Consider the following 54490-nt stretch of genomic DNA (forward strand, 5'->3'; position numbering starts at 1 on the left):
GGCGTCGGCCAGGGATTTGGCGCTCGGGCCACCGAGCCACCTGCCCACCGAGCCGCCGGGCCGCCGGGCCGCCGGGCCACCGAGCCACCTGCCCACCGAGCCGCCGGGCCACCGGGCCGCCGGGCCACCGAGCCACCTGCCCACCGAGCCGCCGGGCCGCCGGGCCACCGGGCCGCCGGGCCGCCGGGCCGCCGGGCCGCCGGGCCGCCGGGCCGCCGAGCGAGTTTGCCTGGCCGCCGACCAAACCTGCCGAGCCGGTGAACCAGCCCCACCGCTAGCCGATCAAGGGGCCTCGACCGCCGAAATGCGGTAGCGGGCCACCGAGGCGTCGAGGATCTGGGCCGACTGCTCGTCCGACGGCCCGGACCCGCGGAAGCGCTCGAGGTCCGCATCGGACTCCCAGCGCTCGTACACGGTGATCCGCCCGGCGTCGAGCAGGTCCGCGCCCAGCGCGTACTCGAGGCAGCCGGGCGCTTCCCGCGCCAGCCGCACGGCTTCGGCGCAGTCCCTCAGGTAGGCGTCCCGCGCTTCGGGCGCGACCTCGAGCCAGCCGGCGATGATGATCACGTCGGGTTGATCCGATCCGCCTTGATGGTCAGCAGCAACCGGGTCTGGTCCCGGCCGCCCCACCACGGGTACGGGCCGCCTAGGTAGCGCTGCGAGAGCTCGTCGATGTGCTCGACGGCGCCTTCCTCGGTCATGTCGACGACCCGTCCGCGGATCGCGTAGTACCGCGACGGCCGGTCGCGGTCGGCCACGTTGAGCGCTACCCGCGGGTCGCGCTCGATGTTGCGCTGCTTCTGGTGCCCCAGCACCGTGTTGATCAGGATGTGCGTCCCGTCGGTGTCCACCCAGGTCTGGGTGAGCTGCGGCGAGCCGTCCGGCATCGACGTCGCCAGGAAACAGAGGCTGGGTTCGCGCAGCAACGCGAGGAGGTCGGCGGGCAGTTCCAAGGTGGTCTCCGCTAAAGCCGTTCGGGCGCTTCGATGCCGAGCAAGGAGAGCCCGAGCGCGAGCGTGTGCGACGTCAGCGTAGTCAACCTCAGCCGAGACGCGCGCAGCGACGGTGAAGACGCTTTCAGGACCGGACATTCCTCGAAGAACCGGGAGAACACGACGGCCGTCTCGTACAGGTACGTGCACAGCTTGTGCGGCGCGTAGCCGTTCGTCGCGGCCTTCAGCGCTTCGCCGAACCGAAGCAGCTTCACCACCAACGCGCGTTCCGCCGGCGCCTCCAGCGTGATTTCCGTGCCCTCGGGCTGCTCGCCCGCCTTTCGGAGGATCGACCGCGTCCGCGCGTGCGCGTACTGCAGGTACACCGAGGTGTTGCCCTCCTTGGCGAGCATCCGGTCCCAGGCGAAGACGTAGTCGCGCTCGCGGTCGCCGGACAGGTCGGCGTACTTGACCGCGCCGATGCCCACCGCCCGGGCGACCCCGGCCTGGCCCGCCGCGTCGAGCTCGCTGCGTTCGGCGACGACCGCGGCGGCCTGCGTCACGGCTTCGGTGAGCAGGTCGGCCAGCTTGACGGTGTCGCCGGCCCGGGTCCGCATCGTCTTGCCGTCCGCGCCGAGCACCGTGCCGAACCCGATGTGCTCGGCGTGCCCGGTCAGCCAGCCCGCCGCGCGGCAGACGGCGAACACCATCGCGAAGTGCTGGGCCTGCGGCGCCCCGACGACGTAGAGCAGATCGGTCGCCCCGCGGTCGGCCGTCCAGTACCGGACGGTCGCCAGGTCCGTGGCCGCGTACCCGTAACCGCCGTCGCGCTTGCGGACGATCAGCGGCAGCCGGTCGCCTTCGCGGTTGGGGAAACCTTCGGGGAACACGCAGACGGCGCCGTCGCTGATCTCGGTCAGCCCGGCCCGTTCGAGGTCGTCGACCACCGCGGCGAGGAACGGGTTGTAGAAGCTCTCGCCGTAGATGTCGTTGTCCGTCAGCGAAATCCCGAGCAGCGCGTAAACGTCGTCGAAATGCCGGGTCGACTCCGCGATCAGCTCCCGCCAGACGGCGAGCGTCGCTTCGTCACCGCTTTGCAGCTGCACGACCCGCTCGCGCGCCCGGGTCGCGAACGCCTCGTCGTCGTCGAACTTCCGGCGCGCTTCGCGGTAGAAGGCATCGAGGTCGGCGATGCCGCTCCGGCCGGCCGAGACGTCGAGCAGGTGCTCGATGAGCATCCCGAACGGCGTACCCCAGTCGCCGAGGTGGTTGTGCGGCAGCACTTCGTGGCCGGCGAACCGCAGCAGGCGCGCGAGGGCGTCGCCGATCACCGACGTCCGCAGGTGCCCGACGTGCATCTCCTTCGCCACGTTCGGGCTGCTGTAGTCGAGCGCGATCCGCCGCGGCGCCGCGGTTTCCGGCACACCCAGCCGCGGATCGCCGAGCACCGCGCCGACGCGCGTCTCGAGCCATTCCTTGCGCAGCGCGAAGTTGAGGAAACCGGGCCCGGCGATTTCGGGTGCGTCCGCGATGCCGTCGAGCTCCAGCGCCCCGGCGATCAGCCCCGCGACCTCACGTGGCGCGCGGCCGAGCCGCTTGCCGAGGCTCATCGCGAGGTTCGCCTGGTAGTCGACGCCTTCGCGTGGCGACGCCTGGATCAGCGCCTGCTCCGGCGTCAGTTCGACGTCCAGCGCCCGGCCGGCGGCGGCCACCACGCGGCGCGCCAGCTCCTCGGTAACGTCGGCGGTCTGCACGGTGTCCCTCCTTCGGCTCGGTCGTGGAAGCCCGCAGCGTAGCGAGCGTGACCGGCCGGCGACGAAGGGTTTAGTCCAGCTCGCGGCCCTTCGTCTCCGGCAGCGTCAGGATCACCGCGAACGCGATCGCGGCGCCGGCGGCGACGTACCAGAAGTAGAGCGTCTGCGACACCGTGCCGAACAGGGTGATGAGCAGCGGAGCGGTACCCCCGAAGACCGCGACGGTCAGGTTGTACCAAGCGCCGATTCCCAGCGCGCGCAGCTCGGTGGGGAACAGTTCGCTCATGATCGCCGGCGCGATCGACGTCATCGCGGTGTACAGCCCGAGCCCGACGCAGAACACCACGAGCAGGCCGCCGACGCCCGGGCCGATCAGCGCGGACAGCGGGACGACGACGATCGCGGTCGCGCCGGACCACACGAGCAGCTGCGGCTTTCGCCCGAACCGGTCCGACAACGCCCCGAGCGGGTACTGCAACGCGATGAACAACGCCGTGCCGACCGAAAGGGCGAGGAAGACGGCGTCGGCGCTCGCGTGCCGGGTCTTCACCGCGAACGACGTGAGCGCGCTGAAGAACGTGTAGTAGCAAAGGGTCGAGAGCATCGTGAAGCCGACGAGCCGGACGACGGCTTTCGGGTGGTGCGTCAACGTCGTCAGCAGCGGCCGTTCGATCTTCCGGGCCTTGGTCTTCGTCTGCTCGAACAGCTCGGTTTCGGCGAGGCTGCGCCGCAGCCACAACCCGACCAGGCCGAAGACACCGCCCAGCAGGAACGGCAGCCGCCAGCCCCACGACGCCAGCTGCGCCTTGTCCAAGGTCCGCGCGAGCACGAACCCGAGGACGGTCGCGACGAGCACGGCCGAGCCGGTCGAGATGTAGAAGAACGCCGAGTAGCGGCCACGGCGTGCCGCCGGCGCGATCTCGCCCAAGTACGCCGACGCGTTGGACACCTCGCCGCCCAGCGACAGGCCCTGTGCGATGCGCGCGAGCAGCAGCAGGATCGGCGCGAGCCAGCCCACCTGCGAGAACGTCGGCAGCAGACCGATCGCCACCGAGCCGCCCGCCATGAGCAGGATGGTGAGGATCATGGCGGGTTTCCGCCCCCGGGTGTCGGCGAAGCGTCCGAGCAGGACGCCGCCGAGCGGCCGGAAGAAGAACGCCAGCGCGTAGGTGGCGAAGGTGTTGATCAGGGCCAGGGTGTCGTTCCCGGAGGGGAAGAACGCGCCGGCGAAGTAGATGCTGAACGTCGCGTAGATCGTCCAGTCGAACCACTCCAGTGCGTTCCCGGCGCTCGCCGCGAACAGCTTGCGCACCGGCAGCCGGTGGCGCTGCACCTGCACGGTGGACTCGGTCATGGCGGCCTCCCGTCACCCGAAGGTGGAACGGGACTTTGCCACATTCGTTCGCGGTGCGAAAGATCCTGACTGCCCGGTTTCTCGGTTCTCCTCTCGCTCAGGCCGTGCTCGCCAGCGCGAACGGCAACACGGCGGGTGCTCCGGCCCGCCGCAGCAGCCGCGCGGCCAGCGTCATCGTCCAGCCGGTGTCGATGACGTCGTCCACCAGCAGCACCGGCCCGGCCGGCAGCGTGGCGGCGAGGTCGGCCGGCATGCTCATCCGCCGCCACAGGTCGGCCAGCCGCTGCGCGCTGTTGGCCTGCCTCGGCGGTGGCCCTTCCGCGTCGAGCGCGCCGAGGAAGTCCAGCTTGCCGATCTCGGCCAGCCGCGTCGCGAGGCTGTACACGAGCTGCGGCCGCGTCTCCGACGGGACGGCGACCACCGCCACCGGCCGTTCCGTCCACTGCCACCCGGCGAGCACCTGGACGCAGGCCTTGAACACCGAATCGGGCACCTCGGTGTCCTGCGCTCCGGGGCCGACGAGCTCCCGCAGCCGGTTGCCCCAGCCGACGTCGGTGAGCCGCCCGAGGACCTGGCCCGGCTCGGCCTGGTCGTCGGCCGAGATCCGGCCGGACACCGGGACGTCCAAAGAGGACATCCCGGTGGGCCACTGCTTCCGCGGCGCCACCTCGACGCCTGGTCGTTGCAACCGTTCCCGGGTCGCTTCGGCGACGTCGTCGGCCACCGTCGTGTCCCAGCGGTTCCCGGTGCAGTTGTCGCACCGCCCGCACGGCACCGCCTCGGGGTCGTCGAGCTGGCGCCGCAGGTATTCCATCCGGCAGCCGTCGGTCGCCAGGTAGCCGAGCATCGCGTTCTGCTCGCGGTCGCGCGCCTCCGCGACCCGCTTGTAGCGCTCGCGGTCGTACTGCCAGTCCTCACCCGTGCTCGTCCAGCCGCCCTTGACGCGCCGGACCGCGCCGTCGACGTCCAGCACCTTGAGCACCATTTCCAGCCGCGACCGGGAGAGTTCGACCGAAGGCTCGAGCGCCGCTGTCGAGAGTGGACGGTCGGCGTACGCGAGCGTGTTCAGCACCTGCGTCACCCGCAGCTCGTCGGGGAAGGCGAGCGACCCGAAGTACGCCCAGATCGCCTTGTCCTCCTCGCCGGGCAGCAGCACGACCTCGGCGCGTTCGACGCCACGCCCGGCGCGGCCGACCTGCTGGTAGTAGGCGATCGGCGACGACGGTGCGCCGAGGTGCACGACGAACCCGAGGTCCGGCTTGTCGAACCCCATGCCCAGCGCGGAAGTCGCGACGAGCGCCTTGACGCGGTTGCCGAGCAGGTCGTCCTCGGCCGCTTGCCGGTCGGCCGGGTCCGTCTTGCCGGTGTAGGCCGCCACCGGGTAACCGCGGTCCTTCAGCAGCGACGCGACGTCGTGCGCCGCCGCGACGGTGAGCGTGTAGATGATCCCGGACCCGGGCAGCTCGGCCAGGTGCTCGGCGAGCCACGCCAGCCGTGCCTGCGACGTCGGCAGCCGGCACACCGACAACCGCAGGCTTTCCCGGTCGAGGCTGCCGCGCAGCACCAGCGTGTCCGCGCCGGTGCCGAGGCCCAGCTGCTCGGCGACGTCGGTGACCACGCGGTCGTTCGCGGTCGCCGTCGTCGCCAGCACCGGCACGCCGTCGGGCAGGTCGCCCAGCAGGGTGCGCAGGCGCCGGTAGTCCGGCCGGAAGTCGTGGCCCCAGTCGGAAATGCAGTGCGCCTCGTCGACCACCAGCAGGCCGGTGCTCGCGGTCAGCTTCGGCAGCACGTTGTCGCGGAAGTCCGGGTTGTTCAGCCGTTCGGGACTGACCAGCAGGACGTCCACCTCGCCCGCCGCGACCGCCGCCTGGACCTGGTCCCACTCCTGGGCGTTCGCGGAGTTCATCGTCGCCGCGTGGATCCCGGCGCGCGCCGCCGCCGAGATCTGGTTGCGCATCAGGGCGAGCAGCGGCGAGACGATGACCGTCGGCCCGCTTCCCTGTTCCCGCAGCAACGCCGTGGCCAGGAAGTAGACCGCCGACTTGCCCCACCCGGTGCGCTGCACGACCAGCGCCCGGCGCCGGTGCGCGACGAGGGCCTCGATGGCCGTCCATTGGTCTTCGCGCAGCTTCGCCGAGTCGCCGGCCAATGCCCGGAGGAGGGTCTCGGCGCGGTCGCGGAGTGCTGAGGTGGTGCCGGTGGTGTCCACGTCCCCACGTCTACCCCATGGCACCGACGAACCGGGAATCGGCGGCGTCGCGAACGGACCGTTCGCGACGAATACAGGTGGTTATGTGACCTGAATCACATCCACTGCCCGGTCGAGGGGGGTGGCGGACAGCACCCGGCGTCCCGCGCGCGCGATGTATAGGCTCCCGAGTCATGTCACCACGGCGGATCGGGGTCATGGGCGGCACCTTCGACCCCGTGCACCACGGCCACCTCGTCGCGGCCAGCGAGGTCCAGTCCCGGTTCGGGCTCGACGAAGTGATCTTCGTCCCCACCGGCCAGCCGTGGCAGAAGACCAGCCGCCGGGTGACCAAGGCCGAGGACCGCTACCTGATGACGGTCATCGCGACCGCGTCGAACCCGGTCTTCTCGGTCAGCCGCGTCGACATCGACCGCAGCGGCCAGACCTACACCGTCGACACCCTCCGCGACCTGCACGCCGAATACCCCGACGACGAGCTCTTCTTCATCACCGGCGCGGACGCGCTCGAGCAGATCCTGACCTGGCACAAGGCCGACGAGCTGTTCGACTTCGCGCACTTCATCGGCGTCACCCGGCCCGGCTACCGGCTCAACTCGCACCACCTGCCCAGCGGGAAGGTGAGCCTCGTCGAGGTCACCGCGATGGCGATCTCGTCGACCGGCTGCCGCGACCGGGTCGAACGCGGGGAGCCGGTCTGGTACCTCGTGCCCGACGGCGTCGTCCGCTACATCACCAAGAAGGACCTTTACCGGAAGAGCGACTGAAGGCTCGCTGGTCCCGGCGGGTACCCTTCTCGGGCGAACCCGATCTGTGAAGGAGCACTGTGACAGCCACGTCCGAGGCACGAGAGCTGGCCGTAGCGGCCGCACACGCGGCGGCGGACAAGAAGGCCAGCGACGTAGTCGTGCTGGACGTGTCCGAGCAGCTCGTCATCACCGACGCCTTCGTCATCGCCTCCGCGTCCAACGAGCGGCTGGTCGGCGCGATCGTCGACAACGTCGAAGAGAAACTGCGGGAGAGCGGCCACAAGCCGGTCCGCCGCGAAGGCGCTCGCGAAGGCCGCTGGGTCCTGCTCGACTACGTCGACGTCGTCGTGCACGTCCAGCACGTCGAGGAGCGCACGTTCTACGGCCTCGAGCGGCTGTGGAAGGACTGCCCGCGCATCGAGGTGGCCGGTCTCGAGGAGCCACCCGCCGACGAGGACCCGGACGTCCCGTGAGCCCGCGGCGGCTCGTGCTCTGGCGCCACGGCGAGACGGACTACAACGCCGCCGGGCGGATGCAGGGTCACCTGGATTCGGCGCTGACCCCGCGCGGCTGGAACCAGGCCCGCTTCGCGGTGCCCGCGTTGGCCCGGTTCTCGCCCGACCTCGTCATCGCGTCCGACCTGCGCCGCGCCACCGACACGGCCACCGTGCTCACCGACGCCATCGGCGTCCCGCTGCGCATCGACAAGCGCCTGCGCGAGACGCACCTCGGCGAGTGGCAGGGGCTCACCGGCGCGGAGGTCGACGCGGTCTACCCCGGTGAACGCGATCGCTGGCGCACCGACGCGACCTGGGCCCCGCCGGGCGGCGAGAACCGCGTCGACGTCGCCGACCGCGCCGGTGAAGTGGTCGCCGACCTGCAGCAGGCCAACTCCGACGTCGGCGACACCGTGCTGCTGGCCGCGCACGGCGGGCTGATCATCGCGCTCACCGCCCGGTTGCTGAACCTGCCGGTCACGATCTGGCCGTCGCTGGGCGGGATCTCGAACTGCCACTGGGTCGAGCTGGGCCTGCGCGACGGCAAGTGGCGGCTGCACGCCTTCAACGCGGGGATGCACGGCTAGCCGATGGGGCCACGCCTGCTGGTGTTCGGCGATTCGCTGAGCTTTCACGGTCCGGAAGGACCCTGCGCCGCGGACGAACCGCGGCTGTGGCCCAACATCGCGGCCGCCGCGCTCGGCGGCACCGCCGACCTGGTCGCCGGGATCGGCTGGAACGCCCGCGACGCCTGGTGGTCGCTGACCGGCGACCCGCGCGTGTGGGCCGACCTGCACCACGTCGACGCCGTCGTGTTCGCGGTCGGCAGCATGGACACGCTGCCGTCGCCGCTGCCCACTTACCTGCGCACCGGGCTGCGCTACCTGCGGCCCGACCCCGTCCGGCGGGTCGTGCGCAAGGCCTACCTCGCCGCGCAGCCCCGGCTTTCGATCGCGTTCCGCGGCCGGCCTACGGTGCTGCCGGCCAGACTCACCGTCCAGTACCTCGACACCGCCGTGGGTGCGCTGCGCGCCCTGCGGCCCGAGCTGCCGGTCTTCGGGATGCTGCCGTCGGTGCACCGCGCGGCGGCCTACGGCGGCGTGCACACCGCGCGTCCCGCCGCGGCGGCCGCGATGGCGGCGTGGAGCGCGCGGGCGAACGTCCCGCTGCTCGACCTCGAAGCCGTTGTCGGAGAGCACGTCCTGAGCGGTGAGGGCAACCCGGACGGCATGCACTGGGGCTGGCAGGGACACGCCTCGGTGGGCGACGCGATGTCCGTGTTGATGGCGCCGGTGCTGGCCCCCGGCCACGTAGGCTGACGGCGTGTCGGTCGCCGTAGTCACGGATTCCACCGCCCACCTGCCGGAGGGCTTCGCCGAACGGCACGCGGTCCGGGTGGTGCCGCTGCACGTCCTCGTCGACGGCGTCGTCTCGCTCGACGGCGTCGAGACCGGCCCGGCGGCGGTCGCCGAAGCGATGAAGCAGCGCAAGATCGTCACGACTTCCCGGCCGACCCCGACCGAATTCGCCGCGGTGTACCGCGCGGCGTTCGCCGAGGGCGCGGACTCGATCGTCTCGGTCCACCTGTCGCGCGAGCTCTCGGGCACGTGGGAAGCGGCGGTGCTGGCGGCCCAGGAAGTGGGGCCCGACCGGGTCCGCGTGGTCGATTCGCGGACCACGGCGATGGGGCTCGGGTTCGCCGCGCTGCACGCCGCCGGCGCCGCGGCCACGGGCGCCGAACCCGCCGCCGTCGAGGCCGCCGCGATGACGGCGGCCGCGTGCTCGTCGACGTTGTTCGTCGTGGAAACCCTCGACCACCTGCGCCGCGGCGGCCGGATCGGTCCGGCGGCGGCGCTGCTCGGCACGGCGCTCGCGGTGAAACCGGTGCTGCACATGGCCGACGGCCGGATCCTGCCGCTGGAAAAGGTCCGCACCATGAACCGGGCGATCGCGCGGCTGGTCGAGCTCGCCGCCGAAGCCGCGGCCGGCGACGACGTCGAGCTCGCCGTCCACCACCTCGCCTCGCCGGAACGGGCGGTCGAACTGGCGAACCGGCTCGAGGAAGCCGTCCCGCGCTCGGCGGGCTGCGTGGTCTCCGAGCTGGGCGCGGTGATCGGCGCGCACACCGGGCCGGGGGTGCTGGGCGTGGTCGTCCAGCGCACGGTCCCGTCCCGGAGCTAGCCGAACCCGCCAGCATGCCACCCGGGTACGACGGAAACGGCCGTTCCCGGGCCGGGCCGGGTGAATCCGTCCACAACACCCCGGTTGTCCACAGGAAGCACCACCACCCCTGTCGGCCCCCTCCCCGCGCGCCCTAACGTCGATCGTGTGTTCGAGCAGCCCGCCCGGGATCCGGGCCTCCCCGTCAACGACCGGCTCTCCTGGCTGGCCGACCAGCTCTCGCCCGATGCGAGCACGGTCGGGCCGGGTGGCCGGCTGGTCCGGCGCTGGCTGCCGGGCGGATCGGCCGGTCCCGGCCGCCGCCGGTGGGCGCTCGCCGGCGTCTTCGCCGCGGTCGTGGTGATCGTCCTCGGCGCGGTCACGCTCTTCGGCGGCCGTCCGGCACCCGAGCCCCTGCCCGCGCTGCCCGGTGCGAAACCGGCGGCGGAGGCGCGGGCCGCGCCCCCGACCGGCCTGGTCGTCAGCGTGATCGGCCGCGTCCGGTCGCCGGGGCTGGTCACCGTGCCCGCCGGCGCCCGCGTCGCGGACGTGCTGCGCGCGGTGGGCGGGGCCGATCCCGGCGCGGACGTCTCCGGGCTGAACCTCGCCCGCAAGGTGACCGACGGCGAGCAGCTCGCGGTCGGCGTCCCGGCACCCGCCGCCGTCCCCGGTGCGCCGGCGGAGGGCGGGAAGGTCGACCTCAACGCGTCGACTGCGGACCAGCTGGACACGTTGCCGGGCATCGGCGAGGTGATGGCGAAGCGGATCGTCCAGTGGCGGACCGACCACGGCGGCTTCACCAAGATCGAGCAACTGCGCGATGTCGACGGGCTCGGCGAAAGCAAATTCGAGAAGCTCCGGGAGAAGGTGACGGTCGGATGAGCGCCTTCCCCGCGACCGACACCCGGCAGGACATGCGGCTGGTGCCGGCGGCGTTGGCGTGCTGGCTGGCCGCGCTCGGCGGTCTGCTCCTCGGCTGGTGGACGGCCGTGGCCGCCGGGCTCGCCTCGGCGGTGCTCGCCGGGCTCGTGCTCTGGCGGGCCCGCGACCGTCCTCGCGCGCTCAGTGCGGCGGCGGCGCTGCTGGTCCTGGGGCTCGTCGCCGCCGGGCCGGTCGCCTGGCGGATCCGCGACGCGCAGCAGGACGCCCTGCGCGCCGAAGCGGCCCAAGGACTGCCCGCGGTGCTGCGGGTCGTCGTCGCCGAACGCCCGAAACCCGTGCGCGGCGCGGGTTACGCCGATCGCCAGGCCGGTGCCCGGTCGGTGGTGCTGGCGGCCGACGTGCGCACGGCGTCGGTCGACGGGCGGCCGGTGTCGTCGTCCGGACGCGTCCTGCTGCTGGCTCCGGTCGCCCAATGGGCTTCGCTTCTCCCGGGCCAGGAAGTGACCGTGCCCGGCCTGCTGATGCCGCCGCGCGGCTCGGACCTGACCGTGGCGGTGCTTTCGGTACGCGGCCCGCCGGGGGAGCCGGGTCCGGCGCCGTGGTGGCAGCGGGTGGCGGCCGGTCTGCGGGCCGGTCTCCACGACCTGTGCCAGGCGCTGCCGGACGAACCCGCCGGGCTGCTGCCGGGGCTGGTCCTGGGCGACACGAGCGCGTTGTCACCGCGCGTCGAGCAGGAGTTCGTCACCGCCGGCCTCGCCCACCTCACCGCGGTCAGCGGCGGAAACCTCGCCGTCGCCTGTGGTGCGGTCCTGCTGCTGCTTCGGTTGCTGCGGCTCGGGCCGCGGCTGTCGGCGGTGGCGGCCGGAGCCTGCCTGGCGGGGTTCCTCGTCCTGGTCGGGCCGGAGCCGAGCGTGCTGCGGGCCGGGGTCATGGCGGCGGTGGCGTTGCTGGCGCTGGCGCTGGGCCGGCGGGGTTCGGCGTTGCCCGCGCTGGCGTTCGCGGTGTGCCTGCTCGTGGTGGTGGATCCGGCGATGGCCACGGACTTCGGGTTCGCGCTGTCGGTGTGCGCCACCGCCGGGCTGGTGCTGCTCGCGCCGCGCTGGGCCGGCGGGCTGGTCCGCCGCGGGGTTCCGCCGGGCGTCGCCGAAGGACTGGCGATCCCGCTGGCCGCCTTTCTGGTGACGTCGCCGGTGCTCGCGGGCATGGCGGGCTCAGTGAGCCTGGTCTCGGTGCTGACCAACGTCCTCGCCGCGCCGGTGGTGGCCCCGGCGACGGTGCTCGGCGTGCTGGCGACGGTCACCGGCCCGTGGTGGCCGGGTGCCGGGGAGTTCCTGGTGCACCTCGCCGATCCCGAAGCCCGGTGGCTGATCACGGTGGCCCGGCACGGCGCGCGTGCGCCGGGTGCGGTCATCGCCTGGCCGGGAGGCTGGTGGGGCGGGCTCCTCGCCGCCGCCGTCCTCGCGGTGCTGGTGCTGGCCGCCCGGCGACGGCGGGTGCGGTTGCTCATGGCGGTGCTGGCCGCCGGCGCGTTGCTCGTGCTCGTGCCGGTCCGGGTGCTGGCGCCGGCGTGGCCGCCGCGGAACTGGGCAGTGGTCGAGTGCGACGTCGGCCAGGGCGACGCGGTGGTGCTGGCGACCGCCGAAACCGGGCGGGCCGTCGTCGTGGACACCGGGCCCGAACCGGGGCCGGTCGACGAATGCCTGCACCGGCTGGCCGTCGACCGGATCCCGCTGCTGGTGCTGAGCCACCTGCACGCCGACCACATCGGCGGGCTGGCGTCGGTCTTCGACGGCCGGGCGGTCGGCGGGATCGCCGTCGGGGCGGGGCGGGCGCCGGAGTGGGCGTGGCGGCAGGTGGCTGCGGAAGCGGCCCGGCAGGCGGTGCCGCTGGTGGAGCTGAACCCGGGGGAGCGGCTGGCCTGGCCGGGATTGTCGCTCGACGTCTTGGGGCCGCGGTACGTACCGGCGCGCTCGGCGGGGCAGGACGGAACGACCATCAACAACAGCTCGGTCGTGCTGCGGGCGGAAACGGCGGCGGGCCGGGTGCTGCTGACCGGCGACGTCGAGCTGGCCGCGCAAGCCGACCTGCTCGCCGACATCGGTGACCTGAAAGCGGAGGTGCTGAAAGTCCCCCACCACGGTTCGCGTTACTCGCTGCCGTCTTTCCTCGCGGCGGTGGCGCCGCGGGTGGCCTTGGTCAGCGTCGGCGCCGGCAACACCTACGGCCACCCGAACAAGTCCACAATGGACACATTGACGGCGCTCGGCGCGCTCGTCACGCGGACCGACGTCGACGGCGACACGGCGGTCGTGACGGACACGGCGGGGCCGGCGGTCGCGCGCCGGGGCGAGCCTCGTGGCCCGCCGCGCCGCTGAAACCCGGGGCACGCCTCGCGGCGCGCCCCGGGCCGGCGGACGTCAGTAGCCGAGCGCCTTGTTCACGGCGGCGGCCGACGGGGGCACGATCGCCTTGGGGCCCACGTGGTTCTCGATCGCGTCGAGGGTCTTGAGGCCGTCGCCGGTGATCAGCAGGACGGTCTCCGCGTCCGGGTCCAGCTTGCCCGTCTCGATCAGCTTCTTCGCCGTGGCGACGGTGACGCCGCCGGCCGTCTCGGTGAAGATGCCTTCGGTGCGGGCCAGCAGGCGGATGCCTTCGACGACCTCTTCGTCGGTGACGTCCTCGATCGCGCCACCGGTGCGGTTGACGACGTCGAGCACGTAGGGGCCGTCGGCCGGGTTGCCGATCGCCAGCGAGCGGGCGATGGTGTCCGGCTTCACCGGCTGGACGACGTCATGGCCGGCGCGGAACGCGGCCGACACCGGCGAGCAGCCGGTGGCCTGGGCGCCGAACACCTTGTACGGGCTGGCGTCCACGAGGCCGAGCTGGCCCAGCTCACGGAAACCCTTGTCCACCTTGGTCAACTGCGAACCGGAGGCGATCGGCACGACGATCTGCGAGGGGATGCGCCAGCCGAGCTGCTCGGCGACCTCGAAGGCCAGCGTCTTCGAGCCTTCCGAGTAGTACGGCCGGACGTTCACGTTCACGAACGCCCACTTCGGGTGCTCGCCGGCCAGCTCGGTGGCGAGGCGGTTGACGTCGTCGTAGTTGCCGTCGACCGCGACGAGGTCGCCGTCGTACACGGCGGTGGTGAGGATCTTGGCGCGCTCGAGGGACTTCGGGATCAGCACGACCGACCGCCAGCCGGCGCGGGCCGCGGCGGCGGCCGTCGCGTTGGCCAGGTTGCCGGTCGACGGACACGCGAGCACCTCGAAGCCGAACTCGCGGGCCGCGGCCAGCGCGACGGCGACGACGCGGTCCTTGAACGAGTGCGTCGGGTTGCCGGTGTCGTCCTTGACCCACAGGCGCTTGAGGCCGAGTTCCTTGGCGAGGCGGTCGGCGCGGACCAGGCGGGTCGCGCCCGGCTCGGTGTTGGGGATCTCTTCGACGTTGGACGGAACCGGGAGGAGTTTCTTGTAGCGCCAGATGTTCTTGGGGCCGGCCTCGATGTCTTCGCGGCGGACGCGGCCGAAGTCGTAGGCGACCTCGAGCGGCGAGAAGTCTTCGGCGGAGACGAATTCGGGGGCGAGCGGCTGCCGGTGGCCCTCTTCCTTCGACACCAGCTCGACGGCGGGACCGAGGTCCGGGGTCTTGGTGGTGGAGGTCGTGCCGAGGGTTGCGGTCATCGCGAGGTTCCTTCCTCATCTGCCCCGCCGAAGCGGGCCGGAATTGGCACCGTGGTCGTCAGCTACCCCGCGATCGCGGGATGACGGGCTGTACGCCGGTTGCCGGGGCTTCGTCGGGCCGTTCCCTCTGCCCCTCTGGATGAGCGGTATTCAGTTGTCGGTGCGCGCACGCCGGGTTTCCCCGGGGCGGGCTGCCTCGCCTACACCGTACGACATGGTGCTCGAGCCGTGCCATGGTGTCCGCTCGACATCACCGGAGCGGGCGCACCGCGGCGCGGGTGAGAGGATTCGGGGGTGACCGCGCAAGCCACCGCCCCGGCCCCGCTGCACCTGGTGCTGGGTGACGAAGAACTGCTGATCGAGCGGGCCGTCCGCGAGACGCTGGCCGCCGCCCGCGCGATGGACGCCACGGCCGAGCTGACCCGGGTCCGGGTGTCCGATCTCACAGCCCCCGAGCTGGCCGAACTGGTGAGCCCGTCGCTGTTCAGCGAGGGCCGCGTGATCGTCCTCGAATCGGCGCAGGACATCTCGCAGGAGCTGGCCGACGCCGTGGCGTCCTACCTGAAGGACCCGGCGGAGGGGGTCGTGCTCGTCGTCGTCCACACCGGGGGCGGCCGCAGCAAGGCGGGCAAGACGCTCCCGGCGTCGCTGAAGAAGGCCGGGGCCGAGATCACGGAGTGCCCGAAGCTGACGAAGCCGGCCGAGCGCGAGCAGTTCGTGCGGCACGAGGTGCGCCGGGCGGGCGGCAAGATCGACCCGGCCGGGGTCGCCGCGCTGATCGACGCCGTGGGCTCCGACCTGCGCGAACTCTCCTCGGCGGCCAACCAGCTGGTGGCCGACACGGGCGGGACGATCGACACCGACGCGGTCCACCGGTACCACCGCGGCCGCGCCGACGTGACCGGGTTCGCGGTCGCGGAGAAGGCCGTCAGCGGCGACCGCTCGGCGGCGCTGGAGTCGTTGCGCTGGGCGATGCAGCTGGGGGTCCCGCACGTCCTGGTGGCGGACGCGTTGGCCGACGCGGTCCGCACGATCGCGCGCGTCTCGGGGGCCGGGCGCGGCAACCCGAACCAGCTGGCGGGTGAGCTGGGCATGCCGCCGTGGAAGATCCGCAAGGCGCAGGGCCAGTCCCGCGGGTGGAACCAGGACGGCCTGGCCACGGCCATGCGGGTGGTCGCACGGCTGAACGCCGAGGTCAAGGGCGTGGCGGCGGACCCGGGCTACGCGCTGGAGCGCGCTGTCCTCGAGGTCGCGGCGGCCAAGGGCGACCGCTGACCCCGGACACGGAGAAGGCCCCGGCCGGAGCCGGGGCCTTCCCAGAAATCAACCAGCTCAGAGCGCGTTGACGCGCTTGGCCAGCGCCGACTTCTTGTTGGCGGCCTGGTTGGCGTGGATGACGCCCTTCGAGACGGCCTTGTCCAGCTTCTGGGCGGCGTCGCGCTGCAGCTCCGTGGCCTTGGCCTTGTCGCCGGCGTCGGCCGCTTCGCGGACCTTGCGGATCGCGGTCTTCACCGAGGACCGGATCGCCTGGTTGCGCTGACGCGCCTTCTCGTTCGTGGTGATGCGCTTGATCTGCGACTTGATGTTGGCCATGAGGCAACTCCTGCTTTCACTCGGTGAGATCCGCCGCCGCGCTCGTTCGGCCCCGCTGAAAAGCGGGTTTCCTCCATGACGGAATGCCGCACGGCAACGAGCGTCCACTTTAACAGCCCAGCTCGCGGCGGCTTCCGGCGGCACCTGATCACCGGGGGTACGGTGGACGGCGGTCAGTGCCTAGGGTTCCGTCGCCGGTCCGCACGCCGCACACACAACCAGGGCCGGGCGGGTCTGGTCCGAGCGGCACCATCGGCGGGCCCGGACGGCCGGTCGTTCATCTGACGGGGCAAAAGCCTGGAGGACCCGGTTTTCGCGCCCGCGAAAACCCGTGAGGGGTCCCGTGAACGCCACCGCCTTGTCCCTCGTCCTCGTCGCCGCCGTGGTGCACGCCGCGTGGAACCTCGCCGCCAAGCGGATCTCCTCCGGCGGCACCCAGTTCGTCTGGCTCTACTACACCGTCGGCGCGGTCGTGCTCTTGCCGATCACGGTGGTGCAGCTCGTCGTCGAAGCGGACCGTCCACAGTGGAGCTGGCTGCTCGCCGGGTTCGTCACCTCGGTGCTGCACATCGCCTACGGGATCGTGCTGCAACGCGGCTACCGCGTCGGTGACCTGTCCGTCGTCTACCCGGTCGCCCGGGGCACCGGACCGCTGCTGTCGGTGCTGGCCGCCGTCCTGGTGCTGGGTGAACGCCCCGGGTGGCTCGGTCTCATCGGTGCGTTCCTGGTCATCGCCGGGGTACTGGTGATCAGCACCGGCCGTGGCGGCGGTGACCCGCGGGCCCGCCGGGCCGGGATCGGCTACGGGCTGCTGACCGGGGCCGTCATCGCCGGGTACACGCTCTGGGACGCGCACTCGGTGACCGGTCTCGGCGTGCCGCCGGTCGTCTACTTCGGCCTCGGCTCGATCCTGCAGAGCGTGCTGCTCGTGCCCGGTGCGCTGGCCGGCCGCGCCGAAGTGACGCGGATCTGGCGCGAGCAGCGCCGCGAGGTGTTCGTGGTCGGGCTGCTCTCGCCGGTCGCCTACATCCTCGTCCTGTTCGCCCTCACGATGGCGCCGGTCAGCCTGGTCGCACCCGCCCGCGAGCTGAGCATCGTGCTCGGCGGCCTCGCCGCGTGGCTGGTGCTGGGCGAACGCGACGCCGTGCGGCGGCTCGCCGGCTCGGTGCTCGTGCTGTCCGGCATCGCCGCGATTGCGGCCGCCTGAGCCCGTCCGGTAGGGATGGTGCGATGGAAGTCCTGAAGAGCAGGCTGATCATCCGCCCGCGCGACGCCGCCGCGACCACCGCGTTCTACCGCGACACCCTCGGCCTGGCCGTCGAGCGCGAATTTCCCGGCGGCACCGTGTTCTTCCTCGGGCACGGCTCCCTGGAGGTCTCCGGCGAGGGCGAGACGGGCTCGTCGCCCGATCTGGTGCTCTGGCTGCAGGTCCGCGACCTGGCCGGCACCCTCGCCGACCTCAAGGCCAAGGGCCTGGAACCGGTCCGGGACGCCCGGCGCGAGCCCTGGGGCCTGGACGAGGCCTGGATCGCCGACCCGGACGGCACGCGGATCGTCCTGGTCGAGGTCCCCGAAGGCCACCCGATCCGGACGGACACCCGCTAGGCGGGCTTGACGGCGCGCAGCTGGGCGGCGAGCGCGGCGAAACCGGGCGGCTCCCAGGTCCACGTCTGCAGGTCGGCGAAGCCCGCCGCCGTGGCCTCGTCGGCCAGCACGTGCCTGCTCACGGGCAGCCACTTCTCGTGCGCGGACAGCAGCAGCCGTCCGCCGGGCCGCAGGACCCGGAACAGCTCGGCGAAGCCCGCCGCGCGGTCGTCCCAGAGCATGACGTTGTTCACGGTCAGGACCACGTCCACCGACTCGCCGGGCTCGCCGGTGCGCGCGGCCGAACCCTCTCGCAGCTCGGCGCGGTCGCCGCAGCGGTCGTGGCACAGCGCGAGCATCTCGGGGGAGGGGTCGACGCCGATGGTGCGGCCGGCCAGGCGCGCGGCCGCGTCGAGGCCGACGCCGGGGCCGGGGCCGATGACCAAGGCGGTTTCGTCCGGTTCGATCTTCGCGAGGTCGACGACGCGGTGTTCGGTCGCGGCGTTGCCCCGCGCCATCACCCAGCCGCCGAGGCGGCCGAGCGGTCCGGAAGGGTGACCGAACGCACGGTCGAGAACGCGGGAAAACCCGCTGGTCTCCGGCTGGGGAGGGGGTGCCGGCTGGTGCGGAGTGCTCATACTTCGAGGGCACCACGGATCGCGAAACCCCGCATCGGGGATGACCCCCACCCGCACCCGGAGGGCCATGGGACCATAGAGGTGGCCATCCCCGACTTTCCGAGGACTCATTCGAGTGACGACGTTCGCCGACACCACCTTCACGCCGCCGGAGCTCATCCGGAACTTCTGCATCATCGCGCACATCGACCACGGCAAGTCCACCCTGGCCGACCGCATGCTGCAGCTCACCGGCGTCGTGGAAGAGCGGGCCATGCGCGCTCAGTACCTCGACCGGATGGACATCGAACGCGAGCGCGGCATCACGATCAAGGCGCAGAACGTCCGGCTGCCCTGGCAGGTCGACGGGCAGGACCACGTGCTGCACATGATCGACACCCCGGGCCACGTCGACTTCACCTACGAGGTCTCCCGGGCCTTGGAGGCGTGCGAAGGCGCCGTCCTGCTGGTCGACGCCGCGCAGGGGATCGAGGCCCAGACGCTGGCCAACCTCTACCTCGCGCTGGAGAACAACCTCCAGATCATCCCGGTGCTCAACAAGATCGACCTGCCCTCGGCCGACCCCGACAAGTACGCGGGTGAGCTGGCCCACATCATCGGCTGCGAGCCCGACGACGTCCTGCGGGTGTCGGCCAAGACCGGCATGGGCGTCGGCGCGCTGCTCGACGAGGTGGTGAAGTCGGTCCCGGCGCCGCAGGGCGACGCGGACGCGCCGGCGCGGGCGATGATCTTCGACTCGGTCTACGACACCTACCGCGGCGTCGTCACCTACATCCGGGTGGTCGACGGCAAGATCACCCCGCGCGAGCGCATCAAGATGATGTCCACCGGCGCCACCCACGAGCTCCTGGAAGTCGGCATCATCTCGCCGGAGCCCAAGGCCAGCAAGGGACTCGGCGTCGGCGAGGTCGGCTACCTGATCACCGGTGTGAAGGACGTCCGGCAGTCGAAGGTCGGCGACACCGTGACGTCCGAGCGCCACGGCGCCAAGGAGGCGCTGGCGGGCTACCGCGAGCCGAAGCCGATGGTCTACTCCGGGCTTTACCCGGTGGACGGCTCGGACTACCCGGAGCTGCGCGAGGCGCTGGACAAGCTCCAGCTCAACGACGCCGCGCTCGACTACGAGCCGGAGACGTCGGTGGCGCTGGGCTTCGGCTTCCGCTGCGGCTTCCTCGGCCTGCTGCACCTGGAGATCACGCGCGACCGCCTCGAGCGCGAGTTCGGCCTCGACCTGATCTCGACGGCGCCCAACGTGGTCTACGACGTCGTACTGGACGACGGCAAGGAAATCCACGTCACCAACCCCTCGGACTGGCCGACCGGCAACAAGATCGACAAGGTGCTGGAGCCGGTCAGCAAGGTCAGCATCCTGGCGCCGTCGGAGTTCATCGGCACGATCATGGAGCTGTGCCAGAACAAGCGCGGTCAGCTGCTCGGCATGGACTACCTGTCCGAGGACCGGGTCGAGCTGCGCTACAACCTGCCGCTGGGCGAAATCATCTTCGACTTCTTCGACACGCTGAAGTCGCGGACGCGCGGCTACGCGTCGCTGGACTACGAAGAGGCCGGCACGCAGTCGGCGGACCTCGTCAAGGTGGACATCCTGCTGCAGGGCGAGGGTGTCGACGCGTTCTCCGCGATCGTGCACAAGGACGACGCCTACAACTACGGCAACCGCATGGTGAACCGGCTTCGCGAGCTGATCCCGCGGCAGAACTTCGAAGTGCCCATCCAGGCCGCCATCGGCGCGCGGATCATCGCGCGCGAAACGATCCGCGCGATCCGCAAGGACGTTCTCGCCAAGTGCTACGGCGGTGACATCTCGCGGAAGCGGAAGCTGCTGGAAAAGCAGAAGGAGGGCAAGAAGCGGATGAAGACCGTCGGCCGCGTCGAGGTCCCGCAGGAAGCCTTCGTCGCCGCACTGTCCACTGAGGACTCGGGTAAGAGCAAGAAGTGAGTGTCACCTCGAAGTGACACCGGCGCCGTTGTTCACTCTTACGCGTGAATAACGGCGCCGAACCCGTGTTCGATGCGGTTTCTGTCGGTGCTCTCTGGTGCTCTGGTGCGAAGAGCGAAAGGAGGGCACGATGACTCTCATGATGGACTTCCAGTATCCGACCGGGTCGGGCCCCATGACGGTGCGCGACCTGGAGGGGATGCCGGATGACGGCCGAAGATACGAGCTCATCGACGGGGCGCTGCTCGTGACCCCGGCGCCCGGGCTGCGGCACCAGAAGATCGCCTACCGCCTCTACGGCGTGCTGGAAGCGGCGTGCCCGGCCGAGTTCGACGTGCTCGGCGCGCCGTTCGCGGTGCACCACGGCGACCGGATCGAACTGCAGCCGGACGTCCTGGTCGGCCGCGCGGAGGACTTCACCGAGAAGGACCTCCCGGCGCCGCCCGTGCTCGCCGTCGAAGTGCTGTCGCCGAGCACGGCGATCTACGACCTGAACCTCAAGAAGGCGGTCTACGAGCGGCTCGGCACGGGCAGCTACTGGGTGATCGACCCGGCCGACCCCGCGCTGACGGTGTTCGAGCTGGACGAGGAGGGCCACTACCAGCAGGTGGACAAGGCGGCGGGCGACGAGGTCCTGGAGGTCGAGCTGCCCTTCCCGGTGCGGATCGTGCCGCGGGAGCTGCTGGGCCGCCGCGGTTAGCGGCCGGGCCGGTCAGTGGTGGCGGATGCGGGGTGAGCCGCGCAGCTGGGCGTGCAGCTGCCGGTGCCGCAGTTCCTTGCGGAGGCGCTCGACGACGGCGTCGAACAGGGCCGGGTCGAGGATCGCCGTCTGCTCGAACTGCCGCCGGCCCGGCGGCGCCGGAGCGAGCCGGCCGCGGGGCGCGTAGCGCTGCACCGAGCTCTCGACACCACCGCCGGTGACCAGGTCGACCCACAGGGCGTCGCGGACGAAGCCGTCGCCGAAGCGGGCTGAGCGGCGCGGCGTGATGTCGGCGATCTGCGTCCACGGGATCACGCGGGTGCTGAGGGTGCCCGCGGGCAGGCGGAGGCCTTCGTCGCCGACGGTGAGGTCCTGCAGGCCCGCGAAGCCGCGTTTGAGCTCGCGGGCGCGGGACGCGCGGTAGACCAGCACGGCGAGGAGCACGGTCGCCGCGTAGGCACCGCCGATCAGCCACGGTGACTGACCGCGAACCAGCCCGAGGGCGAGCACCACGCCGAACCCGGCGTCGGCGACGAAGAGCACGCCGAGCAGGACCTTGACCGGCGTGGTGACGCGAGGCGGTGACTCGGACAACGAACGACTCCCGGAGGCGGAAGGATCAGGAATTGCCGATTATCCGGTCCGCCCGGATGAACACCGCGACCCGCCGCTCTTCGGCCATCACGCGGTCGTACTCGTCCCAGTCGTCATGCGTCCCGGTCGCGGCGATGAAGACGTCGCGCAGCAGCCGAGGCAGCCCGGCGGGATCGAACGCGGGATCGGGATCATCCGGCCCGACGAGGTGGGTGGCCCCGGTGACGGAGAGCCAGTTCCACCCCCGCCGAAAGGTGACGGTGGCATGTCCGGCCCGCCGCAGCAGCGCGAGCTTGTGCGCCTTCCCGACAGCGACATAAGCGATCCCGGGCGTCCCGGTCACCGGATCATCGAAGACCCCGGCGTTGACAACGGAGGAGTGCACAGTCCCATCGGCCCGCGTGGTGGCCACGGTGGCAAGGCCGTGCTCCTGCAACGACAGCGTCCGAACCTGCTCCAGATCAGCGCTCATGCCCCAACCTAACCCGCGGAGCAGGCCGGGTGTTCCGCTTTCACCGCCCGCAGCGCGCCGCTGACGATCCGCGCCCGGCGACTCGTCCATCATGGCCGGTCGAAGTGCGGCCTCAACCGCCCGCACAGGTCCACGCGCTCGTCGTGCGGTGCGCTGGGCAGCGCGACGTCCATCCAGCCGGCCTCGGGCGGCGTACCGCGGTGCCGGACGAAGACGTGCTGGTGGAAGTGCGGCACGGTCCGACCCGTGACGGCCGAGTGCAGGGACTCGGCATCGAGCTCGGCGCGCAACGCCCGCGCGGCCAGCCAAGCCGCTCTGCCTACCGCCAGCGCTTCGGGCCCGGTGAGGGCGTCGAGGCACGCGACGTGCCGCCGGGTCTCGACGAAGAGGTAGCCGAAGAACCCGGGCTCGGCTCCGTGGCTCACGACGACCAGATCGTCGGACCAGACTTCAAGGCTCGTGAGCGGCCCGTTACCGCGATGCTTGGCGCAGATCGGACACGGCTCCGGCATGGCCGCAGGGTAGCGACACACGCCGGAGCCGTCCGGCGCTCAGCAGGTGCCGTTGTCCGTCCACACTCCCCACTGGCCCGTCGTTCCCGGCTCCTCGCCCTGCGTCCACCACTTCGCCGTCCACTTGTGGCCGTTGTGGGATACCACGTTCCCGCCCGTGTACACCTGCGAAGCAGCCCAAGCCGGGTCCGCGCACGTGCCCGGGTTCGTCGTGCCGCCGGTGTCCCACGCGACCTGTGAAGACCGGTAGAAGTCGATGCCCTGCGCCACCCAGCGGGGGGCCTGGGCGCCGAGGCGGGTGCGGAACGTCGTCCAGTCGTGCGTGGACCACGGGGACCACCCCAGTTCCGCATGCGCGGCCAGGCGGGGGAACGCCAGGTAGTCGATGTCGGCCGGCTTGGTCACCGTTTCCGCCCACAAGGGGGACTCCACGCCGCGGACCGCGGACTCCGACACGCCCGAGAGGTATGCGCCCGGGTTCCAGCCGTATGCGTCCTGGACCTCGATGTAGCCCGCCCACGACAGGCCGATGGGGCTCGAGCTGTTGTACTTCATGTCCAGGTACGCCTTGTTCGCCGGTGACAGGATCACCTTGCTGCCGCGCGACGCCGCCGCCGACACGCCTGCGTCCGACGTCGTCGTGCCCCAGAACTGCGGGGTGGCCGAGGCCGGCAGGGTCGCCTTCGCGATGTCGTGCCAGCCCACCACCTGCTTGCCCGTCGCCGCGACCAGGGGGAGGACCTTGTTCACGAACGTCAGGTAGTCGGCCGCCGACGTCGACGACGCTTCGTCGCCGCCGATGTGGAGGTACGGGCCCGGGGTCAGGGCCGCCAGTTCGCGCAGGACGTCCGCGATGAACGTGTACGTGATGTCCTTCGAAATGCACAGCGAGCTGTAGCCGACCGCCGTGTCCGTGCGCAGTGCCGGCGCCACCCCGTTGCAGTTCAGTTCCGCGTACGACGCCAGCGCCGCGTTGACGTGGCCCGGCATGTCGATCTCCGGGATGACCGTGATGTGGCGGGAAGCCGCGTAGTTCACGATCTCCGTGTACTGCGCCTTCGTGTAGTAGCCGCCCGCGCCGCCGCCGACTTGGGTGCTGCCGCCGTACGTCGCCAGCTTCGGCCAGCTGTCGATCTGGATGCGCCAGCCCTGGTCGTCGGCCAGGTGCAGGTGCAGGTTGTTGATCTTGTACTGGGCGAGCTGGTCCAGGTAGCGCTTGACCGTCGACACCGGGTGGAAGTGCCTGGCGACGTCGAGCATCGCGCCGCGGTAGCCGAACCGGGGGTAGTCCAGGACCGTCGCGCCCGGGACGTTCCACGGGCCGGGCTGCGCCGACGCGCTCTCGACGCTGCCGGGCAGCATCTGCCGCAGCGTCTGAACGCCGGCGAAGAGCCCGTCGGCCGTCTGGGCGCGCACCGTGACCGAGGACGCCGTCGACACGAGCTGGTAGCCCTGCGCGCCAGCGGCGGCGGGCGCGCCGCTCAGCAGCAGCGCGATGCTGTCGGACGGCACGGACGCCGGCGCGTCCGACACCGGCAGCGCGAAGCCGGTCGACGGGCGCAGCACGCCGGCCAGGTAATCGCCCACCTGCTTGGCCGGGGCGGAGCCCGCCTCGGTGACGATCTTCGTCGTCGAGACCAGCGGGAAGGTGACCCCGGTGGCCGCGGTCACCGAGACCGGCACGGGCACGATCGACTGCAGCGCCGGCGTGGCCGCCGCGGCCGGGCTGAGCTGGGCGGCGGTCGTGCCGGCACCGAGCAGTGCCAGCACGGCGAGTGCGCGGCCGAGGCGCCGCGTTCTGGACGTCTTCACCGGGGGACCTCCTGGCGGGATGGGCGCGACATCGCCGTCGCACCTGCCCGGATCGTCGCACCTTCGGCGGTCGTGGTCTAGACCAGTCTGGGTGGTTAAGCTCGCGCGGTGACGCGGGACTTTGCGCCGGGGTCGCCGTTCGCGCTGCTTTCGGAAGCCGAGACGGCCGCCTGGTACGCCTACATGAAGGTGCACCTCCGCCTGGACTACGAGCTGAACCGGCAGCTGCGGGCCGACAGCGGCCTCTCGCTCGCCGATTACCACGTCCTGGTCGCCCTGACGAGCGCCTCCGGCGGCCGGATGGGGGTCACCGACCTCGCGATCCGCATCGGCTGGGAGCGCAGCAGGCTCTCGCACCACCTGAAGCGGATGCGCGATCGCGGGCTGGTCGGGACCGGGACCGCGGCCGAGGACCGCCGGGTCACGGAGGTGGTGTTGTCCGAGGCCGGCTGGGAGGCGTTGCGCCAGGCCGCGCCGGACCACGTCGGGTTCGTGCGGCAGGCGTTCCTGGACGCTCTCGAACCCGGCGAGCAGGCGCAGCTGACGACGTTGCTCGAGCGGGTCTACGACCGGCTCGTCGAGCGGGGCACGCTGCCGCGGCCGGAGGACCACCCCTGACAGTTGCGTGACATGTCACGTAATATGGCCGCGAACCCAGGAGGTGCGATGGCGACGGTGGCCGAGCTGATGCGGGCGAACCTGCTCGACGTCTTCAACGAGCGTGACGACGAGCGGCGGGCGAAGGCGATCGCCGCGACCTACGCGGCCGACGTCGAGTTCGCCGATCCGGAAGGGGTCGCGAGCGGCCACGAGGAGCTGAACGCCAAGGCGAAGGGGCTGCTGGAGCAGTCCCCGGGCTTCGTGTTCACGGCCGCGGGTCCGGTGCTGGTCAACCACGACCTCGGTCACCTGGCCTGGGCGCTCGGCCCGGCGGGCGGACCGCCGGTCGTGCGCGGGATCGACGTCGCCCTCGTGGCGGACGGGGTGATCAAGAAGCTCTACACGATGCTGCTGCCCGCCTGAGTACTACGCTCGGGAGCATGTTCGACGAGCTGGCGTTCCCGGTCATCGCCGCCCCGATGGCGGGCGGGCCCACCACCCCGGAGCTGGTCGCCGCGGTGACCGAGGCCGGCGGGTTCGGCTTCCTCTCGGCCGGCATGCTCACCCCCGCGGCGCTGGCGGCGCAGATCGACCGGACGCGGGAGCTGACCGGCGGCGGGTTCGGCGTCAACCTCTTCGTCCCGCAGCCGGACACGGGTGCCGACATCGACGCGCACCGCGAACGCCTCGAGGCCTTCGCCCGCGAGTACGACGTCGAGCTCGGCGAACCGAAGTGGGACGACGACAACTACCCGGCGAAGCTCGAGGTCGTGCTCGAAAAGCGGGTGCCGGTCGTGTCGTTCACCTTCGGCCCGCCGTCGCCGTCGGAGATCCAGCGGCTCAAGGACGCCGGCGCGAAGGTCGTCATCACCGTGACCACGCCCGAGGCCGCGCAGCGCGCCGCCGACCTCGGCGCCGACGCGCTCGTCCTGCAGGGCTTCGAAGCGGGCGGGCACCGCAGTCTCTTCACCGACGACGCCCGGCTGCCCGGCGGTGGCGCGGAATACGGCGTGCTCGCGCTGCTGCGGCTCGTCGCCGCGCGCGTCGACCTGCCGCTGATCGCGGGCGGCGGCCTGGTGCACGGCGCGGACGTCGCCGCGGTGCTCGCCGCCGGGGCGGTGGCCGCCCAGCTCGGCACGGTCTTCCTACGCGCGGACGAGGCCGGGACGTCGGAGGCCCACCGGAAGGCGCTGGCGCTCGCCGAACGCGAGACGGCGTTCACCCGCGCCTTCAGCGGCCGCCCGGCGCGCGGGCTGGTCAACAAGTTCACGGACGCGCTGTCCGACGGCGCCCCCGCGGCCTATCCGCAGCTCAACCACCTGGCGGGGCCGGTGCGCAAGGCGTCGGCCAAGGCGGGTGACCCGGAAGCGATTTCGCTGTGGGCCGGCCAGACCTACCCGCTCGCCTACGACGCCTCGGCCGCCGTCATCCTCGAGCGGCTGAAGGTCGAGGCGCGCGAAGCCGCCGCCCGCCTCGACCGCATCCGCTAGTCCGTCTTCCCGCCCTCGGGAGCGCCGCCGGTGCGGTTCAGCACCGAATTCCGCCGGCTGTAGAGGAAGTAGACGATCATCCCGAGCACGAACCAGACGGCGAACCGGATCCAGGTTTCCGGCTGCAGGAACGTGATCAGCCAGAGCGAGAACACGATGCCGACCGCGGGCACCACCGGCATGCCCGGCGTCTTGAACGTCCGGGGCAGGCCGGGCTGCTTGTAGCGCAGCACGATCACCGCGACGCAGACCACGACGAACGCGAGCAGGATGCCGATGTTCGTCAGCTCCGCGGCCTCGCCGATCGGCAGCACCCCGGCGATGACCGCCGACGCACCGCCGAGGATCCACGTCATCCGGCTCGGCACCTGCCGCTTCTCGTTGGTCTTGCCGAGCCACGCCGGCAGCAGGCCGTCGCGGCTCATCGAGTAGCCGACGCGGGTGGCGCCCATCAGGAACGTGAACAGCACGGTCAGGATGCCGATGATGGCGCCGATCGCGATCACCGTGGCCAGCCCGTCGAGACCGACCGACTTGAACGCCGTCGAGAAGCCGCTCTTCGGGTCGATTTCGGTGTACTTCTGCATGCCGGTCAGCACCAGGCAGGCCAGCACGTAGAGCACCATCGAAATGCCCAGCGAGTAGAGGATCGCCTTCGGCATGTGCCGTTGCGCGTCCTTGGACTCCTCCGCGGCGGTGCTCATGGCGTCGTACCCGAAGACGGCGAAGAACACCGTCGCCGCGCCGGTCACCGCGCCGCCGAAGCCGGCCGGGGCGAACGGCGTGTAGTTGCCGGTCTTGACGTAGAAGAAGCCGACGAGCACGACCACCAGCACGATCAGCACCTTGATGCCGACCATCGCCGTCTCGAACCGGGCGGCGCTGCGGATGCCGCGGTTGAGCAGGTACGCGATGAGCAGGCAGAGCAGCGCGGCGAAGAGGTCGACCTTGTGGCCCGGCCCGGTGCCGGGCGCGCCGAGCATCCAGGCGGGCAGGTCGAGGCCGAGCTGGCCCAGCAGGAAGCTGAAGTAGCCGGAGATGCCGATGGCCACCACCGCCACGATCGCGGTGTACTCCAGCAGCAGGTCCCAGCCGATGAACCAGCCGACGATCTCGCCGAGCACGGCGTAGCCGTAGGTGTAGGCCGACCCCGCTTTCGGGATCAGGCCGGCGAATTCGGCGTAGGAGAACGCGGCCGCGGCGCTCGCGACGCCCGCGATGAGGAACGAGATCAGCACGGCGGGCCCGACGCCGGGGATGCCGGCCGAGTCGTCGCCGTGCGCGACACTGCCGGCGAGGGCGAAGATCCCCGCGCCGATGATGCCGCCGATGCCGATGGCGGTCAGTTGCCACAGCCCCAGGGTGCGTTTGAGGCCGCCGGCTTCGCTGGTGTCCTGGATCTGGTCGATCGGCTTGCGCCGGAAGATGCCGGAGCTGGAGCCCAGGCTTGGAGCGGACATCTTCGTCTCCCGAACGTCGGTGTACGAGCCCGGATCACGGACCCAACGGGGGAACCTACCGCCAACTCCGCGTGAAGACAGCGTGAGCGGATCAGCCCGCCGCGGTGTCCTCGCTCACCGCTTCCGACGCCGTCGCGGCCGCGCGCTTGGCCTGGGTGGTGCGGACCGCGCTCGCGGCGAAGTAGGTGAGCAGCTCCGCGATCTCGACGGGGTCGTCCAGCTGCGGGCAGTGCCCCCAGTCCTCGCGCACCAGCAGCCTGCTGTGCGGCACCAGCGTGTGCAGCTGGCGCCCGGACGCGGCGGTGACGAGCTTGTCCTTGCCGCACGCGACGACCAGCAGCGGGACCTGGACCGAGTCGAGGCGGTAGGCGTCGGCGAGCTCCGCGACGAGCTGCCGCGCCTGCTCGAGGCGGCTCTTGGTCGCGCGGTAGTCCGGGAACAGCGCGGTGAAGCGCTGCACCTGCGCCGCGTCCGCCGCCGTCGAGTCGGCGTAGAGCAGCCGCGGGACGAGCTGCTCGGCGACCTTGCGCACCAGGAACCCCGGCACCGGGACCGGCAGGGACGAGTACAGCCGCAGGGGCAGCGGGTAGCGCGCCATCGTCCGGATCAGCCACGAGTCGACGAACCCCGGCGCGGCGATCGAGACGACGCCGGAGAGCGGCAGCCTGCTGTTCTGCGCCGCGCGCAGGCTCATCGTGCCGCCGAGGGAGTTGCCCGCCAGCACGACCGAGCCGAGCACGGCCTGTTCGCGGACGACGGCGGTGGTGAAGGCGTCGAGCTGCGGCAGCATCGGGCCGGGCCGCAGCGGCTGCGCGTCGCCGAAACCGGGCAGGTCCACCGCGATCGCCGGGATGCCGGCGGCGGCGAGCTGCTCCAGGGCGGGGCGCCAGGTGTCGGCGCTGTCGCAGTAACCGTGCAGCAGCACCAGGCGCGGCGCGGTGGGCCGCAGGTGCGGGACGGCGGACTTGCGCCGCAGCGAGCGGCGGGGGAGCTCCGGTTCGGGGCCGGTGTCGCCGACCTCGAGGACGCGGGTGCGGACGCCGGCGTAGCGCCGGAAGGAGACCCGGATGGGATCCGGATCACTGCTGGGCCGGCCGCCCGGTCCAGCCGGAGCGGGCCGCTTCGTCGCGGTCATGTTTACAGATTAGCTTGCCGCCCTTGGGTTTTGGTCGAATATGGGTGCTAACGACCAGATCTCGATCCGAGTACGTTGACAATTCACCAAGTGGGCGGTACAAGCGGTGACCTGGGCGGGCCGGGAGCCGATCCGCCCAGGTCAGCGCGTCAGCGAGTGAAGACGATCTTGCCGGCGGTGTCGCCGTCGAGCATTGCCTGGAATCCCTTGGCTGCCTCTTCGAACGGCAGTTCCTGCCCGATCTGCGGCCGCACGCCGGTGATGTCGAGGTAGGCGAGCAGGTCCGCGAGCTCGTCGCGGGTGCCCATGGTCGAGCCGGAAACGCGCAGCTGCAGGAAGAAGACGCGCTGCAGTTCGGCGCCCGCGTCCGGGCCGCTGGTCGAGCCGGAGACGACGATGATGCCGCCCGGCTTCAGCGACTTGACCGAGTGCGACCAGGTCGCCTTCCCGACGGTCTCGAACACGGCGTCGACGCGCTCGGGCAGCCGCGCGCCCGACTCGAACGTCTGGTGCGCGCCGAGACTCGTGGCCAGCGCGCGCTTCTCCTCGGTCCGGCCGGTCACCCAGACCCGGAACCCGGCCGCGCGGCCGAGCTGCACCAGCGCCGTCGAGACACCGCCGGAGGCGCCCTGCACGAGCATCGTCTGGCCCGGCCGCAGCCCGGACTTCACGAAGAGCATCCGGTAGGCGGTCAGCCAGGCCGTGCCCATCGTGGCGGCCTCGGCGAAGCTCAGCGCGGTGGGCTTCGGCACGACGTTGCGGGCCGGGACGATCACCTGGTCGGCGAACGTGCCCTGGTGCTTCTCGGTGAGCAGAGTGCGCTTCGGGTCGAGGGTGTCGTCGCCCTGCCAGCCCGGCGCGTTGATCACCGAGTGGAGGACGACCTCGGAGCCGTCGTCGAGGGTGCCGGCGCCGTCGCAGCCGAGGATCATCGGGAACTGCTCCGGCTTGATGCCGACCCCGCGCAGCGTCCAGAGGTCGTGCATGTTCAGGCTGGCCGCCTTGACGTGCACGCGGACCCAGCCGTCCGGCACGTCGGGTTCGGGTCGCTCGCCGACGACGAGCGAGTCCAGCGGGCTGTCGGCGTTGGGTTCCTGCGCGTACACGGCGAACATGTCCAGCAACGTACCGCCCCAGGCACGCGGGGGCAGCGAAGCGCGCGTAGGCTCACACTGTGTTCAACGGGCTTGCCGACTGGTGGGACGAGGTCGAGCTGTGGCTCGCCCAGGCGTGGTTCCCGGTCCAGTTCGTGCTGGTCATGGTGGTCGTCGTGCCGCTGTGCCTGGCCGCCGCGTGGGTGCTCGACAAGCTCGTCGGGCTGTTCGCCAGCCGCCTGACTCCGGGGCGTGACGACGACCGCTCCGACGGGTCGGCATAGGCTCGCGCACCATGTTCAACCGAAGGCGGATCACCGCCGCGCTGATCGGGCTCCTCGTGCTGGTGCTGGGGGGCTGGCTGGTCAAGGACGCCGTCGGCGGCGGCTCGTCGTCGCCCGCTTCGAGCAGCGCTCCCAGCTCGTCTTCGAGCACGCCCGCCAAGGGCGGCGCCACCGTTCCCGGGTCCGACTCCGGGCTCCCGCTGAAGGCGCTTTCCGCGTTGCCCGCCCAGGCCGCGGACACGTGGAAGCTGATCGAAAAGGGCGGGCCGTACCCGTACCCGCGCAACGACGACGTCGTGTTCGAAAACCGCGAGAAGCGCTTGCCCGGCAAGAAGTCCGGCTACTACCACGAGTACACCGTGAAGACGCCGGGCAGCTCCGACCGCGGCGCGCGGCGGCTGATCACCGGGCAGGCGCACGAGCTGTACTACACCGGCGACCACTACTCGTCGTTCGTCGTCGTGGACCCGGCCCGATGAGCGCGCCGGAGCAGGCGAAGGCCGCCGCGGAGGCGGCGTTCGCCCGAGGTGCGTACCCGCACGTCGTGAACTCGCGGCCCACTGTGGACAAGGTGAGCACGCTGGGCGCGTTCGCCGATGCACTGTCCTTTCCGGACCACTTCGGGCAGAACCTCGACGCGCTCTACGACTGCCTGACCGACCTGTCGTGGCTGCCGCCGGGGGAGCACGTGCTGATCTGGCCGGGCTCGGACGCGCTGCGCAAGGCCGAACCGAAGACCTACCTGGCAATCCGCAGCGTGCTCTCGGACGCCCAGCGCGCGCTCGGCCCGAGCGGGCGCAGCGCCGGTTCGTGGCGGCTCACGGTCGTCCTGCCGGACGCCTGAGCGGCGTCCCCGCGCGCTTGACCGTGCGGATCACCGGCGCGCTCTCGAGCGTCTGCACCCCGCGGATTCCCGCGACGCGGCCGGTGAGGTAGCGGTAGAGGTCGCCGCCGTCCCGGCAGTTCACCATCGCGGTGAGGTTCGTGGTGCCGGTGGTGGCGACGGCGAACGACGTCTCCGGGTGGCTCGCCAGCGCCTCCCCCGCTTCGGCCAGGTGCGCGGGGGACACGGTGAGCCACAGCCGCGTCTCCGACCGGAACCCGAGCCCGGCCGGGGAGACGTCGAGGTGGTAGGTCAGCGTGCCGTGCCGCCGCAGCACGTCCATCCGGCGCCGAACGGCGGAGTCCGACCAGCCGGTCGCTCTCGCCAGCGCGGTGTAGCTCGCCCGGCCGTCGTGGGCGAGCGCGTCCGGGAGCGGCTGGTCCTCCGGCGCCGGCGGGAGACTCCCCCGCGGCGGTGGCGGCCGGAGCTGCTCGACCTGCCCGGGGGACAGGCACCGCACCCCGCGCCAGCCGTCCGGGAGCGCGAACGTGTGCAGCAGTTCGTGCGCGGAGACGGCGGTGACCCGGCTCGCCCGCGGCAGCTTGTGCAGCAGCAGGTCGTCCCGCCCGGTCGTGTCGGGGGCGTGGACGGTGCAGGAGATTTCGGTGCCGCCGGAGAGCAGGTGCACCCACGACACGTCGGGCCGGTCGGCCAGCGCGTCCGCGACGGCGGCGCCCGCGTCCGGCGTCGTGCGCAGCCGCAGCGTCCACGTCGTGTAGCCGGCTTCGCCGCCGCTGACGGCCCCGGTGACCCGCAGGACGCCGGCGGTTCGCAGCCGCTGGTAACGCCGGGCCGCGGTGTTCTCCGAGACGCCGAGCACCCGGCCGATCGTGCGCATCGGGGCGCGGCCGTCCAGCTGCAGCGCGTGCACCAGGCCAGATCCTTCGGGCCACCCGAAGGGAGTTTCGATGCGCAAGTGGTGGCCGTTGCTCGCGGTCTGTGCGGGTTCGTTCCTGTTCCTGCTGGACACGACCGTCGTGACGGTGGCGCTGCCCCGGATCGGCGCCGACCTGACGGCGTCGCTGGGGCAGTTGCAGTGGGTGCCGGACGGCTACACGGTGGTCCTGGCTGTGCTGATGCTGGCGGCGGGTTCGCTCGCCGACCGGTGGGGTGTGCGGCGGGTGTTCGTGAGCGGGCTGGCGGTGTTCGGGCCGGCGTCGCTGGCGTGCGGGCTGGCGCCGGACATCGGGACGCTGATCGCCGCGCGCGGGGTGCAGGCGGTCGGCGGCGCGGCGCTGGCCGTGACCGGGTTCGCGGTGCTGGCCGCGACGTACGAAGGGCGGGCGCGCGCGACGGCGATCAGCGTCTTCTTCGCGGTCAGCGGCCTCGGCGCGGCGGCGGGGCCGCTGGTGGGCGGAGTGCTGACCGAGTACTTCGGCTGGCCGGCGATCTTCTTCGTCAACGTGCCGTGCGCCGGGCTGACCGCCGTGTTCGCGGCTTTCGCGCTGCCCGCGGACACCCCGGCGCGGCGCGGCCGGTTCGACTTCGCCGGCGCGGCGTGGTTCGCGGTGGCGGCGGCGAGCCTGGTGCACGGGCTCACCCTGGGCGGCTCGGGACAGTGGACGTCACCGGTCACGCTCGGGGCGCTGGGCGTTTCGGCGGTCGCCTTCGCGGTGTTCGGCGTCGTCGAGCGGCGCCCGGACCCGCTGCTGGACCTGCGGTTGTTCCGCGACCGCGAGTTCACGACGCTGGTCGCCTGCGCGGCGGCGTCGACGCTCACGTTCGCGGCGCTGGTGTACGTGTCCCTGTGGCTGCAGACGGATCGCTCGCTGAGCCCCGTCGCGGCCGGGCTCGCGCTGGCGCCGCCGGCGGTGGCGTCGTTCCTGACGTCCACACTGCTCGGGCGTTTCCTGCACCGCTTCCCGCCGCGGGTCCTGCTGGGCGCCGGGGTGCTGCTGGGCGCGCTCGGCTGCGTGCTCCTGCTGGGTGTGGCGGTGCCGGCGGGCCTCGCGGTGACGGGGATCGGCGTCGGCATCGCGGGCCCGGCGACGGGCGCGGCGATCGCGGCGGCGGCCCCGCCGGGGCGGGCCGGGATGGCCGCGGGGATCCTGACGACGACCCGCCAGTTCGGCCAGACGCTCGGCGTCGCGGTGCTCGGGATCGCTTACCAGGCCGGGGGCGTGCGTCCGGTGTACGCACTGGCCGCGGCGTGCGGCGCGGCCGCGAGCCTGCTCGCGCTGTTCCCGCGGAAGCAGGCCCGCGTCGCGGCTTAGTCCTGCGGGACCCAGTTCGGCTTGCGCTTCTGGGCGAAGGCCAGGATGCCCTCCTGGCCTTCCTCGCTCGCGAAGAACTTCGCCGACAGGCCGAGCATCTCGGCGAAGCCGTCGGACGGCGTCGCGAAGCGGGGGCGGCTCAGCAGGGCCTTCGTCTCCGCCAGCGCCTTCGGGCCGCCGGCCGCCAGTGCCTTGACGAAGCGGGCGACCTCGGCGTCGAGGTCGTCGGTCGCCGAGTTCAGGAGGCCGATCTCGACCGCGCGGCGGGCGTCGAACGTGTCGCCCGTCAGGAACAGCTCGTGGGCCGCGCGCGGGTTGAGGCGGGGGAGGACCGTCAGGGAGATGATCGCCGGGACCACGCCGATGCGGACCTCGGAGAAAGCGAACGTCGCTTCCGGCACCGCCACCGCGATGTCGCACGCCGCCACCATGCCGATGCCGCCGGCGCGGGCGGGGCCGGCCAGGCGGGCGACGACCGGCTTCGGGCTGGTCCACAGCTGCTCGAGGATCTTCGGGAACTCGTTGACGCCCTGGTCGCCCGCGCTGCCGCCGCGGGCTTCCTTGAGGTCCATCCCCGCGCAGAACACCGGGCCCGTGTGGGTCAGCACGACCACGCGCACGGCGTCGTCTTCGGCCGCCTTCGTCAGCGAGTCCGAGAGCTCGCGGCGCAGCTGCGCCGACAGCGCGTTGCGGTTGTGCGGGGAGTCCAGGGTGATCGTGGCGGTGCCGCCCACCACGTCGTAGTGCACCAGTTCGTCAGCCATGCCCGTCACCCTTGCACATTCGCCGCGGGTGGCCGGTGTTACGCGGGGCACAGCCAGCCGGGGTCACCCCCGTGGGCGGCCGCTTCCGGCGAGAAGTGCTGCTTCAGCGTGAAAGCGTCCGGCGTCGGGCCGTGGACGCGCAGGTGCCGGATCTTCGCCTCGGCCTCCGCGGTCGTCGGCCGGTGCCCGGCGGGGACCCACCAGAGCACGGTCATCGCCTCGCGGACGTGGTGGAACCACTCGCGGCGGCGCTTCATGACCGCGACGTGGGCGGCGGAGAACGCGAAGGCCGCGAGCGCCTCGACCGACGTCCACACGGACATGTTGACCAGCACCCCGGACGTGCCGCGGACGTCCCATTCGAAGGCGCGGACGGAGGTGGCGTCGCCGTCCTCGGTCTGCAGGCGCCAGACGAAACCCGGTGCGCGGTCGGCGATCGCGTTCAGCGGCTCGAGCGCGCCGACGAAGTCCCGGAAGGACTCGTCGTCGAGCGGCGCCTTCATACGGCTGATGTTGACCTGAGCGAGTTCGAAGTTCCCCATGCGGCCACCCTACGGGCGCGACCCGCAGGGTGGCCGGGGAATTTCAGCCGATGGTCGTCGTGGTGAAAACGGGGCTGGGGTTGGGGAAGCACGCCGTCGGCGCGGTGACGTCGCCGATGATGCTGCTCGCCACGGCCTTGAACGTCAGGCCCGGGTCGCTGTAGCTGGTCCCGGACAGCTTGGTCTCGATGGTGCCCGACTGGCCTGCCGTCAGGTGCGCGGTGATGGTGGGCAGCTCGAAGGTCGCACCGCCCGCGATCGGGCCGGGGAAGCTCAGCGTCGCGACGCCGTTCGCGACCGCGATGGCCGGAGCGGTGCTGCCCAGGCCGGAGCCGCCGGCGAGGTCGGCGCCGACGTAGGTCGAGTTGGCCGGGATGGGGAACTTGAGCGCGAAGGTGTTGATGTTCTTGACCTTGTTCCCGCTCACATCACCGGGCACGGTGTTCGGCGCCGGGTCGATGACGACGTCGAAGGCACCGCCCGGAGCGACCGTGGCGGGCGCGGTCACGTCCGCGTCCTGGTTGAGCGACACCTTCTGCGGACCGACGATCGGAGCATCGGCCTGGCAGTCGAAGGTGACGGCGGTGGCCGCCTGCGCCGGCGCGGCGAGGGCGATCGGAAGGGCGGCGGCCGCGGTCAGAGCGGCGAGCCGGGAAAGGTGAAGAGCTTTCATCTGTATCCACCTACCTGCGGTTTCAAGAGGGGAGGGAGAAAGCTGCGCAGCGCTTAGATAGTTACCGGCAAGTTAACTAGCTCGTCAAGGATTTACCGTTCCCATGCACGCGGGGTGACGGCAAATGTGAATAAGACTCGCCTTTTGGCGGTGTCGCTCGGGACTACGCGTACTGGCGGAGCAGTCCGCTCACCGCGGACGCGTACCGGCTCACCACCACGTCCGCGACGCGCGGGTCGTCGGCCAGCGGGTCCGCGATGAACGCCTTCGGGTCCGCCTCGCGAGCCAGTCGCGCGATCCGGTCCGGCAGCAGTCCCGGTGCGAGGAACCACGAGCCGACGATCAGGTGCCGCGCGCCCCGCTCCCGCAACCGGGCCGCCGCCGTCGGGATGTCCGGCTGGGTGGCCGATGCGAACGCCTCGCTCACCGGGATGCCCAGCCGCTCTTCCCAGCGCGAAGCCAGCGAAGCGACCACGGCGTTGGCGGCCGCGTTGGACGACCCCACCGCGCTCAGCAACACCCCCGTGTCGCGGCGGCGGGGTGCCGAAGCCAGCCGGTCCAGGGCGACGGCCTCCAGGGCCGGGTCCGTGCCCAGCACGTCCGACACCCGGATGCGGAAGCCCGGGCACTCCGCGACGACCGCGGCGATCAACGCGGGCAGGTCCACCCGGGCGTGGAACGCGCTGCCCAGCAACAGCGGCACCACGACCGCCGTGCGGTGACCGGCCGCATACAACTCCCGCAAAACGTCCGAGACGAGCGGCGAAGAGAGGTCCAAAAAGGACTCGTGCACCGACAGCCCCGGTGCCTGCGCGCGCACGACGTCCACGAGCGCCCGCACGGTCGACGCCGAGCGGGGGTCGCGGCTGCCGTGCGCGACGGCGACCAGGGGTGGCGTCACGAGAAGCGCTCGCCCACCAGGCCGGCGGCCAGGGTGTCGCCGTCCTTCGGGTCGATCACCAGGAACGCGCCCGTGCGGGGGCTGACGCCGTAGTCGTCGACGCCCAGCTCTTCGGCCAGGCGCAGCGTGACCAGGCCGATGTCGTTGAGCTCCAGCGACGCCGGGGCGTCCACACTGGACAACGTCTGCTCGTCGAAGCGCGCGTGCAGCTCGCCGACCAGTGCCTGGACCGTGCGCGCGCCGTGCTTGACCAGTACCCGCGCACCCGCCTTCAGGGGCTTCGACGACAGCCAGCACAGGGTGCCGGTGATCTCGTCGGTGACCTGGGGCGGGGCGTCCGCGGCCGCGATCAGGTCGCCGCGGGAGATGTCGATGTCGTCGGCCAGCAGGAGCGTCACCGACATCCCGGAACCGGCTTCGGCCAGCGGGCCGTCGGCGGTGTCGATGCGCTCGACGCGGCTGCGGATGCCCTGCGGCAGCACGACGATCTCGTCGCCCGGGCGCACGGTGCCCGCGGCGATCTGGCCCGCGTAGCCGCGGTAGTCCGGGTACTCCGCAGTGCGGGGGCGGATCACGTACTGCACCGGGAACCGCAGCGCGGAGTCGTGCGGGTCAGGGGCGACCGGGACGTCCTCCAAGTGCTCCAGCAGGCTCGGGCCGCTGTACCACGGCGTGCGCTCCGAGCGGGTCGCGACGTTGTCGCCTTCGAGCGCCGACACCGGGATCGTGAGCACCGACCCGCGGGCGTAGCCCAGCGTCTCGGCGTGCGAGGCGAACTCCTCGGCGATCACGGTGAAGGTCGCCTCGTCGTAGTCGACCAGGTCGATCTTGTTCACCGCCAGCACCAGCTGCGGCACGCCCAGCAGGGCCAGCACGGCCGCGTGCCGCCGGGTCTGCTCGATGACGCCCTTGCGCGCGTCGACCAGCAGCACCGCCAGCTGCGCGGTGGACGCGCCGGTCACCGTGTTGCGGGTGTACTGCACGTGCCCGGGCGTGTCGGCCAGCACGAACGACCGCTTCGGCGTGGCGAAGTACCGGTAGGCGACGTCGATGGTGATGCCCTGCTCGCGCTCCGAGCGCAGGCCGTCGACCAGCAGGGACAGGTCCGGTGTGGACAGTCCCTTGTCGACGGACGCGCGCGTGACGGCGTCGAGCTGGTCGGCGAGCACCGACTTCGTGTCGTACAGCAGCCGCCCGACCAGGGTGGACTTGCCGTCGTCGACGCTCCCGGCCGTGGCCAGGCGCAACAGCGAGCTCATCAGAAGTACCCCTCACGCTTGCGGTCTTCCATGGCCGCTTCGGACATCCGGTCGTCGGCGCGGGTGGCGCCGCGTTCGGTGAGCCGTGACGCGGACACCTCGGCGATGACGTCTTCGACGGTGGTCGCGGCGGACTCGATCGCGCCGGTGCACGAGCCGTCGCCGACGGTCCGGTACCGCACGGTCAGCTCGCGGACCTCTTCGCCGGGCCGCGGGCCGCCCCACGGGCCTTCGGTCAGCAGCATCCCGTCGCGCAGGTACACCTCGCGCTGGTGCGCGTAGTAGATCGACGGCAGCTCGACCTTCTCGCGGGCGATGTAGTTCCAGACGTCGGCCTCGGTCCAGTTGGACAGCGGGAAGACGCGCACCTGCTCGCCCGGGCGGTGCCGGCCGTTGTACAGGTTCCACAGCTCGGGGCGCTGCCGCCGCGGCTCCCACTGGCCGAAGGCGTTGCGGAGGCTGAAGATCCGCTCCTTCGCCCGGGCGCGCTCCTCGTCGCGGCGCCCGCCGCCGAAGACGGCGTCGAACTTGTTCTCGGAGATCGTGTCGAGCAGTGGCGTGGTCTGCAGCGGGTTGCGCATCCCGTCGGCGCGCTCTTCGAGGCGCCCGTCGTCGATCCAGTCCTGGACCTTCGCGACGACCAGGCGCAGCCCGTGCCGCTCGACGACCCGGTCGCGGAACTCGATGACCTCGTCGAAGTTGTGCCCGGTGTCCACGTGCAGCAGCGGGAACGGCACCGGCGCCGGCCAGAACGCCTTGATCGCCAGGTGCAGCAGCAGCGTCGAGTCCTTGCCACCGGAGAAGAGGATCACCGGCCGGTCGAACTCGCCTGCCACCTCCCGGAAGATGTGAATGGCTTCGGATTCCAAAGCCGCCAGGTTGTCCTGTGCCGCGTCGGTGGCGGGCTCCAAGGTCGTCATGCGTCCCTTCCTCAGCCGTGCAATCCGCACTCGGTCTTCGACTGACCCGCCCACCGGCCGCTGCGCGGGTCCTGGCCCGGCTCGACGCGAGCCGTGCAGGGGGCGCAGCCGATCGACAGGTAGCCGATCGAAACCAGCGGGTTTTCGAGGATCCCGTGCTCGCGGATGTAGCCGTTGAACTCGTCGTCGGTCCACGCCGCGATCGGGTTGACCTTCACCAGGCCGTTGCGGTCGTCCCAGGTGACGATCGGGGTGTTCGCGCGGGTCGGCGCGTCGACCCGGCGCACGCCGGTGATCCACGCCGAGTAGTTCGAGAGGGTCTTGCGCAGCGGCACGACCTTGCGCAGGTTGCAGCACAGCGTCGCGTCGCGCTCGTGCAGCTTCTCGCCGTACTCCGCGTCCTGCTCGGCGACGCTCTGCTCGGCCTGGGCGTTGACGATCTTCACGCCCGGGTAGACCGTCTGCACGGCGTCGCGCGTGCCGAGGGTCTCGGGGAAGTGGTACCCGGTCTCGAGGAAGAGCACGTCCACCTCGGACTTGACCTTCGTGGCGAGGTCGATGAGCACGGCGTCCTGCATGTTGGACGCGACGATGAAGTCGTCGCCGAACGTGTCGACGGTCCAGCGGATCGCTTCGTCGGCGGTGGCGTCCGCGAGCTCCTTGGAGGCGCGCTCGGCGAGGGTCTTGTAGTCGGCGGTGGCGGTCATCGGGAAACCTCCGGGAGGGACAGGCCGAGGAACTTCACCGAGAAAACCCGGCGACAGGCCGAACACAGCCAGCCGCCGTTCTCTTCCGGCCGCAGATCCTCGTCACCGCAGTACGGGCAGTAGTACGGAGCCGCTCGCTCGGTCACTGGAGGGCGCTTTCCTCGGCGCGCAGCGCCCACTGCGCGAACCGCTCGCCGGGTTCGCGCCCGGTCACGTAGTTGCGGACGACGCGCTCGACGTACCCGGTCAGCTCGCCCGAGGTCACCTTGTGCCCGCGCAGCTTCCGGCCGAACCCGGCGTCGAGGCCGAGGCCGCCGCCCAGGTGCACCTGGAAGCCTTCGACCTGGTTGCCGTCGGCGTCGGTGACGATCTGGCCCTTGAGGCCGATGTCCGCGGTCTGGATCCGCGCGCAGGAGTTGGGGCAGCCGTTGAGGTGCACGCTGACCGGCGTGTCGAGGTCCTTCTGGATGTCCGCCAAGGACTTCTCGAGGTCCGCGACCAGCTGCTGCGCCCGCGCCTTCGTCTCGACGATGGCGAGCTTGCAGAACTCCAGCCCGGTGCAGGCCATCACGCCGCGCCGCCACGGCGACGGCTTCGTCTCCAGCCCCAGTTCGCTCAGCTCGGCCTCGAGCGTGGCGACCTGGGCCTCGGGGACGTCGAGCACGACGAGCTTCTGCTGCGGGGTGAGCCGCACGCGGGCCGACCCGGCGCGCTCGGCGGCCTTGGCGACGGCGACGAGCGTGCCGCCCGACGACCGGCCGGCGATCGGCGCGGCGCCGACGTAGAAGTTGCCGTCGACCTGCGGGTGCACCCCGACGTGGTCGAGCGGGGCGGCGGGTTCGGCCGGCGCCGGGCCGTCGATCAGCTCGCGCTTGAGGTACTCGTCCTGCAGCACCTGGCGGAACTTCTCCGCGCCCCAGTCCTTGACCAGGAACTTGATCCGGGCGCGGGAGCGCAGCCGCCGGTAGCCGTAGTCGCGGAAGATCGAGATGACGCCTTCCCAGACGTCGGGGACCTCGTCCAGCGGCACCCACGCGCCGAGGCGCTGCCCGAGCATCGGGTTGGTCGACAGGCCGCCGCCGACCCAGACGTCGAAGCCGGGGCCGTGCTCGGGGTGGTCGACGCCGACGAAGGCGATGTCGTGGATCTCGTGCGCGACGTCGGGCTGGCCGGAGACCGCGGTCTTGAACTTGCGCGGCAGGTTCGCGAACTCGGGCTTGCCGATGTAGCGGCGTTTGATCTCGTCGATCGCCGGCGTGCCGTCGATCACTTCGTCGGCCGCGATGCCGGCGACCGGCGAGCCGAGGATGACGCGCGGGCTGTCGCCGCACGCTTCCATCGTCGTCATGCCGGACTGCTCGAGCTTGTCCCAGATCGCGGGGACGTCCTCGATCCGGATCCAGTGGTACTGGATGTTCTGCCGGTCGGTGATGTCGGCGGTGTCACGGGCGTACTGCTGCGAGATCTCGCCGAGCACGGTGAGCTGCCGGGTGGTCAGCGCGCCGCCGTCGAGGCGGACCCGCAGCATGAAGTAGCTGTCGTCGAGCTCTTCGGGCTCCAGCGTCGCGGTGCGGCCGCCGTCGATCCCCGGCTTGCGCTGGGTGTAGAGGCCGAACCAGCGGAACCGGCCGCGCAGGTCGCCCGGGTCGATCGCGTCGAACCCGCGGTGGGCGTAGATGTTTTCGATCCGCGCCCGCACGTTGAGCGGGTGATCGTCCTTCTTCGACCGCTCGTTCGGGTTCAGCGGCTCCCGGTAACCGAGTGCCCACTGCCCTTCGCCGCGCTTCTGCTTCGCGCGGGCGGGTCGGGCGGGGGTCTGACGCGTGGGCGTGGCCATGGCGGCGTCCTCCGAGGGGGCTGTCCGATTTCGTGGCGGGTGGTGGCGACGGCAGTCAGCGAACGGGTGCGCAGAGGGCGCTCGCGACCCGCAGGAGGTCGACGTGGCGGCGGGCCACGAGGAAGTCACCGGCATGAGTCACGACGTGAGCGTGCCACGCGTCCACAATGTGGTCCAGGCCTGACCGCATGCTGGGAGAAGGGTCACTCACCTGCGAAAATCGTGTCAACCATGCTGCGTGCGGACTCTTGCGCCGTTCAAACCACTACATGTAGAGTACTTCGGACACAGTGGTTTGAAGAGGGGAACTGGATGCAGGTCAAGGGTTTCGGGGCGGGGTACCTGGTCGACGACGTCGCCGCGACCACCCGCTTCTACGCCGACGTGCTCGGGCTGCCGGTCACCGTCGAGCTGGACTGGTTCGCCAGCGTCAACGCCGGCGCGCCGGGCTACGAGATCAGCTTCGTGCAGCGCGGGCACGCGTCGGTGCCGGCGGGGTACCGGGCGGCCGAGACGACCGGCGTGATGTTCGGGCTCGTCGTCGAAGACGCGGCGGCCGAGGCGAAGCGGCTGGCGGAGGCGGGGGTGGACCTCGTCGTGCCGCTCGTCGACGAGGTCTACGGGCAGCGGCACTTCTACGTCGCGGACCCGGACGGCGTGCTGCTCGACGTCATCGAAATGATCCCCGTCGACCCCGAGTGGGCGGCGGCGAACCTCCCGGCCTCGTAGGGGACAATCGGGGCGTGCCCGAGCTGCGTCCCGACCCCACCACCCCGATCGATCCGGCGTTGCCGGAAAGCGCGCTGGACGGGCTCGGCAGCAGAGCGTTCGGGGTCTACGTGCACGTCCCGTTCTGCGCGACGCGCTGCGGTTACTGCGACTTCAACACCTACACCGCGGGTGAGCTGGACTCCGGCTCGTCGCCCCAGTCCTGGCTCGAGGGGCTGCGGCGCGAGCTGGAGCTGGCCGCCCGCGTGCTGGTCGTGCCGCCGGCCGCCGACACCGTGTTCGTCGGCGGCGGCACGCCTTCGCTGCTCGGCGCGGACGGCCTGGCTTCGGTGCTCGACGCCGTCCGCGACGTCTTCGGGCTCGCGCCGGGCGCCGAGGTGACGACGGAGTCGAACCCGGAGTCGACGTCGCCGGAGTTCTTCGCCGGGATCCGCGAAGCCGGCTACACCCGCGTTTCGCTGGGCATGCAGTCGGCCGCGCCGCACGTGCTGAAGATCCTCGACCGCGTGCACACGCCGGGCCGGCCGGGGCAGGCCGCCGCCGAAGCGCGCGCCGCCGGCTTCGACCACGTGAACCTCGACGTGATCTACGGCACGCCGGGAGAACGCCCGGACGACCTCCTCGCCACGCTCGACGCCGTGCTGGCCGCCGGCGTCGACCACGTGTCCGCGTACGCGTTGATCGTCGAGGAGGGCACCGCGCTGGCCCGCCGCGTGCGCCGCGGCGAGCTGCCCGCGCCCGACGACGACGTGCTGGCCGCGGACTACGAGATGATCGACGCGGCGCTCACGGCGGCCGGGCTGCGCTGGTACGAGGTGTCGAACTGGGCGGCCTCCGACGCGGCCCGCTGCCGCCACAACCTCGGCTACTGGCGCGGCGACGACTGGTGGGGCGCCGGCCCGGGCGCGCACAGCCACGTCGGCGGGGTGCGCTGGTGGAACGTCAAGCACCCGGCGCGCTACGCCGCGTTGCTGGCCGGCGGCGATTCGCCAGCGGGCGGGCGCGAAGTGCTCACCGACGACGACCAGCACCTCGAGCGGATCATGCTCGAACTCCGCGTCGCCGAAGGGCTGCCGCTCGACGCCCTCGACGAGCCCGGGCTCGCCGAAGCCCGCGCGGCCGCGGCGGAGGGCCTGCTCGACCCGTCTGCTTTGGACACGCGGGGCCGCGCGGTGCTCACCGACCGCGGGCGGCTGCTCGCCGACGGCGTCGTCCGGCGGCTCGCGGGCTGAGCCGGGAATTATTCCGGCCGCCCCGGTCGTTGCTTGTATTGAGCAACGACTTCCGGGAGGCCTCATGGCGCGCGCGATCAAGTTCGACGAGTACGGCGACGTGGAGGTCCTCCGGGTCGAGGACGTCCCCTTGCCGATCGCCGGACCGGGGCAGGTGCTCGTCGAGGTGCGGGCCGCCGGGATCAACCCGGGCGAGGCGGCCATCCGGCGGGGCTTCCTGCACGAGCGCTACCCGGCGACGTTCCCGTCCGGTCAGGGCAGCGACTTCGCCGGCGTCGTGGCCGAGCTCGGCCAAGGCGTCGAGGAGATCGCCGTCGGCGACGAGGTGATCGGGTTCGTCGACACCCGCTCCAGCCACGCCGACTTCGTCGTCGCGGAAGCGGAGAACCTGACGCCGAAGCCCGCCGACCTGCCGTGGGAGGTCGCCGGCTCGCTGTTCGTGGCCGGCACGACCGCGTACGCCGCGGTGGGAGCGGTGTGCCCGCGCGAAGGGGAGACGGTCGTCGTTTCGGGCGCGGCCGGCGGTGTGGGTTCGCTCGCGGTCCAGCTGGCGAAGCTGGCCGGCGCCGAGGTGATCGGCCTCGCCGGCGAAGCGAACCACGAGTGGCTGCGCGAGCTCGGCGTCGTCCCGGTTTCCTACGGGGATGGCGTTCTCGGGCGGATCAAGGAAGCGGCGCCGGACGGCGTCCACGCGTTCGTCGACACCTTCGGTTCCGGGTACGTGGAACTGGCGCTGCACCTGGGGATCCACCCCGGGCGGATCGACACGATCATCGACTTCGAGGCGGCCGCGAAGTACAACGTCAAGACCGACGGCAACGCGGCCGGCGCGTCCGCCGACATCCTGCGCGAGCTGGGCCTGTTGCTGGACAAGGGGTTGCTGACCCTGCCGGTCGCCCGCGTCTACCCGCTGGACGAGGTGCGCGACGCCTACCGCGAGCTGGAACAGCGGCACACGCGCGGCAAGATCGTGCTGCGGCCCTAGTTTTTCGCGGCCAGCACCTTGAGGCCGGCGAGGTAGGTGTCGAGGGCGAACTCGAGGCGTTCGGTGGCCGTCTCGGCGGAGAAGAACTCGCCGATGCGCAGCATGTTCGGGAACGATTCGGCGGGCAGTGAGCGCATGTAGGCGACCATCTGCTCGCCGCGTTTCGCCGTCTCGGCCTGGTCGATGTCGCCCCAGGTCCAGCCGCTGGCTTCGTACGCGTACGCCTTGGCGTAGAGGGAAAGCGCGTCGCCCGCGAACGTCGCCTGCTTGAGCCCGAGGCCGCCGGCGCGCAGCAGGGCGAGCATCGCCTCGCCCTGCTGCAGCGAACTCGGCGTGACCGGCACGGCGATGTCCCACGCCACGCGCGCGATGCCGGGGTGGGCGACCATCACCCGGATCTGCGCGCGGACGAGGTCCTTGACCTGCTCGTCCCAGCGGGCCGGGTCCGGCTCCGGCAGCGGCACGTCGGCGAGCACGGCGTCGAGCATCAGCTCCGCCAGTTCGTCCTTGTTGGACACGTGCGCGTAGAGCGACGCGGGCCCGGTGTCGAGTTCCTGCGCGACCCGCCGCATGGTGACCGCCTCGAAGCCCTCCTTCGCCAGGATTTCCAGCCCTGTCTTCACGACGAGTTCCTGGGACAGGACGGGTTTCGCGGCGCGGCGGCGCGGGGCGCTGCGCCACGGCGGCGGGGGAACGGTCACGCGAACACTGTACTTGACGCGAACGGCGTTCGTCGATAGAACGGTGTTCGTCAAACGAACAGCGTTCGTGAAGGGGATCTCATGACCACGACCACCACCGAAGCCGACGTCCGCGCCGTGCTCGGCAAGCTCACGCAGGCCTGGAACGACGGGGACGCGACCGCGTACGGGCGGCTCTTCACCGAAGACGCGGACTACGTGACGTTCTTCGGGGCGAACTTCGCCGGCCGCGCCGGGATCGAGAGCTCGCACCGCGCGCTCTTCGAAGGGCCGCTCAAGGGGATCAAGCTGACCGGGCGGCCCGACGCGGCGGCGAAGGTGCGGTTCGTCCGCCCGGACGTCGCCGTCGCCGTCGTGGGTGGCGGCTCGTCGGTGACCGGTTCGGACACGACGGACGAAGGCCGTGAATCGACGGTCACCTTCGTGCTCGTCCGCGAAGACGGCGAGTGGCTGATCACGGCGTTCCAGAACACGCGCGTTTCGGATCCTCGCTCGTGAAAGCGCTTGCGGAGGCTTCGGGGGTCGTCGCGCGGCCACCCGGGGAGGTGTTCGACCGGTTGCGGAGCCTGCTGAGCGGCGGCGGCCACCCGATGCGGATGGACGTCGACCGCGAACGCGGGTTCGTCGCGGTCCAGGGCGGCTGGTGGTACCGCGGGGAGTACCGCGTCACGCCGGATCCGGCCGGCGCCCGCGTCGAGCACCGGGTGGTCAACGCGGCTTCGCGCGGGCGGTGGGGCGTGCCGCTGGCGAACCGGTTCTTCGTCGGGTTCCGGGCGCGGACCGCCGCCGGGTTCGCGCGGCTGCTCGAAGAACTGAGCACACCTGGGTAGGCACGGGCCCGATCCGGCGCGTAGGCTGACTTAGGTAAGCCTTAGTATTGGAGTGGTCGATGGCTGAAGCACCCCGGCGGTCCGGGCGTCCCGCGGTGCGCCTGCGGGTCCTGCGCACCGAGCGGCTGACACCGCACATGATCCGGATCGTCGCGGGTGGTGACGGCATCGCCGCCTTCACGCCGAACGAATTCACCGACGCCTACGTGAAGGTGCTGTTCAAGGTGCCCGGCGTCGAGTACCCGGAGCCGTTCGACGTCCAGGAGTGCCGCGCGACGCTGCCGCGGGAACACTGGCCGCGGCAGCGTTCCTACACCGTCCGGGCGTTCGACCCGCAGGCCGGCGAGCTGGTCATCGACTTCGTCCACCACGGCGACGAGGGCATCGCCGGCCCGTGGGCGGCCGCCGCCCAGCCGGGTGACGAGCTGCTGCTTTCCGGTCCCGGCGGCGCCTACGCGCCGGGCAGCGAGGCGGACTGGCACCTGCTGGCCGGGGACGAAAGCGCGTTGCCGGCCATCGCGGCGTCGCTCGAAGCGCTCCCGGCCGGGGCCCCGGCGCACGCGGTGATCCTCGTCGAGAACGCGGCCGAGGAGCAGCCGCTGGCCACCAAGGGGGACGTGCAGATCACCTGGCTGCACCGGGCTTCCGGCGGCGACGTCGCCGCGGCGGTGCGCGAGCTGCCGTGGCGCGACGGCGTCGTGCAGGCGTTCGTGCACGGCGAGGCGGGCTTCGTGCGGGACCTGCGGCGGTACCTGCTCGACGAGCGCGGGGTGCGGCGCGAGCTGCTGTCGATCTCGGGCTACTGGCGCGTGGGCAAGAACGACGAAGCCTGGCGCGAAGAGAAAGCGGCCGAACGGGCGCGCGAGAAGTAGCCTCGCGGCATGGCAGAACTCAAGGTGGAAGTCGACCCGGCCGAAGCCGGGTTCGACGCGGACCGGCTGACGAGGCTCGACGCGCACTTCGACCGGTACGTCGAGGACGGGCGGTTACCGGGCTGGCTCGCGGTGGTGAGCAGGCACGGCCGCATCGTCCACGTCGGCCGCGGCGGGCACCGCGACGTCGAAGCGGACCTCCCGGTGGAGACCGACACGCTCTGGCGCATCTTCTCGATGACCAAGCCGATCACCTCGGTGGCGGCGATGATGCTGGCCGAAGAGGGCTTGCTGGAGCTGGACGACCCGATTTCACGCTGGTTGCCCGAGTTCGCTTCGCCACGCGTGTTCGTCAAGGGGTCGGCGCTGTCGCCGCTCACCGAGCCGGCGACGTCGCCGATCCGGGTGTGGCACCTGCTGACGCACACGGCGGGCCTGACGTACGGCTTCCACCACGGCCACCCGGTGGACGCGATCTACCGGGCGGCGGGCTTCGAGTGGAGCACCCCGCCGGGCCTCGACCTGGCGGCGTGCTGCGAGCAGTGGGCGAAGCTGCCGCTGGTGTTCCAGCCGGGCGCGGAGTGGAACTACTCGATCGCGTCCGACGTGCTCGGGCGCTTGGTCGAAGTGGTGTCGGGCCTGCCACTGGACGAGTTCTTCTCGTCGCGGATCTTCACGCCGCTGGGCATGACGGACACGGCGTTCGTGGCTCCTTCCCTGCCGCGGCTGGCCGCGATGTACGTGCGCGACCCGGCATCGGGCCGCGCGGTCCGCAACGACGCGTTCGGCCGCGCGGGCACGTCCCGCCCGGACTGCCTGTCCGGCGGCGGCGGCCTGGTGTCGTCAGCGGGCGATTACTGGCGTTTCACGGAGATGCTGCTGCGCGGCGGCGAACTCGACGGAGTTCGGCTGCTGTCCCCGCGGACGGTGTCGCTGATGGCTTCGAACCACCTGCCGGGGCGGGTGGACTTGGAGGCGTTCGGGCGCCCGCTGTTCGCGGAGATGCCGTTCGACGGCCACGGTTTCGGGCTGGGGTTCTCGGTACTGGAGGACCCGGTGAAGGCCCGGACGTTGTCATCGGCGGGGGAGTTCGCTTGGGGCGGGGCGGCTTCGACGGCGTTCTGGGTGGATCCGGATGAGGATCTGACGGTCGGGTTCTACACGCAGCTGTTGCCATCGAGCACTTACCGGCTGCGCCCGCAGTTGCGGCAGCTGGTTTACCAGGCGCTGGTGGACTGAGCTTCCGGAGGAGTTCCGGCTTGCTGTGGTGCATCTGGCTCTTCGGTCATTCGTGCCCAATCGCCCTTCGTCGCCGATCGAGGCGCCGAAGTCACTTCGGTGAGCCGGAACCCCTTGGGTGGGAACCTGGTGCGCTGCACCGAAGGAGCAACGTCCGTCCGGACCCATGGACTGCCCGCGAACTTCGCGTGACTCTCGCTTTTGACCCGGCGGAAGGTGAACTCCGCGTTGAACCTGGCTTGCTCGAAACTGGCGGTAGCGGCGAAACTGCATCCGCCGAACAGTGCTCGCCCGTTGAACCTCACGCCGTCGAACCGGGCCGTTCCGTTGAAGTGGGCATCGCCGAAGTCCGCCGAAGAGGCGAAGTGGGCGCCGTGAGCCAAGACGTCGTCAAGGAAGACAGCCTTCCGGAACGCCGCCGCTCCCCGGATCTGTGCTTGCCGGAGGTCTGTCGTTCCTCCGAAGCTCGATGAGCCGAAGTCCATGAACCCACGGGACTTGATCTCCCGGAAGTCGGCGGCGGAGGTGATCACGACGCCGCTGAAGGATGCTTTCTTCTCGAGGTGGCAATGGGTGAACTTCGCCATCCCATCGAACTGCGATCCGTCGAAATCGACGGTGTCGTGGAACTTCGCCCGGGAGAAGTCGGCGGCGACCGGGAACCGAGCGTCGCGAAACGATGTAGTGCCTTGGAACTCGGCATTCGAGAAGTCGGCGACGTCGTCTGCCGCGATGGCGGACAGGTCCGAGCGCCCGGTGAGCTGCGCACCGTGGACCGTGATCGAACGAGGGTGGCAGCCACTCAGGTCGAGGTCGACGAGTGTCGCACCGGTGAGATCGACATCGATCTCCTGCCAGTACGACTGTGCGGTGCGCCCAGCGGGATCGCGCTCCTTCAAATGCCGCGCGAGGATGCGTTGCGCTTGTAGCCGGATCTGTGCCTCGCCGACCTGGACACCGTCAGGCCGGTCATCGGCGCGATCACCGGAGGGCGTGGCCGTGGCTTCCGGTGGCATGCGCAAATAGGCGCACACCACGTTCACAATGGTCTGCCGCTGGTGCGCGTTGTCGTCGGCGAGTCGTTCGAGCGCGTACAGCCCGGCTAGCCTCACCGCCGCTTTCTCGGACCCCAACTGCTCGGCTGACTTGGTGTACAACTCCGTGATGCGGCGCGACTCGGCATCACGAGCGGTCTCCAACGTGGTGAACTCCTGGTGCCACTGCCTGCGAACGGCCAGCAGCAAAGCGAAGATCCCGCCGGTTCCCGCGGCCACTCCGAGGCCGGTCTTCACCGCGTCCACCCGTGCCGCAGCGCGATCGTTCGCATGATCGGCTTCGTTGAGGAGAACGCTGGTCGCGATCCACGTGACGGCGGCGACAACGGCGACCGCGCCGGCCAGCATCCACCACGTCAACGGCGGCACATCACGACGGGTGTCGCGATGCCGGTGATCGGTGAGGGCGCGGACGACGGCAAGCGAGATGAGCACTGCGGCGACGGTGAAAGTCGTCAGCGGAACCACGTGGTCCGACACCCAGGCCCAGACGGACTTCCACTCGACCCAGCCGGTCAGCGAGGTGGCTCCGACGAGCGCGGCGAAAGCTCCTGCGGACCCCAGCGGGATCGCCGACTTCTTCCTGCCGCTGCTCGAGGAGACCATGACCGACAGTATTGCAGGCGGGGCTTCCCGATCGAGTCGCACGGCCGTGACGTCGCTTCTACTTCTTTTGCTGCCAAGCGAACGGACCCCGGTCCGCTCCGCAGACCGTGCCCCGCGCGGGTACCGAACCGGCGGCGAAGTAGCGGTCGAGCGACGCGTCCACGCACGCGCTCTTGCCCCTCGACCCGTGCCCGTACGTGTCGAGCGTCAGCAGGTGCGCGTTGGCCAGCAGCTTCTCGGTCCGCTGGGCCCCGGCGTACGGCGTTTCGAGGTCGCCCTGGCGGTTGGCGAGCAGCAGGATCGGCGCCGTCGGGCGGTTCCACGGACCCGTGTAGCGTCCGGTGTCCGAGACGTCCCAGGTGGCGCAGGGCAGCGTCTTGTAGACGTCGTACGGCCCGAAGCCGCGGCCCACCCGGTCGGCCTTCCGCGCGTAGTCCCACCACACGGCCGGATCGCGCGGGTTCGCCGCGTCCGAGCACAGCGTCGCGCCGCCGCCCAGGAGGGAATCGACGTCCGGCGGGCCGCCCGCTGACGCCGGGGCGCGCGACGCCGGGTCCGCCAGCGCCTGGAGGAACGCGGCCAGTTGCGGCGCCGCTTGGGCGTCGGTCAGGTAGTTGTGGATCGTGGCGATCGCGCTCTGGTAGGTGACGGCGACCTGCTTGCCCGCGGTGTCCGTCACGGTGATCGGGCCCGTCGCCAGCCGGTCCAGGATCGCGTCGTAGTCGAACGTGCAGCGGGAAGCACACGCGTCCAAAAAGGACTTCAGCGCGCGTGGGCCGTCTTCGTAACCCTGAAGCCGGTAGCTCATCGGGCCGGTGCCGGTCGACCAGCGCACCGGGTCGTCGACCGCGTCGAGCGCCAGGGAACCCACCCGGCCGGGGAACAGGCTGGCGTACGTCTCGCCGAGGTAGGTGCCGTACGACTTCCCGTAGTAGCGCAGTTTCTGCTCGCCGAAAGCCGCTCGCAGCCGGTCCAGGTCGCGCGCGATCGTGCCGGTGGAAAGGTGGTCGGCCAGCGGGCCCGCGTTCTGTTCGCAGAGATCGGTGACCGTGCGGGTGTCCGCGATCTGCTGCTGCTCGGCGGCCCGGGTGAGCGGGAACGTGCCGAGCGCGCGCTGGAGGACCTCGAGCTGCGAAGGATCGGTGAAGCAGTGGATCTTCGAGCTGGCGCCGACGCCGCGCGGGTCGAACCCGACGATGTCGAAGCGCTCGTGCAGGAACGGCGTCAACGCGGGTGCGAAACGGCCGGACGAACCCGGGCCGCCGGGGTTGTAGAAGATCGTGCCCAGCTTGTGGGCCTGATCGGTGGCGGGCAACCGGCCGACGGCGATCGACGCGGTGCCGGCCGACGAGTCCTGATAGGACAGTGGGACGTCGAGGTGGCCGCATTGGTACCCGGCGGCGCACGCGGATTCCCAGACGATTCCGGTGGGGCTCGCCGCGGCCGCGGGCGCACTCAAGGCGACCGCACCCACGACGGCCCCCAGAGCCAGCGCAGCACGGAGTTTCGGAGAATTCATGGCCCCGATCGTCCCGGCACCGGGACCGGGGGCGCGCTGGTGCGCACCCCCGGAACCGGGGTAGGGCGGGCCCTACGCGGTGAGCTTCGGGATGATCTGCGAGCCGTACGACGCCAGCGTCGCCTCGCGGTCGTCGTGCATCAGGTACAGCGAGAACTGGTCCACGCCCAGCTCGGCCAGCTCCTGCAGCCGTTCGACGTGGGCCGGCGCGGGGCCCAGCAGGCAGAACCGGTCGACGATCTCGTCCGGGACGAACTCCGTCGACGGGTTGCCCGCCTTGCCGTGGTGGCTGTAGTCGTAGCCCTCCCGCTCGCGGATGTAGTCGGTCAGCTCGCGAGGCACCGCGCTCGAAGACCCGTAGCGGGCCACCAGGTCGGCGACGTGGTTGCCGACCATCCCGCCGAACCAGCGCAGCTGTTCGCGCTGGTGCGGCCGGTCGTCCCCGACGTACGCCGGGGCCGCGACGCAGATCGTGATGCCGCCGGGATCGCGGCCGGCCGCCCGCGCGGCGTCGCGCACCGCGCCGATCGTCCAGCGCGCGATCGCCGGGTCCGCGCACTGCAGGATGAAGCCGTCGGCGTGCTCGCCGACCGTCTGCAGCGCCTTCGGCCCGTACCCGGCCATCCACATCTCGAGCCTGCCGTTGCGGATCCACGGGATCTGCACGGTCTTCTCGTTCATCTCCACCGCGCGGCCTTCGGCGAGGTCCTTGACCACGCGCATGCAGTCGCGCACGGTGGCCAAAGTGGACGGTGGCTTGCCGACGACCCGGTGCGCGGAGTCGCCGCGGCCGATGCCGCAGACCGTCCGGTTGCCGTACATGTCGTTGAGCGTGGCGAACGTCGACGCCATCACCGACCAGTCCCGCGTGCCGGGGCTGGTCACCATCGGCCCCACGACCAGCGACGACGTCGCCGCGAGGATCGCCGAGTAGATGACGAACGGCTCCTGCCACAGCACGCAGGAGTCGAACGTCCAGCCGTAGCGGAACCCGGCGTCCTCGGCGTCCTTCATGAGCCGCACGACGTCCCGTGCGGGTGGGTCCGTCTGCAGCACGATCCCGAAGTCCATCTCCACCTTCCTCCCCGCCACCACCCTCAGCGGAGTGGCTTCGCCACACTCTGTCTATTAGTTCAGGTACTGGTTCAGCGAGCGCGACAGGAACTTGCCGTGCGACGTGCTCCCCGAGAAGCCGGAAGGCGACACGACGACGCGCCCGCGGGAGAGCACGGTGTGCACGCGACCGGTGATCTCGAACCCTTCGTACGCCGAGTAGTCCACGTTCATGTGGTGCGTCTCGGCCGAGAGGGTCTGCGTCGCCGAAGGGTCGTAGATCACGATGTCCGCGTCCGAGCCCGCCGCGATGACGCCCTTGCGCGGGTACAGCCCGAACATCCGCGCCGGCGTCGCCGAGCACGTCTCGACCCAGCGCCCGAGCGTCAGCTCGCCCGCGACGACACCCTGGTGCAGCAGGTCCATCCGGTGCTCGACACCCGGCATCCCGTTCGGGATGGCCCGGAAGTCCGCGCGCCCCAGCTCTTTCTGGTCCTTGAAGCAGAACGGGCAGTGGTCGGTCGACACCACGGACAGGTCGTTCGTCCGCAGGCCCCGCCACAGGTCGGCCTGGTGCGACTTCTCCCGCAGCGGCGGCGAAGCGACGTACTTGGCGCCCTCGAAGTCCGGCTTGGCCAAGTCTTCGATGGACAGGTAGAGGTACTGCGGGCACGTCTCGGCGAAGACGTTCTGGCCGTCGTTGCGCGCCTCCGCGACCGCCGCGAGTGCCTGCGACGCCGACAGGTGCACGATGTACAACGGCGAACCGGTGACCTTCGCGAGCTGGATCGCCCGTGACGTCGCCTCGCCTTCCAGCTCCGGCGGACGCGTCAGACCGTGCTGGACGGGGTCGGTGTTCCCGGCCGCCACCGCCTGCGCGGCCAGCTGGTCGATCGCGATGCCGTTCTCCGCGTGCATCATGATCGTGGCGCCGATCTCGCGCGCCTTCTGCATGGCCAGCAGGATTTCGCCGTCCGTGGAGTAGAACACCCCCGGGTAGGCCATGAACATCTTGAAGCTGCCGACGCCGCCGTCGACGCAGGCTTCCATCTCCTTCAGCGACTGGTCGTTGACGTCGCTGACGATCATGTGGAAGCCGTAGTCGATCGCGCAGTTGCCGTCCGCTTTGGCGTGCCACTTGTCCAAGGTGGACAGCAACGACGTTCCCTTGGCCTGCACGGCGAAGTCGATGATCGTCGTCGTGCCGCCCCAGGCCGCCGCCGTGGTGCCGGTCGAGAAGCTGTCGACGGAGTGCGTCCCGCCGAAGGGCATCTCCATGTGCGTGTGCGCGTCGATGCCACCGGGCAGCACGTACTTGCCGGTGGCGTCGATCGTCTCGTCGCCGGAAAGCGTGCCGGGCGCCCCGACGGCGGCGATGGTCTCGCCGTCGACGAGGACGTCCGCGAGCAGCGCGCCCGACGGTGAAACGACCTGGCCGCCCTTGATGAGCGTGGTCATCAGGCCTCCGTGAGGGGGCCGTAGGTGTCCGGGCGGCGGTCGCGGTAGAACGCCCACAGGTCCCGGACCTCGTCGAGCAGCGTCATGTCGAGGTCGCGGATGACGACCTCGTCGTCGGTGTCGGACGCGGCGTCGCCGATCAGCTGCCCGCGCGGGTCGGCGAAGTACGTCTGGCCGTAGAAGTCGTTGTCGCCCAGGGGTTCCACGCCGACGCGGTTGATCGCGCCGACGAAGTACTCGTTGGCCACCGCGGCCGCCGGCTGCTCCAGCTTCCACAGGTACTGCGACAGCCCGCGGCTGGTCGCCGACGGGTTGAACACGATCTTCGCCCCGGCCAGGCCCAGCGCGCGCCAGCCTTCCGGGAAGTGCCGCTCGTAGCAGATGTAGACGCCGATGCGGCCCACGGCGGTGTCGAACACCGGGTAGCCCATGTTGCCGGGCCGGAAGTAGAACTTCTCCCAGAAACCCTTGACCTGCGGGATGTGGTTCTTGCGGTGCTTGCCGAGGTACGTGCCGTCGGCGTCGATCACCGCGGCGGTGTTGTAGTAGACGCCGGGCTGCTCGACCTCGTACATCGGCACGATCAGCACGACGCCGTGGCGCTCGGCGACCTCCTGCATGAGCTTGGTCGTCGGCCCGTCCGGGATGCCCTCGGTGTAGGAGTAGAACTCGGTGTCCTGCACCTGGCAGAAGTAGGGCCCGTAGAACAGTTCCTGCAGGCAGACGACCTGGGCGCCCTGCGAGGCGGCGGTGGCGATGTGGTCGACCGCCGCCTTGATCATGGACTCCTTGTCACCCGTCCACCGCTGCTGGATCAATCCGGCTCGGACGACGCTCACTTGCTTCCTCCTTGGTTGACGAACGGGACAGGGCGGCGAAGACGACGAACGCGCCGACGAAGCCGATCACCCAGTTGTAGTCGTAAAGCGGCTTGAGGAATGGGATCAGCCCGCCGTCGGGGAACGGCCCGCCGTACGCGCCACCCACCGCGAGGACGGCTCCCACCAGCGTCGCGACCAGTGCGCGCCAGTTCCAGCCGCCGCTGAACCAATACACCCCATCGGGTGTGTAGAGGTCCTTCAGCTTGAGCTTGGTGCGGGCGATCACCCAGTAGCCCGCGACGAGCACCCCGGCGACCGCGCCGAGCAGGCCGCCGTAGAAGCCGAGCCAGGCGAAGATGTAGATGTTCGGGTCGGAGTAGAGGCGCCACGGCTGGATGAGGATGCCGATGACGCCGGTGATCCCGCCGCCGACCGCGAAGGTGATCTTCTTCGGGAAGGCGTTCGAGAAGTCGTAGGACGGGCTGACGACGTTAGCCGCGAGGTTCGCCGAGATCGTCGCGAGCACCAGCGCGACCAGTGCGACGA

Annotated in this window: 59 protein-coding genes and 1 riboswitch (1 of these 60 cut by a window edge); of the genes, 26 read left to right on the forward strand and 33 right to left on the reverse strand. The window is 71.3% G+C overall.

The window, feature by feature from the left end:
* Positions 1-282: 282 nt before the first annotated feature.
* From AB0B33_RS10805 to AB0B33_RS10825, 5 genes are all read right to left on the reverse strand, one after another.
* Entirely contained in the window at positions 283-567 is a 285-nt protein-coding gene (locus tag AB0B33_RS10805; RefSeq protein ID WP_360769522.1) for an antibiotic biosynthesis monooxygenase family protein, read from the reverse strand.
* Positions 564-953: a PPOX class F420-dependent oxidoreductase gene (locus AB0B33_RS10810; RefSeq protein ID WP_360769525.1), complete on the reverse strand. Its 390-nt coding sequence runs from the start codon at positions 951-953 to the stop codon at positions 564-566. Before AB0B33_RS10810 ends, AB0B33_RS10805 begins: the two co-directional genes overlap by 4 nt.
* A gap of 11 nt (positions 954-964) precedes the next feature.
* Complete coding sequence (gene argS, locus AB0B33_RS10815; RefSeq protein ID WP_360769528.1) at positions 965-2686, reverse strand: arginine--tRNA ligase; 1722 nt, start codon at positions 2684-2686, stop codon at positions 965-967.
* Positions 2687-2756: 70 nt separating this feature from the next.
* Complete coding sequence (locus tag AB0B33_RS10820; protein WP_360769531.1) at positions 2757-4040, reverse strand: MFS transporter; 1284 nt, start codon at positions 4038-4040, stop codon at positions 2757-2759.
* A gap of 97 nt (positions 4041-4137) precedes the next feature.
* Positions 4138-6249 (reverse strand): RecQ family ATP-dependent DNA helicase, encoded by a 2112-nt coding sequence (locus tag AB0B33_RS10825; RefSeq protein ID WP_360769533.1) that lies wholly within the window; start codon positions 6247-6249, stop codon positions 4138-4140.
* Positions 6250-6446: 197 nt separating this feature from the next.
* Here AB0B33_RS10825 and nadD point away from each other — a divergent pair, with 197 nt between their 5' ends.
* The 7 genes from nadD to AB0B33_RS10860 all read left to right on the forward strand — a co-directional run bounded on the left by nadD (position 6447) and on the right by AB0B33_RS10860 (position 12912).
* On the forward strand, positions 6447-7016 hold the full coding sequence (gene nadD, locus AB0B33_RS10830) for a nicotinate-nucleotide adenylyltransferase (RefSeq protein WP_360770354.1): 570 nt from the start codon (positions 6447-6449) through the stop codon (positions 7014-7016).
* 59 nt (positions 7017-7075) lie between these two features.
* Complete coding sequence (gene rsfS, locus AB0B33_RS10835; protein ID WP_247020711.1) at positions 7076-7471, forward strand: ribosome silencing factor; 396 nt, start codon at positions 7076-7078, stop codon at positions 7469-7471.
* Positions 7468-8082: a histidine phosphatase family protein gene (locus AB0B33_RS10840; protein ID WP_360769537.1), complete on the forward strand. Its 615-nt coding sequence runs from the start codon at positions 7468-7470 to the stop codon at positions 8080-8082. Before rsfS ends, AB0B33_RS10840 begins: the two co-directional genes overlap by 4 nt.
* Positions 8083-8085: 3 nt before the next feature.
* Positions 8086-8814, forward strand: a complete 729-nt coding sequence (gene octT / locus AB0B33_RS10845; protein WP_247020715.1) for a diglucosylglycerate octanoyltransferase — start codon at positions 8086-8088, stop codon at positions 8812-8814.
* 4 nt (positions 8815-8818) lie between these two features.
* Complete coding sequence (locus AB0B33_RS10850; protein WP_360769539.1) at positions 8819-9676, forward strand: DegV family protein; 858 nt, start codon at positions 8819-8821, stop codon at positions 9674-9676.
* Positions 9677-9823: 147 nt separating this feature from the next.
* Entirely contained in the window at positions 9824-10537 is a 714-nt protein-coding gene (locus AB0B33_RS10855) for a ComEA family DNA-binding protein (RefSeq protein WP_360769542.1), read from the forward strand.
* A complete protein-coding gene (locus AB0B33_RS10860; protein WP_360769545.1) occupies positions 10534-12912 on the forward strand; it encodes a ComEC/Rec2 family competence protein in 2379 nt (792 codons plus the stop codon). Before AB0B33_RS10855 ends, AB0B33_RS10860 begins: the two co-directional genes overlap by 4 nt.
* A 42-nt stretch (positions 12913-12954) precedes the next feature.
* On the opposite strand, the gene thrC is transcribed toward AB0B33_RS10860, so the two are convergent.
* Entirely contained in the window at positions 12955-14220 is a 1266-nt protein-coding gene (gene thrC / locus AB0B33_RS10865; protein ID WP_360769547.1) for a threonine synthase, read from the reverse strand.
* Between the two features lie 12 nt (positions 14221-14232).
* A riboswitch (SAM riboswitch) is annotated at positions 14233-14366 on the reverse strand.
* A gap of 148 nt (positions 14367-14514) precedes the next feature.
* Here thrC and holA point away from each other — a divergent pair.
* Positions 14515-15495 carry a DNA polymerase III subunit delta gene (holA, locus tag AB0B33_RS10870; RefSeq protein WP_247020725.1) on the forward strand — a complete coding sequence of 327 codons (981 nt, stop codon included), beginning with the start codon at positions 14515-14517 and terminating at the stop codon, positions 15493-15495.
* 57 nt (positions 15496-15552) lie between these two features.
* Here the strand turns inward: holA and rpsT are convergent, their stop codons facing one another.
* Positions 15553-15813, reverse strand: a complete 261-nt coding sequence (rpsT, locus tag AB0B33_RS10875) for a 30S ribosomal protein S20 (protein ID WP_247020727.1) — start codon at positions 15811-15813, stop codon at positions 15553-15555.
* Positions 15814-16156: 343 nt separating this feature from the next.
* Here rpsT and AB0B33_RS10880 point away from each other — a divergent pair, with 343 nt between their 5' ends.
* Positions 16157-17020 (forward strand): DMT family transporter, encoded by an 864-nt coding sequence (locus AB0B33_RS10880; protein WP_360769551.1) that lies wholly within the window; start codon positions 16157-16159, stop codon positions 17018-17020.
* 23 nt (positions 17021-17043) lie between these two features.
* Complete coding sequence (locus tag AB0B33_RS10885; RefSeq protein ID WP_360769554.1) at positions 17044-17418, forward strand: VOC family protein; 375 nt, start codon at positions 17044-17046, stop codon at positions 17416-17418.
* Here AB0B33_RS10885 and AB0B33_RS10890 read toward each other — a convergent pair.
* On the reverse strand, positions 17415-18035 hold the full coding sequence (locus tag AB0B33_RS10890) for a class I SAM-dependent methyltransferase (RefSeq protein ID WP_360769557.1): 621 nt from the start codon (positions 18033-18035) through the stop codon (positions 17415-17417). The genes AB0B33_RS10885 and AB0B33_RS10890 overlap by 4 nt on opposite strands.
* Before the next feature lie 115 nt (positions 18036-18150).
* Between AB0B33_RS10890 and lepA the strand changes: the two genes are divergently transcribed.
* Together lepA and AB0B33_RS10900 are read left to right on the forward strand one after the other, a co-directional pair.
* Positions 18151-19992, forward strand: a complete 1842-nt coding sequence (gene lepA, locus AB0B33_RS10895) for a translation elongation factor 4 (RefSeq protein WP_360769560.1) — start codon at positions 18151-18153, stop codon at positions 19990-19992.
* A 130-nt stretch (positions 19993-20122) separates the two neighbouring features.
* Entirely contained in the window at positions 20123-20692 is a 570-nt protein-coding gene (locus AB0B33_RS10900) for a Uma2 family endonuclease (protein ID WP_360769562.1), read from the forward strand.
* A gap of 12 nt (positions 20693-20704) precedes the next feature.
* On the opposite strand, the gene AB0B33_RS10905 is transcribed toward AB0B33_RS10900, so the two are convergent.
* The 4 genes from AB0B33_RS10905 to AB0B33_RS10920 form a co-directional block, all read right to left on the reverse strand.
* Positions 20705-21286: a hypothetical protein gene (locus AB0B33_RS10905; RefSeq protein WP_247020740.1), complete on the reverse strand. Its 582-nt coding sequence runs from the start codon at positions 21284-21286 to the stop codon at positions 20705-20707.
* A 25-nt stretch (positions 21287-21311) separates the two neighbouring features.
* Complete coding sequence (locus tag AB0B33_RS10910) at positions 21312-21758, reverse strand: pyridoxamine 5'-phosphate oxidase family protein (RefSeq protein WP_360769564.1); 447 nt, start codon at positions 21756-21758, stop codon at positions 21312-21314.
* A gap of 89 nt (positions 21759-21847) precedes the next feature.
* On the reverse strand, positions 21848-22270 hold the full coding sequence (locus AB0B33_RS10915) for an HIT domain-containing protein (RefSeq protein ID WP_360769567.1): 423 nt from the start codon (positions 22268-22270) through the stop codon (positions 21848-21850).
* A 39-nt stretch (positions 22271-22309) separates the two neighbouring features.
* Positions 22310-24082 carry a family 20 glycosylhydrolase gene (locus AB0B33_RS10920; RefSeq protein WP_360769570.1) on the reverse strand — a complete coding sequence of 591 codons (1773 nt, stop codon included), beginning with the start codon at positions 24080-24082 and terminating at the stop codon, positions 22310-22312.
* 108 nt (positions 24083-24190) lie between these two features.
* Here AB0B33_RS10920 and AB0B33_RS10925 point away from each other — a divergent pair, with 108 nt between their 5' ends.
* Genes AB0B33_RS10925 through AB0B33_RS10935 form a run of 3 tightly spaced genes read left to right on the forward strand, consistent with a single transcriptional unit; the run spans position 24191 to position 26172 of the window.
* On the forward strand, positions 24191-24700 hold the full coding sequence (locus AB0B33_RS10925; protein ID WP_360769573.1) for a MarR family winged helix-turn-helix transcriptional regulator: 510 nt from the start codon (positions 24191-24193) through the stop codon (positions 24698-24700).
* 48 nt (positions 24701-24748) lie between these two features.
* Positions 24749-25105, forward strand: a complete 357-nt coding sequence (locus AB0B33_RS10930) for a nuclear transport factor 2 family protein (RefSeq protein ID WP_247020752.1) — start codon at positions 24749-24751, stop codon at positions 25103-25105.
* 17 nt (positions 25106-25122) lie between these two features.
* Complete coding sequence (locus tag AB0B33_RS10935) at positions 25123-26172, forward strand: nitronate monooxygenase (protein ID WP_360769577.1); 1050 nt, start codon at positions 25123-25125, stop codon at positions 26170-26172.
* Here the strand turns inward: AB0B33_RS10935 and AB0B33_RS10940 are convergent.
* From AB0B33_RS10940 to AB0B33_RS10950, 3 genes are all read right to left on the reverse strand, one after another.
* A complete protein-coding gene (locus AB0B33_RS10940) occupies positions 26169-27632 on the reverse strand; it encodes an amino acid permease (RefSeq protein ID WP_360769579.1) in 1464 nt (487 codons plus the stop codon). The two genes, AB0B33_RS10935 and AB0B33_RS10940, sit on opposite strands and share 4 nt — an antisense overlap.
* 91 nt (positions 27633-27723) lie before the next feature.
* Entirely contained in the window at positions 27724-28767 is a 1044-nt protein-coding gene (locus AB0B33_RS10945) for an alpha/beta hydrolase (RefSeq protein WP_360769582.1), read from the reverse strand.
* A gap of 149 nt (positions 28768-28916) precedes the next feature.
* Complete coding sequence (locus tag AB0B33_RS10950) at positions 28917-29882, reverse strand: zinc-binding dehydrogenase (protein WP_247020761.1); 966 nt, start codon at positions 29880-29882, stop codon at positions 28917-28919.
* A 59-nt stretch (positions 29883-29941) separates the two neighbouring features.
* On the opposite strand from AB0B33_RS10950, the gene AB0B33_RS10955 reads away from it, so the two are divergent.
* Genes AB0B33_RS10955 through AB0B33_RS10965 form a run of 3 tightly spaced genes read left to right on the forward strand, consistent with a single transcriptional unit; the run spans position 29942 to position 30989 of the window.
* Positions 29942-30145, forward strand: a complete 204-nt coding sequence (locus tag AB0B33_RS10955; protein ID WP_360769585.1) for a hypothetical protein — start codon at positions 29942-29944, stop codon at positions 30143-30145.
* Positions 30146-30156: 11 nt separating this feature from the next.
* Positions 30157-30624 (forward strand): ribonuclease domain-containing protein, encoded by a 468-nt coding sequence (locus AB0B33_RS10960; protein WP_247020764.1) that lies wholly within the window; start codon positions 30157-30159, stop codon positions 30622-30624.
* The gene (locus AB0B33_RS10965) at positions 30621-30989 is read left to right on the forward strand and encodes a barstar family protein (protein WP_360769588.1); all 369 of its coding nucleotides are present in this window, start codon (positions 30621-30623) and stop codon (positions 30987-30989) included. The genes AB0B33_RS10960 and AB0B33_RS10965 overlap by 4 nt, the downstream gene beginning before the upstream one ends.
* Here the strand turns inward: AB0B33_RS10965 and AB0B33_RS10970 are convergent.
* The gene (locus AB0B33_RS10970) at positions 30964-31899 is read right to left on the reverse strand and encodes an Lrp/AsnC family transcriptional regulator (protein WP_360769591.1); all 936 of its coding nucleotides are present in this window, start codon (positions 31897-31899) and stop codon (positions 30964-30966) included. The genes AB0B33_RS10965 and AB0B33_RS10970 overlap by 26 nt on opposite strands.
* Before the next feature lie 37 nt (positions 31900-31936).
* Between AB0B33_RS10970 and AB0B33_RS10975 the strand changes: the two genes are divergently transcribed.
* Positions 31937-33241, forward strand: a complete 1305-nt coding sequence (locus tag AB0B33_RS10975; RefSeq protein WP_360769594.1) for an MFS transporter — start codon at positions 31937-31939, stop codon at positions 33239-33241.
* Here AB0B33_RS10975 and AB0B33_RS10980 read toward each other — a convergent pair.
* From AB0B33_RS10980 to AB0B33_RS11025, 10 genes are all read right to left on the reverse strand, one after another.
* The gene (locus AB0B33_RS10980) at positions 33238-34005 is read right to left on the reverse strand and encodes an enoyl-CoA hydratase family protein (protein ID WP_247020770.1); all 768 of its coding nucleotides are present in this window, start codon (positions 34003-34005) and stop codon (positions 33238-33240) included. The two genes, AB0B33_RS10975 and AB0B33_RS10980, sit on opposite strands and share 4 nt — an antisense overlap.
* Positions 34006-34043: 38 nt before the next feature.
* Positions 34044-34547 carry a DUF3291 domain-containing protein gene (locus AB0B33_RS10985; RefSeq protein ID WP_360769597.1) on the reverse strand — a complete coding sequence of 168 codons (504 nt, stop codon included), beginning with the start codon at positions 34545-34547 and terminating at the stop codon, positions 34044-34046.
* Between the two features lie 43 nt (positions 34548-34590).
* Positions 34591-35220, reverse strand: a complete 630-nt coding sequence (locus AB0B33_RS10990; RefSeq protein WP_360769600.1) for a cyclase — start codon at positions 35218-35220, stop codon at positions 34591-34593.
* 163 nt (positions 35221-35383) lie between these two features.
* A complete protein-coding gene (locus tag AB0B33_RS10995; protein WP_360769603.1) occupies positions 35384-36121 on the reverse strand; it encodes a CbiX/SirB N-terminal domain-containing protein in 738 nt (245 codons plus the stop codon).
* Positions 36118-37380, reverse strand: coding sequence for a GTP-binding protein (locus AB0B33_RS11000; protein WP_360769606.1), 1263 nt, complete (start codon positions 37378-37380; stop codon positions 36118-36120). Before AB0B33_RS11000 ends, AB0B33_RS10995 begins: the two co-directional genes overlap by 4 nt.
* A complete protein-coding gene (gene cysD, locus AB0B33_RS11005; protein WP_360769609.1) occupies positions 37380-38300 on the reverse strand; it encodes a sulfate adenylyltransferase subunit CysD in 921 nt (306 codons plus the stop codon). Before cysD ends, AB0B33_RS11000 begins: the two co-directional genes overlap by 1 nt.
* An 11-nt stretch (positions 38301-38311) precedes the next feature.
* Positions 38312-39007, reverse strand: a complete 696-nt coding sequence (locus AB0B33_RS11010) for a phosphoadenylyl-sulfate reductase (protein WP_360769612.1) — start codon at positions 39005-39007, stop codon at positions 38312-38314.
* Positions 39004-39153 (reverse strand): Insertion element protein, encoded by a 150-nt coding sequence (locus AB0B33_RS11015; protein ID WP_086860657.1) that lies wholly within the window; start codon positions 39151-39153, stop codon positions 39004-39006. Before AB0B33_RS11015 ends, AB0B33_RS11010 begins: the two co-directional genes overlap by 4 nt.
* Positions 39150-40844: a nitrite/sulfite reductase gene (locus AB0B33_RS11020; RefSeq protein ID WP_360769615.1), complete on the reverse strand. Its 1695-nt coding sequence runs from the start codon at positions 40842-40844 to the stop codon at positions 39150-39152. Before AB0B33_RS11020 ends, AB0B33_RS11015 begins: the two co-directional genes overlap by 4 nt.
* Positions 40845-40899: 55 nt before the next feature.
* Positions 40900-41034 carry a putative leader peptide gene (locus AB0B33_RS11025; RefSeq protein ID WP_360769618.1) on the reverse strand — a complete coding sequence of 45 codons (135 nt, stop codon included), beginning with the start codon at positions 41032-41034 and terminating at the stop codon, positions 40900-40902.
* A gap of 122 nt (positions 41035-41156) precedes the next feature.
* On the opposite strand from AB0B33_RS11025, the gene AB0B33_RS11030 reads away from it, so the two are divergent.
* The 3 genes from AB0B33_RS11030 (at position 41157) to AB0B33_RS11040 (ending at position 43790) form a co-directional block, all read left to right on the forward strand.
* Complete coding sequence (locus AB0B33_RS11030; RefSeq protein ID WP_360769621.1) at positions 41157-41573, forward strand: VOC family protein; 417 nt, start codon at positions 41157-41159, stop codon at positions 41571-41573.
* A gap of 14 nt (positions 41574-41587) precedes the next feature.
* Complete coding sequence (gene hemW / locus AB0B33_RS11035; RefSeq protein WP_360769624.1) at positions 41588-42805, forward strand: radical SAM family heme chaperone HemW; 1218 nt, start codon at positions 41588-41590, stop codon at positions 42803-42805.
* Positions 42806-42869: 64 nt separating this feature from the next.
* Positions 42870-43790 carry an NADP-dependent oxidoreductase gene (locus tag AB0B33_RS11040; RefSeq protein ID WP_360769627.1) on the forward strand — a complete coding sequence of 307 codons (921 nt, stop codon included), beginning with the start codon at positions 42870-42872 and terminating at the stop codon, positions 43788-43790.
* On the opposite strand, the gene AB0B33_RS11045 is transcribed toward AB0B33_RS11040, so the two are convergent.
* Positions 43787-44401 (reverse strand): TetR/AcrR family transcriptional regulator, encoded by a 615-nt coding sequence (locus AB0B33_RS11045; protein WP_360770357.1) that lies wholly within the window; start codon positions 44399-44401, stop codon positions 43787-43789. The two genes, AB0B33_RS11040 and AB0B33_RS11045, sit on opposite strands and share 4 nt — an antisense overlap.
* A 171-nt stretch (positions 44402-44572) precedes the next feature.
* Between AB0B33_RS11045 and AB0B33_RS11050 the strand changes: the two genes are divergently transcribed.
* Genes AB0B33_RS11050 through AB0B33_RS11065 form a run of 4 tightly spaced genes read left to right on the forward strand, consistent with a single transcriptional unit; the run spans position 44573 to position 47432 of the window.
* On the forward strand, positions 44573-44989 hold the full coding sequence (locus AB0B33_RS11050; protein WP_360769630.1) for an SgcJ/EcaC family oxidoreductase: 417 nt from the start codon (positions 44573-44575) through the stop codon (positions 44987-44989).
* Entirely contained in the window at positions 44986-45321 is a 336-nt protein-coding gene (locus tag AB0B33_RS11055; protein ID WP_360769633.1) for a hypothetical protein, read from the forward strand. Before AB0B33_RS11050 ends, AB0B33_RS11055 begins: the two co-directional genes overlap by 4 nt.
* A gap of 59 nt (positions 45322-45380) precedes the next feature.
* On the forward strand, positions 45381-46193 hold the full coding sequence (locus tag AB0B33_RS11060; protein ID WP_360769636.1) for a siderophore-interacting protein: 813 nt from the start codon (positions 45381-45383) through the stop codon (positions 46191-46193).
* A gap of 9 nt (positions 46194-46202) precedes the next feature.
* Positions 46203-47432, forward strand: a complete 1230-nt coding sequence (locus AB0B33_RS11065; protein WP_360769639.1) for a serine hydrolase domain-containing protein — start codon at positions 46203-46205, stop codon at positions 47430-47432.
* On the opposite strand, the gene AB0B33_RS11070 is transcribed toward AB0B33_RS11065, so the two are convergent.
* The 6 genes from AB0B33_RS11070 to AB0B33_RS11095 all read right to left on the reverse strand — a co-directional run.
* Positions 47411-49093: a pentapeptide repeat-containing protein gene (locus AB0B33_RS11070; protein ID WP_360769641.1), complete on the reverse strand. Its 1683-nt coding sequence runs from the start codon at positions 49091-49093 to the stop codon at positions 47411-47413. The two genes, AB0B33_RS11065 and AB0B33_RS11070, sit on opposite strands and share 22 nt — an antisense overlap.
* Positions 49094-49151: 58 nt before the next feature.
* The gene (locus AB0B33_RS11075) at positions 49152-50612 is read right to left on the reverse strand and encodes an alpha/beta hydrolase (RefSeq protein ID WP_360769644.1); all 1461 of its coding nucleotides are present in this window, start codon (positions 50610-50612) and stop codon (positions 49152-49154) included.
* 72 nt (positions 50613-50684) lie between these two features.
* Positions 50685-51683, reverse strand: a complete 999-nt coding sequence (locus AB0B33_RS11080) for a TIGR03842 family LLM class F420-dependent oxidoreductase (protein ID WP_360769647.1) — start codon at positions 51681-51683, stop codon at positions 50685-50687.
* 57 nt (positions 51684-51740) lie between these two features.
* Positions 51741-53123, reverse strand: coding sequence for a dihydropyrimidinase (gene hydA / locus AB0B33_RS11085; RefSeq protein WP_247020807.1), 1383 nt, complete (start codon positions 53121-53123; stop codon positions 51741-51743).
* The gene (locus AB0B33_RS11090) at positions 53123-53905 is read right to left on the reverse strand and encodes a nitrilase-related carbon-nitrogen hydrolase (protein ID WP_247025045.1); all 783 of its coding nucleotides are present in this window, start codon (positions 53903-53905) and stop codon (positions 53123-53125) included. The genes hydA and AB0B33_RS11090 overlap by 1 nt, the downstream gene beginning before the upstream one ends.
* 10 nt (positions 53906-53915) lie before the next feature.
* On the reverse strand, positions 53916-54490 hold the final stretch of the coding sequence (locus AB0B33_RS11095) for an NCS1 family nucleobase:cation symporter-1 (protein ID WP_360769651.1). It continues 979 nt past the right edge of the window; only the last 575 of its 1554 coding nucleotides appear in the window; the start codon falls outside the window, past its right edge — the gene reads right to left on this strand; the stop codon is at positions 53916-53918.

Origin of the sequence: Amycolatopsis sp. NPDC049159, from assembly GCF_040648295.1 — a bacterium.
Lineage (GTDB): Bacteria > Actinomycetota > Actinomycetes > Mycobacteriales > Pseudonocardiaceae > Amycolatopsis > Amycolatopsis pretoriensis_A.

What these genes read in the sequence shown, in the direction of transcription:
- AB0B33_RS11010 (WP_360769612.1), bottom strand. Translation starts at nt 39,007, where the DNA reads ATGACCGCCACCGCCGACTACAAGACCCTCGCCGAGCGCGCCTCCAAG.
- AB0B33_RS11065 (WP_360769639.1), top strand. Translation starts at nt 46,203, where the DNA reads ATGGCAGAACTCAAGGTGGAAGTCGACCCGGCCGAAGCCGGGTTCGAC.
- AB0B33_RS11075 (WP_360769644.1), bottom strand. Translation starts at nt 50,612, where the DNA reads ATGAATTCTCCGAAACTCCGTGCTGCGCTGGCTCTGGGGGCCGTCGTG.
- AB0B33_RS11090 (WP_247025045.1), bottom strand. Translation starts at nt 53,905, where the DNA reads ATGATCAAGGCGGCGGTCGACCACATCGCCACCGCCGCCTCGCAGGGC.
- AB0B33_RS11060 (WP_360769636.1), top strand. Translation starts at nt 45,381, where the DNA reads ATGGCTGAAGCACCCCGGCGGTCCGGGCGTCCCGCGGTGCGCCTGCGG.
- AB0B33_RS10990 (WP_360769600.1), bottom strand. Translation starts at nt 35,220, where the DNA reads ATGAAAGCTCTTCACCTTTCCCGGCTCGCCGCTCTGACCGCGGCCGCC.
- AB0B33_RS10910 (WP_360769564.1), bottom strand. Translation starts at nt 21,758, where the DNA reads ATGAGCGCTGATCTGGAGCAGGTTCGGACGCTGTCGTTGCAGGAGCAC.
- AB0B33_RS10860 (WP_360769545.1), top strand. Translation starts at nt 10,534, where the DNA reads ATGAGCGCCTTCCCCGCGACCGACACCCGGCAGGACATGCGGCTGGTG.
- AB0B33_RS10935 (WP_360769577.1), top strand. Translation starts at nt 25,123, where the DNA reads ATGTTCGACGAGCTGGCGTTCCCGGTCATCGCCGCCCCGATGGCGGGC.
- AB0B33_RS10950 (WP_247020761.1), bottom strand. Translation starts at nt 29,882, where the DNA reads ATGTTCGCCGTGTACGCGCAGGAACCCAACGCCGACAGCCCGCTGGAC.
- AB0B33_RS10820 (WP_360769531.1), bottom strand. Translation starts at nt 4,040, where the DNA reads ATGACCGAGTCCACCGTGCAGGTGCAGCGCCACCGGCTGCCGGTGCGC.
- nadD (WP_360770354.1), top strand. Translation starts at nt 6,447, where the DNA reads ATGGGCGGCACCTTCGACCCCGTGCACCACGGCCACCTCGTCGCGGCC.
- AB0B33_RS11030 (WP_360769621.1), top strand. Translation starts at nt 41,157, where the DNA reads ATGCAGGTCAAGGGTTTCGGGGCGGGGTACCTGGTCGACGACGTCGCC.
- AB0B33_RS10890 (WP_360769557.1), bottom strand. Translation starts at nt 18,035, where the DNA reads ATGAGCACTCCGCACCAGCCGGCACCCCCTCCCCAGCCGGAGACCAGC.
- AB0B33_RS10885 (WP_360769554.1), top strand. Translation starts at nt 17,044, where the DNA reads ATGGAAGTCCTGAAGAGCAGGCTGATCATCCGCCCGCGCGACGCCGCC.
- AB0B33_RS11025 (WP_360769618.1), bottom strand. Translation starts at nt 41,034, where the DNA reads ATGCGGTCAGGCCTGGACCACATTGTGGACGCGTGGCACGCTCACGTC.
- hydA (WP_247020807.1), bottom strand. Translation starts at nt 53,123, where the DNA reads ATGACCACGCTCATCAAGGGCGGCCAGGTCGTTTCACCGTCGGGCGCG.
- rpsT (WP_247020727.1), bottom strand. Translation starts at nt 15,813, where the DNA reads ATGGCCAACATCAAGTCGCAGATCAAGCGCATCACCACGAACGAGAAG.
- AB0B33_RS11080 (WP_360769647.1), bottom strand. Translation starts at nt 51,683, where the DNA reads ATGGACTTCGGGATCGTGCTGCAGACGGACCCACCCGCACGGGACGTC.
- octT (WP_247020715.1), top strand. Translation starts at nt 8,086, where the DNA reads ATGGGGCCACGCCTGCTGGTGTTCGGCGATTCGCTGAGCTTTCACGGT.
- AB0B33_RS10985 (WP_360769597.1), bottom strand. Translation starts at nt 34,547, where the DNA reads ATGGGGAACTTCGAACTCGCTCAGGTCAACATCAGCCGTATGAAGGCG.
- AB0B33_RS10940 (WP_360769579.1), bottom strand. Translation starts at nt 27,632, where the DNA reads ATGTCCGCTCCAAGCCTGGGCTCCAGCTCCGGCATCTTCCGGCGCAAG.
- AB0B33_RS10980 (WP_247020770.1), bottom strand. Translation starts at nt 34,005, where the DNA reads ATGGCTGACGAACTGGTGCACTACGACGTGGTGGGCGGCACCGCCACG.
- AB0B33_RS10930 (WP_247020752.1), top strand. Translation starts at nt 24,749, where the DNA reads ATGGCGACGGTGGCCGAGCTGATGCGGGCGAACCTGCTCGACGTCTTC.
- AB0B33_RS10900 (WP_360769562.1), top strand. Translation starts at nt 20,123, where the DNA reads ATGACTCTCATGATGGACTTCCAGTATCCGACCGGGTCGGGCCCCATG.
- AB0B33_RS10975 (WP_360769594.1), top strand. Translation starts at nt 31,937, where the DNA reads ATGCGCAAGTGGTGGCCGTTGCTCGCGGTCTGTGCGGGTTCGTTCCTG.
- AB0B33_RS10965 (WP_360769588.1), top strand. Translation starts at nt 30,621, where the DNA reads ATGAGCGCGCCGGAGCAGGCGAAGGCCGCCGCGGAGGCGGCGTTCGCC.
- thrC (WP_360769547.1), bottom strand. Translation starts at nt 14,220, where the DNA reads ATGACCGCAACCCTCGGCACGACCTCCACCACCAAGACCCCGGACCTC.
- AB0B33_RS11050 (WP_360769630.1), top strand. Translation starts at nt 44,573, where the DNA reads ATGACCACGACCACCACCGAAGCCGACGTCCGCGCCGTGCTCGGCAAG.
- AB0B33_RS10915 (WP_360769567.1), bottom strand. Translation starts at nt 22,270, where the DNA reads ATGCCGGAGCCGTGTCCGATCTGCGCCAAGCATCGCGGTAACGGGCCG.
- AB0B33_RS11020 (WP_360769615.1), bottom strand. Translation starts at nt 40,844, where the DNA reads ATGGCCACGCCCACGCGTCAGACCCCCGCCCGACCCGCCCGCGCGAAG.
- AB0B33_RS11040 (WP_360769627.1), top strand. Translation starts at nt 42,870, where the DNA reads ATGGCGCGCGCGATCAAGTTCGACGAGTACGGCGACGTGGAGGTCCTC.
- AB0B33_RS10945 (WP_360769582.1), bottom strand. Translation starts at nt 28,767, where the DNA reads ATGACCGCGACGAAGCGGCCCGCTCCGGCTGGACCGGGCGGCCGGCCC.
- cysD (WP_360769609.1), bottom strand. Translation starts at nt 38,300, where the DNA reads ATGACGACCTTGGAGCCCGCCACCGACGCGGCACAGGACAACCTGGCG.
- AB0B33_RS10960 (WP_247020764.1), top strand. Translation starts at nt 30,157, where the DNA reads ATGTTCAACCGAAGGCGGATCACCGCCGCGCTGATCGGGCTCCTCGTG.
- AB0B33_RS11070 (WP_360769641.1), bottom strand. Translation starts at nt 49,093, where the DNA reads ATGGTCTCCTCGAGCAGCGGCAGGAAGAAGTCGGCGATCCCGCTGGGG.
- AB0B33_RS11000 (WP_360769606.1), bottom strand. Translation starts at nt 37,380, where the DNA reads ATGAGCTCGCTGTTGCGCCTGGCCACGGCCGGGAGCGTCGACGACGGC.